At 72.9% G+C, this 56445-nt stretch carries 52 protein-coding genes (2 of these 52 cut by a window edge); 31 read left to right on the plus strand and 21 right to left on the minus strand.

The window, feature by feature from the left end; translation table 11 throughout:
- Both ACIG47_RS18455 and ACIG47_RS18460 read left to right on the plus strand, forming a co-directional pair.
- A protein-coding gene (locus ACIG47_RS18455; RefSeq protein WP_397432472.1) for a nitroreductase family protein crosses the window boundary here: on the plus strand, positions 1 to 123 show its final stretch. 909 nt of this gene lie to the left of the window's left edge; 123 of the gene's 1032 nt are visible here — the last part of the coding sequence; its start codon lies beyond the left edge, outside the window; it ends in the stop codon at positions 121 to 123.
- A gap of 76 nt (positions 124 to 199) precedes the next feature.
- Positions 200 to 1219, plus strand: a complete 1020-nt coding sequence (locus tag ACIG47_RS18460; protein WP_397432474.1) for an aldo/keto reductase — start codon at positions 200 to 202, stop codon at positions 1217 to 1219.
- 109 nt (positions 1220 to 1328) lie between these two features.
- Here ACIG47_RS18460 and ACIG47_RS18465 read toward each other — a convergent pair whose 3' ends face one another.
- From ACIG47_RS18465 to ACIG47_RS18485, 5 genes are all read right to left on the minus strand, one after another.
- A complete protein-coding gene (locus ACIG47_RS18465; protein ID WP_397432476.1) occupies positions 1329 to 1892 on the minus strand; it encodes a flavin reductase family protein in 564 nt (187 codons plus the stop codon).
- Positions 1889 to 2500, minus strand: coding sequence for an NADPH-dependent FMN reductase (locus tag ACIG47_RS18470; RefSeq protein WP_397432477.1), 612 nt, complete (start codon positions 2498 to 2500; stop codon positions 1889 to 1891). The genes ACIG47_RS18465 and ACIG47_RS18470 overlap by 4 nt, the downstream gene beginning before the upstream one ends.
- A 358-nt stretch (positions 2501 to 2858) precedes the next feature.
- On the minus strand, positions 2859 to 3866 hold the full coding sequence (locus ACIG47_RS18475) for a glycosyl hydrolase family 18 protein (protein ID WP_397432479.1): 1008 nt from the start codon (positions 3864 to 3866) through the stop codon (positions 2859 to 2861).
- A gap of 309 nt (positions 3867 to 4175) precedes the next feature.
- A complete protein-coding gene (locus tag ACIG47_RS18480) occupies positions 4176 to 5624 on the minus strand; it encodes a catalase (RefSeq protein WP_397432480.1) in 1449 nt (482 codons plus the stop codon).
- A gap of 62 nt (positions 5625 to 5686) precedes the next feature.
- Positions 5687 to 6115 (minus strand): Fur family transcriptional regulator, encoded by a 429-nt coding sequence (locus tag ACIG47_RS18485; protein WP_397432481.1) that lies wholly within the window; start codon positions 6113 to 6115, stop codon positions 5687 to 5689.
- Between the two features lie 326 nt (positions 6116 to 6441).
- On the opposite strand from ACIG47_RS18485, the gene infC reads away from it, so the two are divergent.
- The 6 genes from infC to thpR all read left to right on the plus strand — a co-directional run bounded on the left by infC (position 6442) and on the right by thpR (position 10193).
- A complete protein-coding gene (gene infC / locus ACIG47_RS18490) occupies positions 6442 to 7404 on the plus strand; it encodes a translation initiation factor IF-3 (RefSeq protein ID WP_397432540.1) in 963 nt (320 codons plus the stop codon).
- A 97-nt stretch (positions 7405 to 7501) separates the two neighbouring features.
- Positions 7502 to 7696 carry a 50S ribosomal protein L35 gene (gene rpmI, locus ACIG47_RS18495; protein WP_119137562.1) on the plus strand — a complete coding sequence of 65 codons (195 nt, stop codon included), beginning with the start codon at positions 7502 to 7504 and terminating at the stop codon, positions 7694 to 7696.
- A gap of 65 nt (positions 7697 to 7761) precedes the next feature.
- Positions 7762 to 8145: a 50S ribosomal protein L20 gene (gene rplT, locus ACIG47_RS18500; protein WP_108490904.1), complete on the plus strand. Its 384-nt coding sequence runs from the start codon at positions 7762 to 7764 to the stop codon at positions 8143 to 8145.
- A 35-nt stretch (positions 8146 to 8180) separates the two neighbouring features.
- The gene (locus tag ACIG47_RS18505) at positions 8181 to 9026 is read left to right on the plus strand and encodes a TrmH family RNA methyltransferase (RefSeq protein WP_397432483.1); all 846 of its coding nucleotides are present in this window, start codon (positions 8181 to 8183) and stop codon (positions 9024 to 9026) included.
- Positions 9027 to 9102: 76 nt separating this feature from the next.
- Complete coding sequence (locus ACIG47_RS18510) at positions 9103 to 9543, plus strand: spore germination protein GerW family protein (RefSeq protein ID WP_397432484.1); 441 nt, start codon at positions 9103 to 9105, stop codon at positions 9541 to 9543.
- A 53-nt stretch (positions 9544 to 9596) separates the two neighbouring features.
- Positions 9597 to 10193 (plus strand): RNA 2',3'-cyclic phosphodiesterase, encoded by a 597-nt coding sequence (gene thpR / locus ACIG47_RS18515; RefSeq protein ID WP_397432485.1) that lies wholly within the window; start codon positions 9597 to 9599, stop codon positions 10191 to 10193.
- 36 nt (positions 10194 to 10229) lie between these two features.
- Here thpR and ACIG47_RS18520 read toward each other — a convergent pair whose 3' ends face one another.
- On the minus strand, positions 10230 to 11204 hold the full coding sequence (locus ACIG47_RS18520) for an NADP-dependent oxidoreductase (protein WP_397432486.1): 975 nt from the start codon (positions 11202 to 11204) through the stop codon (positions 10230 to 10232).
- A 156-nt stretch (positions 11205 to 11360) separates the two neighbouring features.
- On the opposite strand from ACIG47_RS18520, the gene ACIG47_RS18525 reads away from it, so the two are divergent.
- From ACIG47_RS18525 to ACIG47_RS18540, 4 genes are all read left to right on the plus strand, one after another.
- Positions 11361 to 11996, plus strand: coding sequence for a TetR/AcrR family transcriptional regulator (locus tag ACIG47_RS18525; protein WP_397432487.1), 636 nt, complete (start codon positions 11361 to 11363; stop codon positions 11994 to 11996).
- A gap of 351 nt (positions 11997 to 12347) precedes the next feature.
- Positions 12348 to 13415, plus strand: coding sequence for a phenylalanine--tRNA ligase subunit alpha (gene pheS, locus ACIG47_RS18530; protein WP_397432489.1), 1068 nt, complete (start codon positions 12348 to 12350; stop codon positions 13413 to 13415).
- A gap of 1 nt (position 13416) precedes the next feature.
- Positions 13417 to 15975: a phenylalanine--tRNA ligase subunit beta gene (gene pheT, locus ACIG47_RS18535; protein ID WP_397432490.1), complete on the plus strand. Its 2559-nt coding sequence runs from the start codon at positions 13417 to 13419 to the stop codon at positions 15973 to 15975.
- A complete protein-coding gene (locus ACIG47_RS18540; RefSeq protein ID WP_397432491.1) occupies positions 15968 to 16837 on the plus strand; it encodes an SDR family NAD(P)-dependent oxidoreductase in 870 nt (289 codons plus the stop codon). The genes pheT and ACIG47_RS18540 overlap by 8 nt, the downstream gene beginning before the upstream one ends.
- A 100-nt stretch (positions 16838 to 16937) precedes the next feature.
- On the opposite strand, the gene ACIG47_RS18545 is transcribed toward ACIG47_RS18540, so the two are convergent.
- Positions 16938 to 18179: a GDSL-type esterase/lipase family protein gene (locus ACIG47_RS18545; RefSeq protein ID WP_397432493.1), complete on the minus strand. Its 1242-nt coding sequence runs from the start codon at positions 18177 to 18179 to the stop codon at positions 16938 to 16940.
- A gap of 233 nt (positions 18180 to 18412) precedes the next feature.
- Here ACIG47_RS18545 and ACIG47_RS18550 point away from each other — a divergent pair, with 233 nt between their 5' ends.
- Complete coding sequence (locus ACIG47_RS18550; protein WP_397432494.1) at positions 18413 to 19693, plus strand: hypothetical protein; 1281 nt, start codon at positions 18413 to 18415, stop codon at positions 19691 to 19693.
- A 58-nt stretch (positions 19694 to 19751) separates the two neighbouring features.
- A complete protein-coding gene (locus tag ACIG47_RS18555) occupies positions 19752 to 21662 on the plus strand; it encodes a glycoside hydrolase family 15 protein (RefSeq protein WP_397432496.1) in 1911 nt (636 codons plus the stop codon).
- Here ACIG47_RS18555 and ACIG47_RS18560 read toward each other — a convergent pair.
- From ACIG47_RS18560 to ACIG47_RS18570, 3 genes are all read right to left on the minus strand, one after another.
- Entirely contained in the window at positions 21608 to 22366 is a 759-nt protein-coding gene (locus ACIG47_RS18560; RefSeq protein WP_397432497.1) for a methyltransferase domain-containing protein, read from the minus strand. The genes ACIG47_RS18555 and ACIG47_RS18560 overlap by 55 nt on opposite strands.
- Positions 22367 to 22482: 116 nt before the next feature.
- Positions 22483 to 23946 carry a family 43 glycosylhydrolase gene (locus ACIG47_RS18565; protein ID WP_397432499.1) on the minus strand — a complete coding sequence of 488 codons (1464 nt, stop codon included), beginning with the start codon at positions 23944 to 23946 and terminating at the stop codon, positions 22483 to 22485.
- 686 nt (positions 23947 to 24632) lie between these two features.
- Positions 24633 to 25616 carry a quinone oxidoreductase family protein gene (locus ACIG47_RS18570; RefSeq protein ID WP_397432501.1) on the minus strand — a complete coding sequence of 328 codons (984 nt, stop codon included), beginning with the start codon at positions 25614 to 25616 and terminating at the stop codon, positions 24633 to 24635.
- Between the two features lie 45 nt (positions 25617 to 25661).
- On the opposite strand from ACIG47_RS18570, the gene ACIG47_RS18575 reads away from it, so the two are divergent.
- The 13 genes from ACIG47_RS18575 (at position 25662) to ACIG47_RS18635 (ending at position 38175) form a co-directional block, all read left to right on the plus strand.
- The gene (locus ACIG47_RS18575; protein ID WP_397432502.1) at positions 25662 to 26162 is read left to right on the plus strand and encodes a GNAT family N-acetyltransferase; all 501 of its coding nucleotides are present in this window, start codon (positions 25662 to 25664) and stop codon (positions 26160 to 26162) included.
- Between the two features lie 53 nt (positions 26163 to 26215).
- The gene (argC, locus tag ACIG47_RS18580; protein ID WP_397432504.1) at positions 26216 to 27298 is read left to right on the plus strand and encodes an N-acetyl-gamma-glutamyl-phosphate reductase; all 1083 of its coding nucleotides are present in this window, start codon (positions 26216 to 26218) and stop codon (positions 27296 to 27298) included.
- A complete protein-coding gene (gene argJ / locus ACIG47_RS18585) occupies positions 27295 to 28515 on the plus strand; it encodes a bifunctional glutamate N-acetyltransferase/amino-acid acetyltransferase ArgJ (protein ID WP_397432506.1) in 1221 nt (406 codons plus the stop codon). Before argC ends, argJ begins: the two co-directional genes overlap by 4 nt.
- Positions 28512 to 29435 (plus strand): acetylglutamate kinase, encoded by a 924-nt coding sequence (gene argB, locus ACIG47_RS18590; protein WP_397418590.1) that lies wholly within the window; start codon positions 28512 to 28514, stop codon positions 29433 to 29435. Before argJ ends, argB begins: the two co-directional genes overlap by 4 nt.
- Positions 29432 to 30724, plus strand: coding sequence for an acetylornithine transaminase (locus ACIG47_RS18595; protein WP_397418592.1), 1293 nt, complete (start codon positions 29432 to 29434; stop codon positions 30722 to 30724). Before argB ends, ACIG47_RS18595 begins: the two co-directional genes overlap by 4 nt.
- Positions 30721 to 31650, plus strand: a complete 930-nt coding sequence (argF, locus tag ACIG47_RS18600; protein ID WP_397432507.1) for an ornithine carbamoyltransferase — start codon at positions 30721 to 30723, stop codon at positions 31648 to 31650. The genes ACIG47_RS18595 and argF overlap by 4 nt, the downstream gene beginning before the upstream one ends.
- Complete coding sequence (locus tag ACIG47_RS18605) at positions 31650 to 32159, plus strand: arginine repressor (RefSeq protein ID WP_397418596.1); 510 nt, start codon at positions 31650 to 31652, stop codon at positions 32157 to 32159. Before argF ends, ACIG47_RS18605 begins: the two co-directional genes overlap by 1 nt.
- 52 nt (positions 32160 to 32211) lie before the next feature.
- Positions 32212 to 33459, plus strand: coding sequence for an argininosuccinate synthase (locus ACIG47_RS18610; protein ID WP_397418598.1), 1248 nt, complete (start codon positions 32212 to 32214; stop codon positions 33457 to 33459).
- A 41-nt stretch (positions 33460 to 33500) separates the two neighbouring features.
- Positions 33501 to 34928 (plus strand): argininosuccinate lyase, encoded by a 1428-nt coding sequence (gene argH / locus ACIG47_RS18615; RefSeq protein ID WP_397432541.1) that lies wholly within the window; start codon positions 33501 to 33503, stop codon positions 34926 to 34928.
- 50 nt (positions 34929 to 34978) lie between these two features.
- Positions 34979 to 35530: a uridine kinase gene (locus ACIG47_RS18620; RefSeq protein ID WP_397418600.1), complete on the plus strand. Its 552-nt coding sequence runs from the start codon at positions 34979 to 34981 to the stop codon at positions 35528 to 35530.
- A 141-nt stretch (positions 35531 to 35671) separates the two neighbouring features.
- Positions 35672 to 36352 (plus strand): DNA-3-methyladenine glycosylase, encoded by a 681-nt coding sequence (locus ACIG47_RS18625; RefSeq protein ID WP_397432509.1) that lies wholly within the window; start codon positions 35672 to 35674, stop codon positions 36350 to 36352.
- Positions 36353 to 36421: 69 nt separating this feature from the next.
- Entirely contained in the window at positions 36422 to 36784 is a 363-nt protein-coding gene (locus ACIG47_RS18630) for a PadR family transcriptional regulator (protein WP_397418604.1), read from the plus strand.
- Positions 36784 to 38175 carry a permease prefix domain 1-containing protein gene (locus ACIG47_RS18635; protein WP_397432510.1) on the plus strand — a complete coding sequence of 464 codons (1392 nt, stop codon included), beginning with the start codon at positions 36784 to 36786 and terminating at the stop codon, positions 38173 to 38175. Before ACIG47_RS18630 ends, ACIG47_RS18635 begins: the two co-directional genes overlap by 1 nt.
- Positions 38176 to 38300: 125 nt before the next feature.
- Here ACIG47_RS18635 and ACIG47_RS18640 read toward each other — a convergent pair whose 3' ends face one another.
- The 3 genes from ACIG47_RS18640 to ACIG47_RS18650 form a co-directional block, all read right to left on the minus strand.
- A complete protein-coding gene (locus ACIG47_RS18640) occupies positions 38301 to 39278 on the minus strand; it encodes a RimK family alpha-L-glutamate ligase (protein ID WP_397432512.1) in 978 nt (325 codons plus the stop codon).
- A 57-nt stretch (positions 39279 to 39335) separates the two neighbouring features.
- Positions 39336 to 40637 carry an MFS transporter gene (locus ACIG47_RS18645; protein ID WP_397432513.1) on the minus strand — a complete coding sequence of 434 codons (1302 nt, stop codon included), beginning with the start codon at positions 40635 to 40637 and terminating at the stop codon, positions 39336 to 39338.
- Positions 40638 to 40743: 106 nt separating this feature from the next.
- Positions 40744 to 42048 carry an alpha-L-fucosidase gene (locus ACIG47_RS18650; RefSeq protein ID WP_397432514.1) on the minus strand — a complete coding sequence of 435 codons (1305 nt, stop codon included), beginning with the start codon at positions 42046 to 42048 and terminating at the stop codon, positions 40744 to 40746.
- Positions 42049 to 42187: 139 nt separating this feature from the next.
- Here ACIG47_RS18650 and ACIG47_RS18655 point away from each other — a divergent pair, with 139 nt between their 5' ends.
- Positions 42188 to 42994, plus strand: a complete 807-nt coding sequence (locus tag ACIG47_RS18655; RefSeq protein WP_397432516.1) for an SDR family NAD(P)-dependent oxidoreductase — start codon at positions 42188 to 42190, stop codon at positions 42992 to 42994.
- 36 nt (positions 42995 to 43030) lie between these two features.
- Positions 43031 to 43876: a fumarylacetoacetate hydrolase family protein gene (locus tag ACIG47_RS18660; RefSeq protein WP_397432517.1), complete on the plus strand. Its 846-nt coding sequence runs from the start codon at positions 43031 to 43033 to the stop codon at positions 43874 to 43876.
- A gap of 63 nt (positions 43877 to 43939) precedes the next feature.
- Here ACIG47_RS18660 and ACIG47_RS18665 read toward each other — a convergent pair whose 3' ends face one another.
- Positions 43940 to 47866 (minus strand): Ig-like domain-containing protein, encoded by a 3927-nt coding sequence (locus ACIG47_RS18665; RefSeq protein ID WP_397432518.1) that lies wholly within the window; start codon positions 47864 to 47866, stop codon positions 43940 to 43942.
- A 165-nt stretch (positions 47867 to 48031) separates the two neighbouring features.
- Here ACIG47_RS18665 and ACIG47_RS18670 point away from each other — a divergent pair, with 165 nt between their 5' ends.
- Positions 48032 to 48682: an SGNH/GDSL hydrolase family protein gene (locus ACIG47_RS18670; protein ID WP_397432519.1), complete on the plus strand. Its 651-nt coding sequence runs from the start codon at positions 48032 to 48034 to the stop codon at positions 48680 to 48682.
- Entirely contained in the window at positions 48679 to 49344 is a 666-nt protein-coding gene (locus ACIG47_RS18675; RefSeq protein ID WP_397432520.1) for a GntR family transcriptional regulator, read from the plus strand. Before ACIG47_RS18670 ends, ACIG47_RS18675 begins: the two co-directional genes overlap by 4 nt.
- Before the next feature lie 22 nt (positions 49345 to 49366).
- Here the strand turns inward: ACIG47_RS18675 and ACIG47_RS18680 are convergent, their stop codons facing one another.
- The 7 genes in view from ACIG47_RS18680 to ACIG47_RS18710 are tightly spaced (at most 54 nt apart) and all read right to left on the minus strand, a layout consistent with a single transcriptional unit that may run on beyond the window.
- Positions 49367 to 50314, minus strand: coding sequence for an amidohydrolase family protein (locus ACIG47_RS18680; RefSeq protein WP_397432521.1), 948 nt, complete (start codon positions 50312 to 50314; stop codon positions 49367 to 49369).
- On the minus strand, positions 50307 to 51311 hold the full coding sequence (locus ACIG47_RS18685) for an aldo/keto reductase (RefSeq protein ID WP_397432522.1): 1005 nt from the start codon (positions 51309 to 51311) through the stop codon (positions 50307 to 50309). The genes ACIG47_RS18680 and ACIG47_RS18685 overlap by 8 nt, the downstream gene beginning before the upstream one ends.
- A complete protein-coding gene (locus ACIG47_RS18690) occupies positions 51281 to 52114 on the minus strand; it encodes a ribonuclease activity regulator RraA (protein ID WP_397432523.1) in 834 nt (277 codons plus the stop codon). The genes ACIG47_RS18685 and ACIG47_RS18690 overlap by 31 nt, the downstream gene beginning before the upstream one ends.
- A gap of 54 nt (positions 52115 to 52168) precedes the next feature.
- A complete protein-coding gene (locus ACIG47_RS18695) occupies positions 52169 to 54109 on the minus strand; it encodes a hypothetical protein (protein WP_397432524.1) in 1941 nt (646 codons plus the stop codon).
- A gap of 4 nt (positions 54110 to 54113) precedes the next feature.
- Positions 54114 to 54983 (minus strand): carbohydrate ABC transporter permease, encoded by an 870-nt coding sequence (locus tag ACIG47_RS18700; protein WP_397432526.1) that lies wholly within the window; start codon positions 54981 to 54983, stop codon positions 54114 to 54116.
- Complete coding sequence (locus ACIG47_RS18705; protein ID WP_397432528.1) at positions 54983 to 55909, minus strand: carbohydrate ABC transporter permease; 927 nt, start codon at positions 55907 to 55909, stop codon at positions 54983 to 54985. Before ACIG47_RS18705 ends, ACIG47_RS18700 begins: the two co-directional genes overlap by 1 nt.
- Before the next feature lie 26 nt (positions 55910 to 55935).
- Positions 55936 to 56445: the 3' portion of an ABC transporter substrate-binding protein gene (locus ACIG47_RS18710; RefSeq protein WP_397432530.1), read on the minus strand. The gene runs 753 nt beyond the window's last position; only the last 510 of its 1263 coding nucleotides appear in the window; the start codon falls outside the window, past its right edge; its stop codon occupies positions 55936 to 55938.

Consider the following 56445-nt stretch of genomic DNA (forward strand, 5'->3'; position numbering starts at 1 on the left):
GCCCAAGGGCTCGACGGCGGGTGGGCCGGCCGCGTGCTGTCCCGGCTGCGCGGGCACGGTTCGCTGCGGGGGCGGGAGCGGCTGCGCTCGGCCCTGGCGGCGCTGGGGCTGCCGTCCTGGTGACCTTCCCGCCGTCTCGCCATCCGAGAGCCTGACGCCGCACCTTGCCGACGGCGGGCGCCGGTGGTGCGCTGCGGGCATGACCACAGCCAGCAGCCCCATCGCGCCCGTCCCCGCCCGCACCCTGGGTTCCGGCCCGCACGCCCTGACCGTCTCCGCGGTCGGGTTCGGCGGCATGTCCGTCGCCGACTCCTACGGCCCCGCCGACGCCGCCGAGGCCGAGGCGGTGCTGCTGCGCGCCCTCGACCTGGGCGTGACCCTGATCGACACCGCCGACGTCTACGGTCACGGCCGCAACGAGGAGCTGATCGGCCGGGTGCTCGGCCCGCAGCGCGACCGGATCGTGCTGGCAAGCAAGCTCGGACTGCCGCCCGCGGGCGGCCACCCGGACGGGCGTCCCGTCGACGGCCGCCCGGAGTACGTGCGCCGCGCCGTCGACCGGTCGCTCGGCCGCCTGGGCACCGACCACCTGGACCTCTACTACCTGCACCGGGTGGACCCGCAGGTGCCGGTCGAGGAGACGGTCGGCGCCCTGGGTGAGCTGGTCGCGGCGGGCAAGGTGCGTGCGATCGGGCTGTCCGAGGCGGGCGCCGAGACCGTGCGGCGCGCGCACGCCGTGCACCCGGTCACCGCGGTGCAGAGCGAGTACTCGCTGTGGACCCGGGACCCGGAGGACGCCGTGCTGCCCGCGCTGCGCGAGCTCGGCATCGGGTTCGTGCCGTTCTCCCCGCTGGGCCGCGGCATCCTCACCGGCACCGTGGACTCGACCGACTCCCTCGCGGCCGACGACGTGCGCCGCAGCCACGCCCGGTACGCCGGCGAGGCGTTCGAGCACAACCGGGCGCTGGTGCGCGCCCTCGAGACCCTGGCGGCCGACCGCGGCGTGACCACCGCGCAGCTCGCGCTCGCGTGGCTGCTGGCGCAGGGCGACGACGTGGTGCCCATCCCGGGGACCAAGCGGCTGCGCTACCTGGAGCAGAACGTCGCGGCGGCGTCGCTGGTGCTGACGGCCGAGGAGGTGGCGGTGATCGGCGCCGTCATCCCGCGCGACGCCGTCCAGGGGGTGCGGCACCCGCGCCCGGACCTGCTGGAGGCGTGAGCGCACCCGGTCCGAGACCGGCGTCGGGGCCTACCCGGTGACCGGGCCCGGAACCAGCCGGTTCCGGGCCCGATCACCGGGCGCGCGACGGGTCCGGACGCGCGATCCCTCAGATCGCGGTGTCGTCGCCGATGCGGTGGTAGGCGCGGTTCTTGTAGACCAGCGGTGAGGCGTCGGGCTCGCTGCCACCGTTGGTCAGGCTCGACGCGAGGGCGCGCAGCGAGACCAGGTAGCTGTCGCCGATCGGGGTGCGCTGCACCACGCGCGCGCGGAACCAGGACACGGCACCGTCGATCACGGGCTCGCCCGTGGGCAGGGGGGTCCAGCCGCCGTCCGCGAAGCGGTCGATGCCGCTGGTGGCGAAGCGGGCCGAGACGTCGTCCTGATGGTCGGCGAGGAAGCTGACCGCAAGGGTGCTCGCCTCGGAGATCGCGGGCCAGGACGAGGAGGTGGAGGCGAGGGAGAAGGCGAGCAGCGGGGGAGCGGCCGACACCGAGATCACCGACGTGGCGGTGAAGCCGACGGGCCGGCCCTCGTGCAGCAGCGCCACGACGGCGACGCCCGCGGGGTGGTTGCGGAAGACGGTCTTGAACTCCTCGGGGCTGAGCTGGGGCTCGTCCTGCTGGGCCAAGAGCTCCTCCAGGGCGGACAGGTCGATGTTCTCGGCGGTCATCGCACGACCTCCCGCGTGCTGCCCACTCCTGCGCCCACCCGGACGGGCGCACCGTCCGGGGCGACGGCTAACCCGGCCGCCCGGCGCAGCGGCTCGCCCGCGCCCGCCAGCCACGCGCCGACGACGCCGTCCAGGTCGGCGAGCTGCGCCTCGGTGACGGTCAGTGAGCGGGTCGGTACCACGGCGCCCAGCTCGACGAGCACGGGCCGCAGGTGCACCTCGCCGGCCAGCGCGTGTGCGGGGCTGCCAGAGACCACGAGCGGCACGGCCACCACGCCGGCCAGGCCGTCGTTGCCGTACAGGTCGAGGAAAGCCTTGAGCAGGCCGGTGTACGCCGCCTTGTAGACGGGGGTGGCGATCACGGCGACGGTGGCGTCCGCGAGGCGCTCCTTGGCCGCGTCGGCGGTCGGGTGCTCGGGGGCCAGGATCTCGGTGGCGAACGTGGCCAGGTCGATCGTGGTGACGTCGTCGATACCGAGGTGGGTGGCGATGCCGTGGGCCGCCACCTCGGCGGCGTGCAGCGTGCGCGACCCGGGACGGGGGTTCCCGGAGAGGACCACGACCGTGGCTGCGGGCGGGGCGGAGATCGGAGAGGTCGGTGAGGTCATGCGTGGGCTCCTCGCAACGTGTTGAGCTCGGTGGTCGCGCGGTGGGCGGTTGGTCGTGGCGAGGTATAGGCGGCAGATCCGGAGTTGACCAGGAGGAGGCCCGGACTTCTCACCATGCGGACCGGGACGTGCCAGCGGACGGCGCGCAGCGGCCGAGTACCCTCCCCGGAGAACCCGCGCTGCCGCCCGCCGATTCCCGAAGGCGCCTCCCCCCGGGGGGCGCCGTCCCGAGCCGCCGTCCCGAGGCGCCGTCCCGGGGCGCCGCCGCCCGCGGCACCCTCGTGCAGGTCGGCAAAAGGTCAGGTGGTCGGCAGCCCGGGCTGCCGACCACCTGACCTCTTGCCGACCAGCTGACGTCCTACCGACCAGCCACCACGTCCGCGGCGTGCGAGAACCAGGTCTCCCGGGCGCCGCCGTCGTACCCGACGGAGTTGAAGTACTCCCAGCCGAAGACGCCGCCGAAGTCCGCGTGCTGCGCCACGAGCGAGCCGACCGTCGCGTCGAAGGTGGGCCAGTCCACGTACCCGCTGCAGTTGCCCGGGTTGGTGACGGTGCCGGCGACCACGCGGTCCGGCGTGAAGCCGTTGGCGAGGATCTGGTCGTAGACCGTCGTGGTGCGCAGGTCGCCCCAGCCGCAGTAGAACTGCGTGTTGTACCAGTCGATCCGGTCGCCCGCCTGGCGCTCCAGCTCGGCGTAGGAGAAGCCACCGGAGAAGCTCGTCCGTCCGGCCATGTCGGTCGCCACGGGCGTCAGGGTCACGATGAAGTCCGGGCCGAAGTCGGCGCGCAGCGCGTCGATCAGGTGCACCGTGTCCGCCAGGGGGAACGTCTCCTCGATGTCGAGGTCGACGCCGTCCAGGCCGTACGTGCGCAGGAAGTCGCGCAGCACGGGGTAGAACCGGTCGAAGTCCTCGCGCAGGTAACGGTAGGTGCCCGGCGCGGCCCCGCCGAGGAACGCGCTGACCGTGACGCCCTGGTCCTGCATCGTGGCCAGGTCGTCCCACATGACATCGAGCTCGTCGTGGTCGGCGGGGATGTCGTTGACCGTGAGCGACGCGTCGGAGTTGAGGTGGATCGCGCCGACGTTCACGTCGGTGACCGAGCCGAGCAGCGGCGTGGGGTCGACGTACCGGCGCACGCCGTCCGACCCGGTCTCGTAGATCGTCTGGTAGAACGCCAGCACCCGGTGGGAGGCGGCGGCCGGGGCCTGCTCCAGCTCCTCGGCGGGTGTCGGTGCGGGGCCGGGCGCCGGAGCGGAGGCGGCGGGGCCGGGCGCCGGTGCGGAGGCGGCGGGGCCGGCCGCGGTGGTCAGGGCCAGCAGGCCGGCCGCGAGGGCGGCGCCGATTCGGGCGAGCGAGCGGTGCATCGTGGGCTCCCTTGATCTGCGTGCGGTGGGCATCTCGGACGGCGGCGAAGCGCTGTGGAGCACCCCGGGACGCTATCCGGGGTCGGACTCCCCGGACAAGCACCGGCCGTCACCCCGGTGGAAATCCCTCATACCGCGAGCTGAGCCGCATTCAGCAGGCCGCAGACGGCCGCGACGTGCCATGTTCCGGTCGCGTCCGGCCTGCTACGCCGCTCAATGCCGCTCAATGCCGCTGCTGCCGGAGAACGGCCGAGGCCGGGCCTCCCCTCGCGGGGAGCCCGGCCTCGGTGTCGTGCAACCGCGACTGCGTCAGGCGGCGACGGCGGCGCGCAGCTTGGCGCCCAGCTCGGCGTCGACGTTCGTCCAGTACTGGAAGAAGCGCTCGCGGATCTCGTCGACCGTGATCGACTGGCCCTGGCCGGTCAGGGTCTCCAGCAGACGGGCCTTGGCGCCGTCGTCGTAGACCTCGCGGTAGAGCATGCCCGGCTGGACGAAGTCGCCGTCCTCGCTGTGCAGCGTGGCGGCGGTGCGGACCAGCTCGCCGTCCGACTCCCAGGCGCCGTCGTGCCCGCGGGCCGGGTCGGCGACGGGGCCGCCGAACGAGTTCGGCGCGTAGTTGGGCGTGCCCACCTCGTTGAAGTGGTGGCGCTGCGAGCCGTCCTGCGAGTAGTTGTACACGGGGGCGGCGTGCGGCTGGTTCACCGGCACCGACTGGTAGTTGGTGCCCACGCGGTAGCGCTGCGCGTCCGGGTAGGAGAACACGCGGGCCATCAGCATCTTGTCGGGCGAGATGTCCGTGCCCGGGACCTGGTTGGCCGGCGACAGGGCGATCTGCTCGATCTCCGCGAAGTGGTTCTTCGGGTTCCGGTTCAGCGTGAAGTGGCCGAAGTGGATCAGCGGGTAGTCGGCGTGCGGCCAGACCTTGGTCAGGTCGAACGGGTTGAACCGGTACGTCTTCGCGTCCTCGTACGGCATGACCTGGACCTTGATGTCCCAGACCGGGTTGTCGCCGCGCTCGATGGCCTCGTACAGGTCGCGGCGGTAGTAGTCCGCGTCCGCGCCGGCGATCTTCTCCGCCTCCTCGTTGCTGAGGAACTTCACGCCCTGACGGGAGATGAAGTGGTACTTGACCCAGAACTTCTCGCCGGCGGCGTTGGTCCACAGGTAGGTGTGCGAGCCGTAGCCGTTCAGCTCGCGCCACGAGGCCGGCAGGCCACGGTCGCCCATGAGGTAGGTGACCTGGTGCGCCGACTCCGGCGACAGGGTCCAGAAGTCCCACTGCATGTCGGCGTCGCGCAGACCCGACCACGGCAGGCGCTTCTGCGAGTGGATGAAGTCCGGGAACTTGATCGCGTCGCGGATGAAGAACACCGGCGTGTTGTTGCCGACGATGTCGAGGTTGCCCTCGGTCGTGTAGAAGCGCAGGGCGAAACCGCGCACGTCGCGCCAGGTGTCGGGGGAGCCCATCTCGCCGGCCACGGACGAGAAGCGCAGCGCCACCTCGCCCTTTGCGCCGGGCTGGAAGGCGGCGGCGCGCGTGTACTGCGACACGTCACCCGTGATCTCCCACTCACCGAAGGCGCCGCCGCCCTTGGCGTGCACGATGCGCTCCGGGATGCGCTCGCGGTTGAACTGGGCGAGCTTCTCGACCAGGTAGCGGTCGTGCAGGACCGTGGCGCCGTCGGCGCCGACCGTCAGCGAGTGCGCGTCGCTGGCGACCGGGGTGCCGGTCTGCGTGGTGGTGTAGGGAGTAGTCATTCAGACGTGCCTTCCTGTGCTGCTTGCGGGGGTTCTTGCGGGGTCCGGCGGGTCATGACGTCTCAGCGGCAGTCGGGGCACAGGCCCCAGTAGGTGACCTCGGCGGTCTCGACCACGAACCCGTGGTCGTTGCTCGGGGCCAGGCACGGGGCGTGGCCGACCGAGCAGTCCACGTCGCCGATGGCGCCGCACGAGCGGCACACGACGTGGTGGTGGTTGTCCCCGGTGCGACGCTCGTAGCGCGCCGGGTGCCCGGCAGGCTCGATCCGGCGCAGGAGACCGGCGTCGGTCAGTGCGTGCAGCACGTCGTAGACCGCCTGGACGGACACGGTGCCGATCTCGGAGCGGACGGAGCCGAGGACGTCGTCGGCCGTGGCGTGCTGCCGGTCGCCCACCGCGTGCAGCGCCGCCACGCGGGCAGCGGTGACGCGCAGGCCGGCACCGCGGAGGAGGTCCTCGGGCGTCGCTGCGGCGGGGGTGGTCGACGTCATGACCACGACCCTAGACCCTAAACTGGAATGATTCCAGTTGAGCGGTGGCACCGGTTTCGCCCGGTGAAAACCGGAGCGGCCGACCTCACACCGGTCCGTCTGGCGATCGGTCTCGTGCTGCTGGTACCGTGTACCCACGACCGACCCGGTGCGAGCCGGGTGCGCAAAGTGGATCCCATCCCACCCGAGTCACGACAGAGCGCCGCAAGGTGCCGACAGAGGCCGGGTCCTTGGTCGGGTGTCGAGGCTTGGACGACAAGCCGACGCATCCTTTCCTCGTGATGGCCTCCACCTGTGTTCAGGGCGGGGGCCATTTCCCGTCCCTGGTGGTCAATCAACGACTTCTGAGGAGCATCACCATCACCGAGCCTCGCATCAACGACCGGATCCGTGTCCCCGAGGTCCGTCTCATCGGCCCTGGCGGGGAGCAGGTCGGCGTGGTTGCCACGGCGGTCGCCCTGAAGCTCGCCCAGGACGCTGACCTCGACCTCGTCGAGGTCGCGCCGGACGCCCGCCCGCCCGTCGCCAAGCTCATGGACTTCGGTAAGTTCAAGTACGAGTCCGACATGAAGGCGCGAGAGGCGCGGCGCAACCAGGCGAACACGGTTCTCAAGGAGATCCGGTTCCGCCTCAAGATCGACCCGCACGACTACGGCACCAAGAAGGGCCACGTCGAGCGCTTCCTCTCGGCCGGGGACAAGGTCAAGGTCATGATCATGTTCCGTGGTCGTGAGCAGTCACGCCCGGAGATGGGCCGTCGTCTGCTCGAGCGCCTCGCGGAGGACGTGTCGGAGCTCGGCTTCGTCGAGTCGATGCCGAAGCAGGACGGCCGCAACATGACCATGGTCCTCGGGCCGGTCAAGAAGAAGGCGGACGCCAAGGTCGAGCAGCGCAAGCGCGCTACGGAGATCAACGCGGGCCGCATGACCAAGTCCGAGGCCAAGGCCCAGGCCCGTGCCGCGGAGTCGCCCGAGGCCGAGGAGCTCGCCGAGGACCAGGTCACCGAGACGGTCGAGGCCCCCGTCGAGGAGCCGGTCGCGGTCGCCGCACCGGAGCCTGTCGAGGAGCCCGCTGCGCCCGTCGCACCGGAGCCCGTCGAGGAGCCGGCCGCGGACGAGGCGCCCGTCGCCGAGGAGGCCGCTCCGGTGGCACCGAAGCCGGCCGCCAAGGCAGCGCCCAAGCCGGCCGCGAAGCCTGCGGCCAAGGCGGCGCCCAAGCCTGCTCCGACCCCCAAGCCGGTGCCGAAGCCCGCGGCCCCCAAGCCGCGCGCCCCGCGCAAGGCCGGCTGAGGTCGCCCAGACCACAACGACACCGGGCCGGCTTACCGGCCTCGGTACACGTCGCCGCTCCAGCAGCGGTCGACCGACATGAGGAGAGACGGCAGTCATGCCGAAGAACAAGACGCACTCCGGCTCCAAGAAGCGGTTCCGGGTCACGGGTAGCGGCAAGGTCATGCGCGAGCAGACCAACGCCCGCCACTACCTCGAGCACAAGTCCAGCCGTCGTACGCGTCGTCTGGCCATGGACCAGGTCGTCGCCCCGGCCGACGTCAAGAAGATCAAGAAGCTGCTCGGTAAGTGACCTCGGCGTGCGCCTGACCGGCGCCGCCCGGAACCCTTCCAGCCCCGAAGTACAAGGAGTCTCACGTGGCACGCGTGAAGCGGGCAGTCAATGCCCAGAAGAAGCGCCGTACAACCCTTGAGCGCGCCGCCGGTTACCGCGGCCAGCGTTCGCGCCTCTACCGGAAGGCGAAGGAGCAGGTCACCCACTCGCTCGTCTACGCCTACCGGGACCGGAAGGCGCGCAAGGGCGACTTCCGCAAGCTGTGGATCCAGCGCATCAACGCTGCGTCCCGCGCGCAGGGTCTGACCTACAACCGCCTCATCCAGGGCCTCAAGGCCGCTGGTGTCGAGGTCGACCGTCGCATGCTCGCCGAGCTCGCGGTCAACGACGTGGCGGCGTTCAACGCCCTCGTCCAGGTCGCCAAGGACGCGCTGCCGGCGGATGTCAACGCGCCGGCCGCTGCCTGAGGTTGAGCAACATCCCGGACGCCCGGACGGTGCCGGTGCCTGACGTGACGCTCGCGAACCCGCGAGCAGACCGGGTCAGGCAGGTGCGAGCACTGTCCGGGCGTTCGGCGCGCTCCCGGCACGGGCAGTTCCTCGTCGAGGGCCCCCAGGGGGTTCGCGAGGCGGTGCGTCACGTGCCCGGCTCGGTCCGTGACGTGTACCTGACGCCGGCGGCCGCGTCGCGGTACGCCGAGATCGTGGCCGACGTGCGCGCGGCAGGCCTGTTCCTGCACATCGGCACAGCCGAGGTGCTGGACGCGATGAGCCCCGACGCCCAGGGCGTCCTCGCCGTCGTGCGGCCGGCCGGCCTGACCGTGGACGAGGCGCTGGCCGCGCGGGATCCCGCGCGCGCCGGACGGCCGCTGCTCGTGGCCGTCCTGGCCGCGGTCCGTGACCCGGGGAACGCGGGCACGGTGATCCGCGCCGCCGACGCCGCGGGTGCGGACCTCGTGGTCCTCGCCGGCGAGAGCGTCGACGTGCACAACCCCAAGGTGGTCCGGTCCACGGCCGGGTCACTGTTCCACCTCCCCGTCGTCACCGGCGTCACGCTGGAGGACGCGCTCGCTGCGCTGCGCGCCGCGGGGTGCCACGTCCTGGCCGCGGACGGCGTCGGGCCGCTCGACCTCGACGAGCTGCTCGACGACGCCGGGAGCGGCGCCGCGCCGGACCTTGCCGGGCCCACCGCCTGGGTGTTCGGCAACGAGGCCTGGGGCCTGCCCGAGGCGGACCGGGCGCTGGCGGACGCCGTCGTCCGGGTGCCCATCCGGGGCCGGGCCGAGTCGCTCAACCTGGCGACCGCCGCGACGGTCTGCCTGTACGCGAGCAGCCGCGCCCAGCGCTGACGCCCGGACGCCCACGCACCGGGTGAGGTTTGCGCGGCCCGTGTCGCGCCGGGCGGCCCTCGCCTACCGTGGTCGGATGAGGTACATCCCTGATCTGAGCCGCATCAGCGAGGCCGTGGCCGAGTCGTTCGGCGTACGCCAGGTGTACGGCGAGCCGGTCGAGCGGGACGGCGTGCTCGTCGTCCCGGCCGCTCGGGTGTCCTCCGGCGGTGGCGCCGGAGGAGGCGGCGGGAGCGAGCCCGGGGGCGACCCGGAGCGCCGCGACGAGGGGGCCGAGGATCGAGCCGAGACCGAGGCCGGTGCGACCGGGGACAGCGTCGTCGCGGCCGAGGGCGGCGGTGGCGGCCTCGGCTTCGGCCGGCACGCCGAGCCCGCGGGCGCCTTCGTCGTCGACGACCAGGGGGTGCGCTGGGTTCCGGCTGTGGACGTGAACCGGATCGTGCTCGGGGGTCAGGTGGCCCTCGTTCTCGTGGCCGCCGCGGTCGCCTGGGCGGTGTCCCGCCGCCGGAGGAGGTAGGCCCGCGCGATATCCGCTACCGGGGGATCAGGACGGGCGCCTAGGATCGTCGTGTGCGGTTGTTCACGGCGGTGGTCCCGCCCCAGAGCGTCCTTGACCACCTCGGGCTCGCGCTCGACGGCGTGCCGGCCTCCCCGCGCTGGGTGCCCCGCGAGAACCTGCACATCACGCTCGCGTTCTACGCGGACCTGCCCGAGGGGACGGTGCCCGAGCTGCGCGAGGACCTGGCCGTCGTGGCCCGCAAGCACGCACCCATCGACCTCCGGCTCCGCGGCGCCGGCTCCTTCGGGGCACGGGTCCTGTGGATCGGCGTCGACGGCGCGACGGACGTGCTGAAGGAGCTGGCCACCGACTGCCTGGCCGCCTCACCCCGCGAGGTGCCCGACGACGTCAAGCCGCACCGCGCGCACGTCACGGTTGCGCGGGCGCGTGCCGGTCAGGTCAGGCCGCCGCGAGGCCGGGACCGCTGGGGCAAGCGGGCCGGCGGCGAGCCGCGGTCGGTGCTGGAGCCCGCCGCCCAGGCCCTGTCGGTCTACGCGGGACCGGGGTGGACGGCGGACTCCTTCGCGCTCGTCGAGTCGCACCCGGGAGAAGGCCCCCAGGGCGGTCCGCGCTACGACGTCGTGGAGACCTGGCCGCTCGAGGGCTGAGCGCCGGTCCTCGGCCGGCGCCGGGTCACCGGCCGGTCACTGGTCGTCGGTCGCCCCCGTGACCAGCACGATCTTTCCCTTGACGCCGCCGCGTTCGAGTCGCGACTGGGCGGCTGCCGCCTGCTCGAGAGGGAACGTCTCGTCGACGTACGGCCGGACGGCGCCCGACTCGGTGTACCGGGTCAGCTCCTCGATCTGTGCCCGGGTCGGGTCGTTGCTGAACGCCAGGACGTGGCCCGGGCTCCGCTCCTGTGCGGCCAGCACCGCGGCGGCCGAGGCCGCGGGATCGGTGCGCCCGAGCGCGAGGGGCAGGAACCGGCCACCGGGGCCGACCAGCGCGCCGTAGGTCTCGAGGTCCGTGCCCACCAGGTCCAGCACGACGTCGAACCGGCCCAGGTCGGCGGGGCGCGTGGTGCGGTAGTCGTGGGTCGCGTCGGCGCCCAGCCCGCCGACCCAGGCGAGGCTGGACGCCCCGGCGAGCGCGGTGACGTGTGCGCCGAGCGCTGCACCCAGCTGCACCGCCACGCTCCCTGCCCCGCCGCTGGCGCCCCGGACGAGCAGTCGCTCGCCGGGCCGCAGCGCGGCCTGGTCGACCAGCGCGGTGAGCACCGTGGTGCCGGACGACGGGAGCGCGGCCGCCTCGATCAGGCTCGTCCCGGCGGGCGCCGGCGCGAGCCGGTCCTCGGGGACGGCCACGTAGTCGGCGGCGCTGCCGAACGTGAAGTGCGGCATCACGCCCCATACCGCCTGCCCCACCTGCGTCCGGGACACATCGGTGCCGACGGCGGCCACCCGACCCGTGAACTCGCCGCCGATACCCTGCGGGAGGGTGGTCGGGAGCAGGTCACCCATCGTGCCGGCCCGGATGGGCAGCTCCCCGCCGCCGAGGCCGGCCGCGTGGACGCGGACGAGCACCTCGCCGGCGCCGGGGACGGGCACGGGCACCCGGTCGAGCCGGAGCACGTCGGGGGAGCCGTACTCGTGGAACCGGACGGCGCGCATCGAAGTCATCTGTCTCTTCCTCCTGTCGGTCGTGACGCCGCCGGGATGGGATCGAGCACCGTCGGGGTTGGTCCGGTCAGGTGGCTCGGGGCGGCGTCAGCTCCCGCGGCAACGTCGGGTCCAGGGACGCGAGTCCGTGGCGGAGCGGAAACGAGAGGCATTGACATGAGCTCCTATCGGATCGGCCCTGCGCCAGGCGTGGCGCCGGCGGCCGGAGCGGTCGGCGGTCCGGTCGGCGGACCGGCCGGTGGGCGCGGCGGCCGGCCGCGGCGCGACGCCGAGCGCAACCGCCGTCGCATCGTCGACGTGGCGCACTCGTCGTTCCGGGCAAGCGGGCTCGACGTGCCGATGGCTGTCGTCGCGCGCCGGTCGGGCGTGGGTACGGCCACGCTCTACCGGCACTTCCCGACCAAGCACGACCTGATCAAGGCGCTCACGTCCGAGACGGCCGCCGAGTACGAGCGGGTTCTGGACGCGGCGCTCGGCGATCCGGACCCGTGGCACGGTCTGTCCGGCGGGCTGCGGCGGCTGGCCGCGCTCCGGGTGGCGAGCCGGAGCTGCGCCGCCCCCTTCGCGGAGGCGTACCCGGACGAGGTGGCGCGGCACGTCGCGACCACCGAGGCGCGGCTCGGCGAGCTGCTGGACCGTGCGCGGAGCGGCCCGCTCAGGGACGACGTGGGCATCGACGACGTGCGGATCCTGCTGGACGCGGTGGACGGCGTGGCGGCCACCCGGACGGACCCGTGGGTTCCCGCTCAGCGTGTGGTGGGACATTTTCTCCGCTCCTTCGCACGGGGGTAGCTCGGCGTGCCGTCGCCACGACCGGGACCAGGGCCGCCCCGGCCGTGGCGACATCGCAGACGCTACGCCGAGCCGCTGACACTCGAAAAAGTGTGCCAAGCGCTGCGCGACCGCACCACGGGAACCACGTTGCCGGCCGCCGAGGGGGCATGGAATGATGACGGCATGCAGCCGTTGACCCGCCGATTTACGCAGCCCGCCACGGGCTGCGCGGCCATCGCTGCGCGCGGGCACTGAGCTGCCCTGTGGACAACGCGTCCTGAGCCCTGGCGGGCACCTAGACTTCAGATGCCGGTACGGGTCCCCGGGCAGGGGGCGGCGCCGGCTCCCGAATCCGCCAGGAAGGCAAGCATGTCCACGCCCGAAGAGAAGGCACCCATCGATCCGCTGGACGAGGCGGCGCTCGACGCCGCGGTCAAGGCGGCCCTCGACGACATCGCCCAGGCGGGCGACCTCGACGCCCTGAAGTCCGTCCGCACCCAGCACACCGGGGACCGCAGCGCCCTGGCCCTCGCCAACCGGGGCATCGGCGCGCTGCCCGGCCCTGACAAGGCGAAGGCCGGCAAGCTGGTCGGCCCGCGGCGCGGCAGGATCAACCAGGCGATCGCGTCGCGGCAGGCGGAGCTCGAGGCCGAGCGTGACGCCCGCGTGCTCGTGGAGGAGACGGTCGACGTCACCCTCCCGGTCCGGCGTACGACGGCGGGTGCGCGGCACCCGATCGAGCTGGTCCAGGAGCGCATCGCGGACTTCTTCGTGGGCCTCGGCTGGGAGATCGCCGACGGGCCCGAGGTCGAGGCCGAGTGGTTCAACTTCGACGCGCTGAACTTCGGACCCGACCACCCGGCACGGCAGATGCAGGACACGTTCTACGTCGCCGGCCAGGACGGCGCCGAGTCGAACCTCGTGCTGCGCACCCACACGTCCCCCGTCCAGGCGCGTTCGCTCCTGGAGCGTGGTGTGCCCCTGTACGTCGCCTGTCCCGGGCGGACGTTCCGCACGGACGCGCTGGACCAGACCCACACCCCGGTGTTCCACCAGGTCGAGGGCCTCGCGGTGGACAAGGGGCTGACCATGGCGAACCTCGTGGGCACCCTGGACGCGTTCGCGCGGGCGATGTTCGGCCCGGAGGCCAGGACGCGCCTGCGTCCGGCGTTCTTCCCGTTCACCGAGCCGTCCGCCGAGATGGACCTGTGGTTCCCCCAGAAGAAGGGTGGCGCCGGCTGGATCGAGTGGGGTGGCTGCGGCATGGTCAACCCGAACGTGCTGCGAGCCGCGGGCGTGGACCCGGAGGAGTACACGGGGTTCGCGTTCGGCATGGGCATCGAGCGCACGCTCATGCTGCGCCACTCGATCGCGGACATGCACGACATCGTGGAGGGCGACGTGCGCTTCTCCACCCAGTTCGGGACGGAGATCTGAAGTGCCCCTCATCGTGAAGGACTGGCTCGCGGACCACGTCGAGCTGCCCGCTGACCTGACCGCCGAGCAGCTCGCCGCGGACCTCGTGAAGGTGGGTCTGGAGGAGGAGGCGATCCACGGGGCGGCCGTGACCGGCCCCCTCGTGGTGGGCCGCGTGCTCGAGATGACCCCCGAGCCGCAGAAGAACGGCAAGACGATCAACTGGTGCCGGGTCGACGTCGGGCCGGAGCACAACGACGAGCAGGGTGCGCGGGGCATCGTCTGCGGCGCGCACAACTTCGCCGTGGGCGACCACGTCGTGGTCGCGCTGCCCGGGACGGTGCTGCCCGGCCCGTTCCCGATCGCCGCGCGCAAGACGTACGGGCACGTGTCCGACGGCATGATCTGCTCGGTGCGCGAGCTCGGCATCGGGGAGGACCACGACGGCATCCTCGTCCTGACCCGCAACGGCTTCGACGCCGCGGACCTCACCCCGGGGCAGGACGCGATCGCGCTCCTCGGTCTCGGCGACGAGGTCCTGGAGATCAACGTGACCCCCGACCGCGGCTACGCGTTCAGCTACCGCGGCGTGGCACGCGAGTACGCCCACTCCACGGGTGCGAAGTTCACCGACCGCGGCCTGCCCACGGGCACCGAGCCCGCCGCGACCCCGGACGGGTTCGAGGTGCGGGTGCAGGACGACGCGCCGATCAACGGCGTCGTGGGCTGCGACCGGTTCGTGACGCGCATCGTGCGCGGCATCGACCCCGCCGCGCCCACGCCCGCGTGGATGAAGCACCGCCTCGAGGGCTCCGGCATGCGCTCCATCTCGCTGGCGGTCGACGTCACGAACTACGTGATGCTCGACCTCGGGCAGCCGCTGCACGCCTACGACCTGGCCAAGGTCGCGGCACCGATCCTGGTCCGCCGGGCCGCGCCGGGCGAGCGCCTCACCACGCTGGACGACGTCGACCGCGCCCTGGACGCCGAGGACCTGCTGATCACCGACTCGCCCGACGGTGCGGGCAGCCGGGTGCTGGGCCTCGCCGGCGTGATGGGCGGGGCCTCCTCGGAGGTCAGCGACACCACGACGGACGTGCTCGTCGAGGCGGCCCACTTCGACCAGATCACGGTCGCCCGCACCTCGCGCCGGCACAAGCTGTCCAGCGAGGCGGCCAAGCGGTTCGAGCGCGGCGTCGACCCGCTCCTGCCACCGGTCGCGGCACAGCGCGTGGTCGACCTCCTGGTCGAGCTGGGCGGCGGAACCGCCGACCCGGCCGTGAGCGACCTCGACGAGACCGCAGCGTCCCGGCCGCAGCCCATCGAGCTCAAGGTCTCCGAGCCCACGCGGCTCTCGGGCGTGTCGTACACGCCCGAGCAGGTACGCAGCACGCTCGAGGAGATCGGCGCGACGGTCGAGCCCGCCGGCGAGAGCGTGCTCACGGTCACCCCGCCCACGTGGCGGCCCGACCTGGCCGGCCCGGCCGACCTGGTCGAGGAGGTCGTGCGCATCCAGGGCTACGACCAGGTGCCGTCGGTGCTCCCGTCCGCCCCGGGCGGCCGCGGGCTCACCGCCGAGCAGCGCATCCGCCGCTCGGTCGCCCGCTCGCTCGCCGAGGCGGGCTTCGTCGAGACGCTCAGCTACCCGTTCGTCGGCACGCCCGAGTACGACGCCCTGGGGCTCGCGGCCGACGACGAGCGGCGCGCCTCGCTCCGGCTCGCCAACCCGATGGCCGACGACAAGCCGCTCATGCGGACGAACCTGCTGGTCACCCTGCTCGACACGGTGCGCCGCAACGTGTCGCGCGGTCTGACCGACCTCGCCGTGTACGAGATCGGCCTGGTCACGCGTCCGACGCCCGGCGCCCCCGCGGCGCCGGCGCTGCCCGGGGGCGTCCGGCCCACCGACGAGCAGCTCGCGGCCCTCGCGGCCGCAGTCCCGGACCAGCCGCGGCAGGTCGCGGGCGTCCTGACCGGCCGGCGCGAGCTCGCCGGCTGGTGGGGCGCGGGTCGCGCCGCGGGCTGGGAGGACGCCCTCGCGGCCGCTCGCCTGGTGGCCGAGCGGGCCGGGGCCGAGGTCGTCGTGGTCCCGGACACGGACCGGATGCCGTGGCACCCGGGACGCTGCGCGCGGCTGGAGCTGACGGACGGCACGGTGGTCGGTCACGCCGGTGAGCTGCACCCCAAGGTCGTCGAGGCGCTCGGGCTGCCGGCCCGCGCGGCGGCGTTCGAGGTGGACCTGACCGTCCTGGTCGGCGCGGCGTCGGGGGAGCCCGTCGCGGCGACACCCGTCTCGGCGTTCCCGGCCGCCAAGGAGGACTTCGCGTTCGTGGTCGACGGTGCCGTCCCGGCCGAGGCCGTGCGGGCGGCCATCGTGGCCGGCGCCGGCGACCTGCTGGAAGAGGTGGCGTTGTTCGACGTCTTCACGGGCGAGCAGGTGGGCGCGGGGCAGAAGTCCCTCGCCTACTCGCTCCGGCTGCGGGCCGCGGACCGGACCCTGTCCGCCCAGGAGGTCCGCGCGGTGCGCGACGCCGTCGTGGCGTCGGCCGCGGAGCGGGTCGGAGCGGTGCTGCGTGGCTGAGCCGGACCGCACTGCCGACACCCCGGTGCCGCCGGCGCGGACAGCGCTCGTCACCGGCGCCTCGCGCGGGATCGGCCGGGAGATCGCACTGGGTCTCGCGCGGGCGGGGCTGGACGTCGCCCTGCTCGCGCGGGACGCGGACCGGCTGCGGTCCGTCGCGGCCGAGGTGCGTGCGCTCGGCGTGACGGCGGTCGAGGCGACCGCCGACGTCGCCGACGCCGCGGCGGTGCGCGCCGCGGTCGACCAGGTGGAGAGCGCGCTCGGGTCGATCGACCTGCTGGTCAACAACGCGGGCGCGCTCGAGTCCGAGCACCCGCTGTGGGAGGCGGACCCGGACGAGTGGTGGTCGGTGTTCGAGACCAACGTCCGCGGGCCGTTCCTCTTCGACCGCTGCGTGGTGCCCGGGATGATCGCCCGCGGCGGCGGGCGCGTCGTCGACCTGGCCTCGGGTGCGAGCTCCCACGAGATGCGCGGCGGTAGCTCGGCGTACAACGCGAGCAAGACGGCCCTGCTCCGCCTGGGGGCGAACCTCCACGACGACGGGTTCCGGCACGGCCTGCGGGTCTTCGAGCTCGCTCCCGGCGTGGTGCGGACCGACATGTCGACGGGCATGACCCTGCACCAGGGGCGCACCGACTGGACCCCGGTCGAGCGCGTGACGGACGTCGTGAACGCCATCGCGGCCGGTGAGCTCGACGCGTGCTCCGGGTGGTTCCTGCGGGTGTCGGACGACACCCCGGCGTCGCTCAGGGAACGGGCCGCGCAGGTGGCGGCCGAGGGGACGGCGGCGACGGCGCGACGGCTCCGGGTGCTGCCGGCGGGCAGCGACGACCCGCTGACTCAGGCCCTCACGGGACGCTGACCGGCCGCACCGGACATCGGTAGGTGAGGGGCCGGCGCCCTTCCCGGCACGAGGGGCCGTCGCCCTTCCCAGCGCGGGTAGGGCGACGGCCCCTCGGCCGTCAGCGGCCGGCGAGCACCGCGCGCCAGAGGCGACCGAGCGGCACCGACCGGGCGATCGCGGTCTGCCCGGCGATGTTCGCGTGGACCCCGTCGCCCGTGTCGTACGGCGGGTAGATGGAGTTCGGGTTCTGCGGGTCCCGCAGCACGGCGTCGAAGTCGAAGACCCCGTCGCACGTGCCCGAGCAGTTGCCGCCGGCCCGGACGAACTCGTTCACGACGGCGCGCCGCGCGTTCTGCTCGGCCGTGTAGCCGGGCCGCGGCGTGATCGGCGTGACGAACACCTTGATCCCGGCCGCGCGCAGACGGGCGAACGTGTCCCGGTAGGCCGCGAGGATCGTCTCGGCGCTGCAGTTGTTCGCGATGTCGTTGGTCCCGTAGTAGTAGATGACCGCCCGTACGTCGTGCAGCGCCAGCACGTCGCGGTCCAGGCGCGAGACACCGTCCAGCCCGCCGCTGCCGCACGCCGGGGCCGCCGTCGTCCCGGAGATGCCCTCGTTGACGACGGCCACCTGACGGTCGGGCGGGAGCTCGTCCACCACCCGCTGCGCGAGCGTGTCGGTCCAGCGCTGGAAGACGGGCGGCGGCGGGCAGCCGACGCCGCAGTTGTCCGCGCCCACGCCGTCCACCACCGAGCTGCCGTAGGCGACCACCGTGCCGGCCACGTCGGGGCCGAGCACGTCCACGGCACTGACCAGGTAGGTCCAGCCGTGCGACTCGGGAAAGGCACCGCCCGACGTGTCGGCGGTCGTGTTCCCGCCGCCCGGCGCCGAGAAGTAGTTGGTGCGCCCGGCCAGGTCATGCAGCATCATCCGGGTCGGGTTCGCCAGGTAGAAGCTCACGGCCAGGTCGTCCATGGCCGACGTCGCCAGCTGCACCGGATCGCTCCAGACCTCGCCGCCGGCCGGGATCGACACCGAGGCCGAACCGCCGAAGGTGACCGTCCGGACGCTCTCGGGGCGGACGGCGGCACCCCCGGCGCTCAGTCCTGCGGTCGTGGCGTCCACGACCAGGGGCTCGGTGCCGAACTGGTTCTGCAGCCGCACGCGCAGGGCCGGACCGCCCTGCGTCAGCCGGGTCACGACCCGGACCGAACGGTTCTGGAACGTCTCCGGGCTCAGCCCCGAGGCGCGCTGCTGCGACTGCGTCCACGCGGTCGACCACTCGTCGGCGTCGTGCGCGGACGCACCCGCCGTGACACTGCCACCGACGGCGACCCCGGTCGCCGTCAGGAGCGTGATCAAGGTTCGTGCAAGGTCTCGGAACACCATCGGTCCACCCGCTTCGCTGCTCGAGTCGTCATTGATCGAGAACACGGCGTGGTGGCTGTACGCGCCCCCCCGCCAGACGGAACCTAGGACCCGGGCAACCGACTGTCAACGCTGTCATGCCTTTCCGGGTGACTTTTTGCTGGCCTGCGAGCATGTCCGCTTCATACGGTGTGCGGGCAACCGTCCCTTCGTGCAAGGAGACCAGCATGCGCCGTCACCGTCGATCCGCACTCATCGCCGCGAGCCTCGGGCTGGCCGTCGTGCTCGCCACCGCGGGCCAGGCCACCGCACGTCAGTCCACCCCGCAGGCCGAGACCGCCGTCGAGACCGCCGTCGAGACCGCAGCCGAGACCGCCGTCGCGGCCGCCGCGACGCCGCTCACCGCGGGCAACTTCCGCTACACGCTGTCGCAGACGTCGTCGGCCCTGGTCGGCGCGCTCGACGCGGCGCTGCCCAACGTGACCATGGGTGCGGTGGCCGCCGACGCCAACCGCACGCCGAGCTGCGACAGCGCCCCGTCGGTGACGAACCGCACCGCCTACTACTGCTGGAACGCGGGCGACCAGGACACCAGCGACTGGTACCCGCAGGGCATCACCACCAGCTCCGACGCCTACGGCGAGGGCACGTACGACGGTAAGCGCCTCAACCTCGTGAGCTGGTACGACCACGCCGAGGACGGGATCGACAAGGGCGTCCGCATCAGCGTGTCGGACCTGTCGGCGAGCACGTCGGCGCCGCCCTACCGGCACGTCCTGCTGGTCGAGCCGAGCGGTACCACGAGTGCGCCGTCGTACAAGCCGGTGAACGTCCACGCGGGCGGGATCATGTGGTACGGCAACCTGCTCTACGTCGCGGACACGAGCGGTGGCTTCCGCGTGTTCGACCTCGACCACCTCTGGCAGGTCTCCACGGGGCGGTCGTCGGCGGTGGGCCGGCAGTCCGACGGCACCTACCACGCGTTCGACTACAAGTACGTGCTGCCGCAGACCGCGAAGTTCACCGACTCGACGGTGGGCGGGTACGCGCAGCTGCAGCACTCGTCCGTCTCGCTCGACCGGACCAGCTCGCCCGACTCGGTGGTCGTCAGCGAGTACCGCAGCGCGGACGACATCGCCGCGGGGGCCCAGGTGCGTACCATCCGGGTGCCGATCGACTACACGAACCGGTACCTCAAGCCCGCCTCGGACGGCATCATCAAGGCCACCGAGGCCTACCGGACGGACCTGGAGAGCGTGCAGGGCTCCACCGCGATCAACGGTGAGTTCTTCTTCTCGCAGAGCGACGGCTCGAACCACTCGGACCCGAACTCCGACGGTGACCTGCACACCTTCGTGGCGCCGTCGGGCGCGATCGTCCGGCACGGGAACGCCCTGACCGTGGGCGCCGAGGACCTGTCGTACGACCCGACGCGCGACTACCTCTGGTCGCTCGGCGAGTATCCCGGCTACCGGTGGGTGTACGCGATGGACGCCTCGTCGTTCTGACCCGCACCGGCCCGGCGTCCCGTGGTGGGGGCGCCGGGCCGAACCTAACCTGGTACCGATGACGCTCCGAATCGAAGATTACGGAATTGTCGGCGATCTCCAGACCGCGGCGCTGGTCGGCAGGGACGGGTCCATCGACTGGATGTGCCTGCCCCGGTTCGACTCGCCGGCGTGCTTCGCCGCGCTGCTCGGCGACGAGACCCACGGTTCGTGGCGGCTCGGCCCGGAGCAGGGCGGCGAGTGCACGCGCCGTGGCTACCGGGACGGCACCCTGGTGCTGGAGACCGAGTGGGACCTGCCGGAGGGCCGGGTCCGGGTGATCGACCTGATGCCGCCACGCGGCGAGCAGGCCGACCTCGTGCGCATCGTCGAGGGCGTCCACGGGACGGTCACGGTGACCACGGAGCTGCGCCTCCGGTTCGACTACGGGCACGTGGTGCCCTGGGTCACCGAGGAGGGCGCCGCGCTGCGCGCCGTGGCCGGACCGGACTCGGTCCGCCTCGACACCCCGGTCCGCATGGTGCACGACGGCGTCGCCGACGGCTCCGTCCTGCGGGCGCGGTTCACGGTGGGGCCGGGGGAGCGGGTGCCGTTCGTGCTGACCCACCACGCGTCGCACCTGCCCACCAAGGAACCGGTGGACGCCGACGAGGCGCTGACCGAGACGGAGGACTTCTGGCGGTCGTGGGTCGCCGGGTCCACGTACTCCGGACCGTGGGCCGACGCCGTGCACCGGTCGCTGATCACCCTGAAGGCGCTCACCTACGCCCCGACGGGCGCCATCACGGCCGCGGTGACGACGTCGCTGCCCGAGGACATCGGCGGCAGCCGCAACTGGGACTACCGGTACTGCTGGCTGCGTGACGCCGCGTTCACCCTGCAGGCGCTGGTCGGGACCGGGTTCCTCGACGAGGCGCGCGCGTGGCGCGCGTGGCTGCTGCGCGCGGTCGCGGGGGACCCCGCCGACCTGCAGATCATGTACGGGCTCGACGGCCGGCGGCGTCTGCCCGAGTACACGATCGGCTGGCTGCCCGGGTACGAGGGCTCGGCACCGGTCCGGATCGGCAACGACGCCGTGGGCCAGCTCCAGCTCGACGTGTGGGGCGAGACGCTGGAGGCTCTCCACCTCGCCCGCGAGGCCGGGCTGGAGACCGACCCGGAGGCCTGGCAGCTGCAGCGCGCGCTGCTCGACCACCTGGAGGAGCACTGGGGCGACCTGGACAACGGCCTCTGGGAGGTGCGCGGACCGCAGCGCGCGTTCGTGCACTCGCGGGTCCTGGCGTGGGTCGGGTTCGACCGTGCGGTACGCGCCGTCGAGGAGGGTGGTCTGACGGGCGAACCGGTCGAGCGGTGGCGGGCGGCGCGGGACCGGATCCATGCGGAGGTGTGCACCCACGGGTTCGACCCGGTGCGCAACACCTTCACGCAGTTCTACGGTTCCGACGGGCTGGACGCGGCGCTGCTGCTCATCGGGCAGGTCGGGTTCCTGCCCTGGGACGACCCGCGCGTGATCGGCACCGTCGAGGCGGTGCAGCGCGAGCTGGGTCAGGACGGGCTCCTGCGCCGGTACGACACGGACGCCGACGACCGGGTGGACGGGCTGCCGGGCGACGAGTCGACGTTTCTCGTGTGCAACTTCTGGCTGGTCGACGCGCTGCACGGGATCGGACGACGTGACGAGGCCGTGGCGCTGTTTGAGCGCCTGCTCACGCTGCGCAACGACCTGGGCCTCCTCAGCGAGGAGTACGACGTGACCGCCGGTCGTCAGCTCGGCAACGTGCCGCAGGCGTTCAGCCATCTCGGCCTGGTCAACAGCGCCCTGCGGCTCAGCCAGGGCGTGACGGTGCGGGACGAGGAGGCGGGCGTGGCCGCCGGCGCGCCGCTGACCGGCCGGGCGGTGGCGGAGGCCGCGGCTCAGCCGCGCGTCGCGACGGCGAACACCCGGCGGAACGCGAGCGGCGTGCCGTAGGGATGCTCGGGGTAGGCAGCGCGCAGCGCCGCGCCGAACTCCTCCTCGAACCGGGCGCGCAGCGCCGGGTCCGCGGCCTCCAGGGCGTGGAGGGTGGGCTGCGCGCCGGTCGCCGAGATCCAGCGGAGCACCGGGTCCGGTCCCTGCAGCACGTGCGTGTACGTGGTCTCCCACGTGTCCACGGTCCAGCCCGGCCGGGCCAGGATCTCCAGGTACCCGGCCGGGTCGGCGGTGGCCCGCCGCTCGACCGGCCCGACGACGTCGGCGTACGGCGCACGGGCGGCGACCTCCCGCAGCAGCACGTGGCTCGGCGCGTCGTGGTTGCCCGGCACCTGGAAGGCGAACGTCTGCGCGGCCCGGTCGGCGAGCGTCGGCAGCAGCTCGCGGTGGCCGGGTACCCACTGGAGCGCGGCGTTGCTGATGACGAGGTCGGCGGTGTGCGTGTCCGTGCTCAGGTCGGCGAGCACGTACTCGGTGGCCGGGTCGGCGGCGCGTGCCCGCTCGATCATGGCCGGGGAAGCGTCCACGCCCGTCACCCGGGCTTGCGGCCAGCGTGCGCGCAGGACGGCGGTGAGGTGCCCGGGACCGCAGCCCAGGTCGACGACGGTGGCGGGGGAGCCGGGCACCCGGGCGACCAGTTCCGTGAACGGCCGGGACCGCTCGTCCGTGTACTGCAGGTAGGCGCCGGGGTTCCAGTCGGGCATCACAACTCCTCGTCGTCGAGTATCTTGACATCAAGATACCTCATGCCCGGCGCGGACGGCACGGGCCCCGGGGGAGCGTCCCCGGGGCCCGTGTCACGGTGTCATGTCAGGCGGGGCTAGGCCACCTCGATGTAGTCGAGCTCCGTGAAGGCGGTGCCCTTGCCCAGGCGGATCGTGTTCCAGCCCGCCTGGAGCGTGATGTCCTTCGAGACCTGGCGCCAGGTGTCCCAGCCGGTCACCGGGTAGCTGATCGACCCGGCCGCGGCGCCGTTCACGGTGACCGTGTGCGACGCCGTCACGGCCGACCCGTTCGCGTACCCGACGTGCAGCGTGTAGCTGCCGCTGGTGGGCACGTAGATCGCGCCGACGTCGACCCAGCTGTCGGCGTGGTCGATGTACGCCACGACCTTGCCGTCCGAGGCGCCCGCCGCGTTCTCGCGCACCGAGCAGTTGTTCAGGGTGCCGCGCTCGGCCTCGTAGCGCACCCGGCTGCCCCGCACCACCGGGTACTCGCCCGCCCAGCCCAGGTCCGCGACGTACATGCCGCGTCCGCCCGCGTCCCGGTGCCCGTGGAAGATCAGCTTGTCGCCGCCGGCGTCGCGCAGCACGTCGGCCCCGCCGGGCCCGCTGACCGCGCCGTCGAGCGACTCGGTGGTCATGAGGAACCGGTACGCCTTGGTGTACGGGCCGGTGATCGAGCTCGCGACGGCGTAGTTCGTGCCGTAGCTGTTGGTCGAGTAGGGCCCGGCGGAGTAGAACAGCACGTACTTGCCGTTGACCTTCGTGATGACAGGCGCCTCGATGATGCCCGCCTCGTCGGCCCGGTCGTTGCGCAGCACCTGGGTGGCGCCGCCCTGGAAGGTGATGCCGTCCGCCGCGACACGCTGCACGTGGATCCAGGTGGTGGCGCCGATGGCGTTGCCGTCGTTCTTCCAGACCAGGTACCGGGTGCCGTCCGTGTCGGTGAAGCTGGACGCGTCGATGGCGCCGCCCGCGTCCAGCGGGCAGATCAGCGGCTCGGTGCCGACGGGCGCGAACGGTCCGCCGGGAGAGTCGGCCAGCGCGGCGCCGATGCACTGCCGGCCGGACGCCGCATGCCAGGCCGTGTAGTACAGCAGGTAGCGGCCGTCGGCGCGGCGGGAGACGTCCGGCGCCCAGGTGCGGCCCGTCTGGGCCCAGGCGCCGAGCGTCGGCAGGGCGTCCGTGGACTGGAAGGTCCACGGGCCGTCCGGGTCGGACGCCGTGGCCCAGGGCAGGTTCTTGCCCTGGTTGGTCGCGTAGGCGTAGTAGGTGTCTCCGAACTTCGACACGTCGGGGTCGGGGAAGTCCCGGTCGAGCACCAGGCTCGGGCTCACGGTCGCCTGCGCGGAGACGTCGTCGGCCGGCGACGCGCCCGCCGGCGTGCTCGCCGGTCCGGCCGCGGGTGCTGCGGCGGGTGCTGTGGTGAGTGCTGTGGGAGGTACGGCGCCAGGTGTGACGGTGGGTGCTGCGGCGGCCGAGCCGGTCGTGAGGCCGGTGAGCGCCAGCGCGGCGACGGCGGCCCCGGCGGCGAGGGCACGGGAGAAGCGGGGAAGTACCACGTTGAACCTCCGAGCTGGAACGGATGGACGGGTGAATTGTCGCCATCGCGCGGATCCCTGTAAAGCCCTGCGGGTGTGTCAGGGGTCCTGAGGTCCAACGTTGGATCGGTTCGAGGTCCTCGTGCTGCGGCAGATCGGTGCGGGTCGCTTCCCGGTGCCGTCCGGCGACTGTCCGGTGGCGGGGTGGCGACCGCCCGGCGGCGGTCCGGCGACTGGGCGGCGACCGGGCGGCGACCGGGCGGCGGCTGGGTGGGGGCTGGGTGGGGGCTGGGTGGCGTGGCGACTGGGTGGCGACCGCCCGGCGGCGGTCCGGTCGCCGGGCGGTGACCGGGTGGCGACTGGGTGGCGGCCTTGCCCCGCGGTCGGCAGTTTGCGGCGCGGAGTCGGCAGTTTGCCTCGAGGTCGGCACAGGCCTGTACCGACCTCGAGGCAAACTGCCGTCCTCGAGGCAAGCTGCCGACCTCGACCCGGCTGCCGCCCCGGCAGTGCTGCCGGGGCCGATCGCGCCGACCCAATCTGCCGACCTCGACCCGGTCTCCGCCCCGGCAGTGCCTGCGACGCCGATCGCGCCGACCCAATCTGCCGACCTCAACGCAAGCCGCCGACCCCCGCACTACTGCCGACCCCAACCCCCGCCCCGAACCGCAGCCCACATGCCCGCCCCACACGGTCCGGGCGCGCCGGGCTCAGGGCACCAGCAGCACCTTGCCCGTCGTCGCCCGCCCCTCCAGTGCCGTGTGCGCCTCGGCCGCGTCGGACAGCGCGTAGGTCGCCCCCACGCGCACGTCCAGGTCGCCCGACGCCGCCGCGCCCAGCACCTCGGACGTGCGCCACTCGAGCTCGGCGCGCGTGAGGGCGTAGTGCGCGATCGTCGGTCGCGTGAGGTACAGGGAGCCGCCCTTGTTGAGGCGCTGCGGGTCGAACGGCGGTACCTGGCCGGACGAGCCGCCGAACAGCACGAGCATCCCGCGCGGGCGCAGGGACGCCAGGGACGCCTCGAAGGTGGAGGCGCCCACGCCGTCGTACACGACGTGCACGCCCTGGCCGTCAGTGAGCTCGCGCACCACCGCGGGCAGCTCGGCGGTGATGTCGGACATCGCGGCGTAGTCGATGGTGTGCGCGGCGCCGGCGGCCGACGACAGTGACGCCTTCTCCGGGGTGGAGACCGTGGTCAGCACCCGCCCGCCGCGCGCGACGGCGAGCTGGGTGGCCAGCAGGCCCACGCCGCCCGCGCCCGCGTGCAGCAGCACGTCGTGCCCGGGCTGCACCTCGAACGTGGACCGCACCAGGTAGTGCGCCGTGATGCCCTGCAGGGGCAGCGCGGCGGCGAGGGTCAGGTCCAGGCCCTCGGGCACGTGCACCACGCCCGCGGCGTCGACGGCGACGAGCTCCGCGTACGAGCCGGGGCCTTCGTGCCAGGCCACGCGGTCGCCGACGGCGAAGCCCGTGACGCCGTCGCCCAGCGCCTCCACGGTGCCCGCGCCCTCGGCGCCCACCACGTGGGGGTACTGCATCGGGTACACGCCGGCACGGCGGTAGGTGTCGATGAAGTTCACCCCTGCGGCGGCGACGCGGACCAGGAGCTGCCCGGGACCCGGCGTCGGGTCGGGGAGCTCGGTGTACGACAGGACCTCGGGGCCGCCCGCCTCACGGGCTACGACTGCGTGCATGCACCGAGCCTAACCAGCGCCCCGCCCGCGGGTAGGTTGTGCCGGGTGAGCCGAGACATCCGCCCCTTCATCGAGTCCGACTGGCCCGCCGTGTGGCCGATCATCGAGGCCGTGTGCCGCGCGGGCGAGACCTACACCTACCCCGTCGACATCGACGAGCAGACCGCCCGTTCCTACTGGATCGAGCCTCCGCCTGGTGCCACCGTGGTGCTCGAGGAGGACGGCGAGGTGCTCGGCACGGCCAAGATGGGCCCCAACCGGCCGGGCAACGGTGCCCACGTGGGCACGGCGTCGTTCATGGTGGCCGACGCCGCGCGCGGGCGCGGGGTGGGCCGCGCCCTGGGCGAGCACGTGATCGCCTGGCACCGGGAGCAGGGCTTCCGTGGCATCCAGTTCAACGCCGTGGTCGAGTCGAACGCGGCGGCGGTGCACCTGTGGCAGGACCTCGGGTTCGGCATCGTGGGGACGGTCCCCGGGGCGTTCCGGTCGCCCGCGCACGGGTACACGGGTCTGCACGTGATGTACCTGCCGCTCGCGGAGGCATGACCCGACCCGGAACCAGGTTTCGCCCGGCTGCATAACTATGTATAGTTCCGAATATGTCCAGCAGCCAGCTCATCCGAGTCGCCGTCGCGGGCGCATCCGGCTACGCGGGCGGGGAGACCTTGCGCCTCCTGGCGGCCCACCCTTTCGTCGAGGTCGGCACGCTCACGGCGCACGCGAGCGCCGGGTCGAGCCTCGGTGAGGTCCAGCCGCACCTGCGTGGCCTCGCGCACCGCATCCTGGAGCCCACCACGCCGGAGACGCTCGCGGGGCACGACGTGGTGGTGCTCGCGCTGCCGCACGGCGCGTCCGGCCAGGTGGCGGCGCAGCTCCCGGACGACGTCCTGGTCATCGACCTGGGCGCCGACCACCGGCTGGAGTCCGCGAGCGAGTGGGAGCAGTTCTACGGCTCCACGCACGCGGGGACCTGGCCGTACGGCATGCCGGAGCTGATCCGTGCCGAGGCCCCCGGTGCCGACCTGGCCACCGTGGCGCGGCAGCGGGACAAGCTGGCCGGTGCGCGCCGGATCGCCGTGCCGGGCTGCAACGTCACCGCGGTGACCCTGGGCCTGCAGCCGGGCGTCGCGGCGGGCGTGGCCGAGCCCACCGACATCGTCGCGGTGCTGGCCAACGGCTACTCGGGTGCGGGCAAGGCGCTCAAGCCGCACCTCCTGGCGAGCGAGGCGCTCGGCTCCGCGCAGCCGTACGCCGTGGGCGGCACGCACCGGCACATCCCGGAGATCCGGCAGAACCTGCTGGCCGCCGGCGCCCCCGAGGTGAGCATCAGCTTCACGCCCACCCTCGTGCCGATGTCGCGCGGCATCCTCGCCACCACCACCGCGCCGCTGGCGAAGGGCGCCGACCCGGAGCAGGTCCGGGCCGTGTGGGAGGCCGCGTACGCCGACGAGCCGTTCGTGCACCTGCTGCCCGAGGGCCAGTGGCCGTCCACCGCGATGACGCTCGGCGCCAACACCGCCCTGGTGCAGGTCGCCGTCGACGCGGCCGCCCGCCGGGTGGTCACCGTCACGGCGATCGACAACCTGGTCAAGGGGACCGCGGGCGCCGCCGTCCAGTCCATGAACCTCGCCCTCGGCCTGCGGGAGACCGCCGGCCTCATCACCGAAGGAGTCGCGCCGTGACCGATGGAGCCGTGACCGATGAAGCGACCCCGGCCGGGGGAGTCACCGCGGCGCGCGGCTTCCGTGCCGCCGGCGTCACGGCGGGTCTCAAGGAGTCCGGCAACCCGGACCTTGCCCTCGTGGTCAACGACGGCCCCGAGTTCACGGCGGCCGCGGTGTTCACGAGCAACCGCGTGGTCGGCGCGCCGGTCATGTGGTCGCGTCAGGCGGTGAAGGACGGCGTCGCCCGCGCCGTCGTGCTCAACTCGGGCGGTGCCAACGTGTGCACCGGCCCGGGCGGGTTCCAGGACGCGCACGCCACCGCGGAGAAGGTCGCGAGCGAGCTCGGCATCGGGGCCATCGACGTGCTGGTCGGCTCGACCGGCCTGATCGGCGTGCGGCTCGCCGCGGACAAGCTGCTGGCCGGCATCCCGGTCGCCGTCGGTGCCCTCACGGCCGACGCGGCAGGCGCGCAGGCCGCCGCCACCGCCATCATGACCACCGACACCGTCGCCAAGACGGCGGTGCGCACCGTCGAGACGCCGGCGGGCACCTTCACCGTGGGCGGCATGGCCAAGGGCGCCGGCATGCTGGCCCCCGCCCTGGCGACCATGCTGTGCGTGGTGACCACGGACGCCGTCGTCCCGGCCGACGAGGCGGACGCCGCCCTGCGGGCCGCCACGCGCGCCACCTTCGACCGCGTCGACTCCGACGGTGCCATGTCCACCTCCGACACCGTGGTGCTCATGGCGTCGGGCGCCTCCGGCGTCGCACCGGATCTCGACGTGCTCACCGAGGCCGTCACGGCCGTCTGCACGGACCTGGCCCGCCAGCTCGTCGCGGACGCCGAGGGTGCCTCCCACGACATCGCCATCACCGTCACGAACGCCACGACGGAGGACGCCGCGCTCGCCGTGGCCCGCGCCGTGAGCCGGTCCAACCTGGTCAAGGCCGCGATCTTCGGCAACGACCCGAACTGGGGCCGCATCCTGTCGCAGGTCGGTACCGTGCCCGAGGAGATCGCCCCCTACGACCCGGCCGAGCTCGACGTGAGCGTCAACGGCGTCATGGTCTGCAAGGCCGGCGGGGCGTACGAGCCGCGCGAGAAGGTGGACATGGCCGCCTCCCGGGACGTGACCATCACCGTGGACCTGCACGCCGGGGCCGCCGAGGTCACGCTCTGGACCAACGACCTCACGCACGACTACGTCCACGAGAACAGCGCGTACAGCTCATGAGCAGCGACGTCGTCAACGGGCTGCGGCCCGACCAGAAGGCCGAGGTGCTCATCGAGGCCCTGCCGTGGCTGCAGGAGTTCTCCGGTGCGCTCGTCGTGGTCAAGTACGGCGGCAACGCCATGGTCGACGCCGAGCTCAAGGCCGCCTTCGCGCAGGACATGGTGTTCCTGCGGCAGGTGGGCCTGCGGCCCGTCGTGGTGCACGGCGGGGGACCGCAGATCAACGCCATGCTGGACCGGCTCGGCATCGCCTCGGAGTTCAAGGGCGGCCTGCGGGTCACCACGCCGGAGGCCATGGAGGTGGTCCGCATGGTGCTGACCGGGCAGGTCAGCCGGGAGCTCGTGGGCCTGATCAACGCCCACGGCCCCGTCGCCGTCGGCCTGTCCGGGGAGGACGGCGGCCTGCTCGGGGCCGAGCGCCGGCACGCGGTCGTGCAGGGCGAGCCCGTGGACGTGGGCCTCGTGGGCGACGTCGTCCAGGTGGACCCGCGCGCCGTGGAGGACCTGCTGGAGGCCGGGCGCATCCCCGTCGTCTCCACGATCGCCCCCGACAAGGACGACCCGACCCAGGTGCTCAACGTCAACGCGGACACCGCGGCCTCGGCGCTCGCGGTGGCCCTGGGCGCCAAGAAGCTCATCGTCCTGACCGACGTCGAGGGCCTCTACACGGCGTGGCCCGACAAGGGGTCGCTGGTGCAGCGCATCGCTGCGCCCGAGCTGTCGGCCCTCCTGCCGAGCCTGGAGGCCGGCATGGTGCCCAAGATGGAGGCGTGCCTGCGGGCGGTCGAGGGCGGCGTCCCGGCCGCGACGGTCATCGACGGACGGCAGCCGCACAGCGTGCTGCTGGAGGTCTTCACCACGCGGGGCAACGGCACGATGGTCGTGCCGGCCCCGGCCGCAGAGGAAGGTGTCACGGCATGAGCACGCTCGTCCCCACCGAGGGTTCGGCACTGGCGGCAGAGGGCTCCGTCGCCGCGTGGACCGAGCGCTACACCGGCGCCGTCATGGACACGTTCGGCCCGCCGCAGCGCGTGCTCGTGCGCGGCGAGGGCGCCTACGTGTGGGACGCCGACGGCAAGCGCTACCTCGACCTGCTCGCGGGCATCGCGGTCAACGCGCTCGGCCACGCGCACCCGACGCTGACGGCGGCGATCAGCGCGCAGCTCGGCACGCTGGGCCACGTCTCCAACTTCTTCGGCACGCCCGCCCAGATCGCGCTGGCGGAGACCCTGCTGCGGATCGCCGAGGCGCCGGACGGCTCCCGCGTGTTCCTCACCAACTCCGGCACCGAGGCCGTCGAGGCGGCGTTCAAGATGACGCGGCGGGTGGCGGCGTCGTCCGGCGTGGGCACGCGCACGCGCGTGCTCGCCCTGGAGGGCGGCTTCCACGGCCGGTCCATGGGCGCCCTGGCGCTGACGGCCAAGGCCGCCTACCGCGAGCCGTTCGAGCCGCTGCCCGGCGGTGTCGAGCACCTGCCGTTCGGGGACCTGAGCGCCCTGGACGCGGCGTTCACGCCGCAGGCGATCGCCGAGCGCGGCGAGGTCGCGGCCCTGGTGGTCGAGCCCGTGCAGGGCGAGGCCGGCGTACGGCCGCTGCCGCCGGGCTACCTCGCGGCCGCACGCCGCCTGACCAGGACGCACGGCGCGCTGCTCGTGCTGGACGAGGTGCAGACCGGCGTGGGCCGGTGCGGCTCGTGGTTCGCCTACCAGCAGCCGGAGATCGGCGGCGGCATCGTGCCGGACGTCGTCACGGTCGCCAAGGGTCTGGGCGGCGGCTTCCCCGTGGGCGCCGTGATCGCCTACGGCGACGCCGCCCGCCTGCTCGGTCGCGGTCAGCACGGCAGCACCTTCGGCGGCAACCCCGTGGCCGCGGCCGCGGCGCTCGCGACGCTCGGCGTGATCGAGCGGGACGGCCTGCTGACCAACGTGCGCGAGGTCGGTGCGCTGCTGCGCCAGGAGATCGAGATGGCCGGCGGCCCGCTGGTCAAGGAGGTCCGCGGGCGTGGGCTGCTGCTCGCCGTCGTGCTCAACGAGCCGGTCGCGCCGCAGGTGGCCGCGGCCGCGCTGGAGGCCGGGCTCATCGTCAACGCGGTGGCGCCCGACGCGATCCGCCTCGCCCCGCCGCTGATCCTCACCCCGGAGCAGGCCACGGAGGCCGCGCGCTTCTTCGCCTCGCTCGCGCCCGTCACGTCCACGGAGGACCTCGCATGACCCGCCACTTCCTGCGCGACGACGACCTGACGCCCGCCGAGCAGAAGGCCGTCCTGGAGCTGGGCCTCGCCCTGCGCGCCGACCGGTACGCCCGCCGGCCGCTGGAGGGCCCGCGCGCCGTCGCGTTCATCACCGACAAGCCCACGCTGCGCACCCAGGTGTCGTTCGCGGCGGGGATCGCCGAGCTCGGCGGCTTCCCGCTGGTGGTGGACGGCAACCTCGCGCAGATCGGGGTGCGCGAGTCGGTCGCCGACACCACCCGGGTGCTGGACCGGCAGGTCTCCGCGATCGCCTGGCGCACGTTCGGTCAGGACCGCATCGAGGAGATGGCGTCCGTCTCGCGCGTGCCGGTGGTCAATGCCCTCACCGACCAGTTCCACCCGTGCCAGATCCTCGCGGACCTGCTCACGATCGCGCAGCACCGCGGGCTGGACGCCCTGCCGGGCACCACCTTCGCCTACGTGGGCGACGCCGCCAACAACATGGGCAGCTCGTACCTGCTCGGCGGCGTCACGGCGGGCCTGCACGTGCGCATCGCGGGGCCCGAGGGCTACCTGCCCGACGCCGCGGTGGTCGCCCGGGCGCACGAGATCGCCGCGACGACGGGCGGCTCGGTGACCGTGACGACGTCGGCCAAGGAGGCCGTGGCCGGGGCCGACGTCGTGGCCACCGACACCTGGGTGTCGATGGGAGACGAGGCGCAGGCCGAGGAGCGGGCCAAGCCGTTCTGGGACTACCAGGTGAACGCCGAGCTGCTCGCCCTGGCCGCCCCGGACGCGCTGGTGCTGCACTGCCTGCCGGCCTACCGCGGCAAGGAGATCACCGCCGAGGTGATCGACGGCCCGCAGTCCGTGGTCTTCGACGAGGCCGAGAACCGCCTGCACGCGCAGAAGGCGCTGCTGACCTGGCTGCTGGAGCAGGACTGATGGCCGTGCGGCAGACGGCGACGACCGCCACCACCAAGGCGGCCCGGCACGCCCGGATCAAGGAGGTGGTCAGCCGCAGCGCGATCCACTCCCAGGCCGAGCTCGCCGACGCCCTGGCGGCCGACGGCGTGAGCGTCACCCAGGGCACGCTGTCGCGCGACCTCATCGAGCTCCAGGCCGAGAAGGTGCGCGGCTCGGACGGTTCGCTCGTCTACGCCGTGCCGGGCGAGGGCGGCGACCGCAGCGCCCAGTCGGACGCGAGCGAGGAGTACCTGTCCGCCCGGCTGGCCCGGCTCGCCAAGGAGCTGCTGGTCTCGGCCGAGTCGTCGGGCAACCTCGTCGTGCTCCGCACGCCGCCGGGGGCCGCCAACCTGCTGGCCTCGGCCATCGACCACTCCGTGTTCCCCGGGATGCTCGGGACCATCGCGGGGGACGACACCATCCTCGTCATCGCGCGCGACGCCGACGGGTCCGCGCTGGCGGAGCGCTTCCTCGCGCTCAGCGCCTGACGACGCACCACAATCGCACCTGAACACCACCACCGGAAAGAGAACGTCAATCATGACTGAACGCGTCGTGCTCGCCTACTCGGGCGGCCTGGACACCTCCGTCGCCATCGGCTGGATCGCCGAGGCCACCGGGGCCGAGGTGGTCGCCGTGGCCGTCGACGTCGGCCAGGGTGGCGAGGACATGAACGTCATCCGCAAGCGTGCCCTGGACTGCGGCGCCGTCGAGGCGTACGTCGCCGACGCGCGGGACGAGTTCGCCGCCGAGTACTGCATGCCCGCGCTGCGGGCCAACGGCATGTACCTCGACCGCTACCCGCTGGTCTCGGCCATCTCGCGGCCCGTGATCGTCAAGCACCTGGTGCGCGCGGCCCGCCAGTTCGGTGCCACCACCGTGGCGCACGGCTGCACCGGCAAGGGCAACGACCAGGTGCGGTTCGAGGTGGCCACCACCTCGCTGGCCCCGGACCTCAAGTCGATCGCGCCCGTGCGCGACCTGGCCCTGACCCGCGAGAAGGCCATCGACTACGCCGAGAAGCACGACCTGCCCATCGCGACCACGAAGAAGAACCCGTTCTCGATCGACCAGAACGTGTGGGGCCGCGCCGTGGAGACAGGATTCCTCGAGGACATCTGGAACGAGCCCACCAAGGACGTCTACTCCTACACCGACGACCCGACGTTCCCGCCGGTGGCGGACGAGGTCATCATCACGTTCGAGCAGGGCGTCCCGGTGGCGATCGACGGCGTGGCCGTCACCCCGCTGCAGGCCATCCAGGAGATGAACCGCCGCGCCGGTGCGCAGGGCGTGGGCCGGATCGACATCGTCGAGGACCGCCTGGTGGGCATCAAGTCCCGCGAGATCTACGAGGCCCCCGGTGCCATCGCGCTGATCGCGGCGCACCAGGAGCTGGAGAACGTGACGATCGAGCGGGAGCAGGCCCGGTTCAAGCGCCAGGTCGAGCAGCGCTGGAGCGAGCTGGTCTACGACGGCATGTGGTTCTCGCCGCTGAAGAAGTCGCTCGACGTGTTCATCGACGACACCCAGAAGTACGTCTCGGGCGACATCCGCATGGTGCTGCACGGCGGCCGGGCGACGGTCACCGGCCGCCGGTCGGAGCAGTCGCTGTACGACTTCAACCTCGCCACCTACGACGAGGGCGACTCGTTCGACCAGTCGCAGGCCCGCGGCTTCATCGAGATCTACGGCCTGACGGCGAAGCTCGCCGCCGCGCGCGACGAGAAGTTCGGCAACGGCGTGGACCTGGGCGCCCCGGCGAACCTGAGCACGGGCGCGCTGTGAGCGACGACGGCAAGGACGTCGCCGCGCGCGGGTCCGGCACCGTGGGGGGCCGCAGCGGCGAGAAGGTGGCCCTCTGGGGCGGCCGGTTCGCCGGCGGCCCCTCGCCGGAGCTCGCGGCGCTGTCCCAGTCCACCCACTTCGACTGGCGGCTCGCGCCCTACGACATCGCCGGGTCGCGGGCGCACGCCCGAGTCCTGGCAGGCGCGGGCCTGCTCACCGAGCCGGAGCTCGCCCGGATGATCGACGCGTTGGACGTGCTGGAGCAGGACGTCGCCTCGGGCGCGTTCCTGCCAGTGCTGGACGACGAGGACGTGCACACCGCCCTGGAGCGCGGCCTGCTGGAGCGCGCCGGGGACGAGCTGGGCGGCAAGCTGCGCGCCGGACGGTCCCGCAACGACCAGATCGCCACGCTGGTGCGGCTCTACCTGCGCGACCAGGCCCGCACGATCGGGGCGCAGGTGCTCGACCTCGTGGACGAGCTCATCACGCAGGCCGTCGCCGCGGGCGACGCTCCCATGCCGGGGCGCACCCACCTGCAGCACGCCCAGCCCGTGCTGCTGGCGCACCACCTGCTGGCGCACGCCTGGCCGCTGCTGCGCGACGTCGACCGGTTCCTGGACTGGGACGTGCGTGCCTCGACGTCGCCCTACGGCTCGGGTGCGCTGGCGGGCTCGTCGCTCGGCCTGGACCCGGCGGCCGTGGCCGCCGACCTGGGCCTGGAGGGCGGACCGGTCGAGAACTCGATCGACGGCACGGCCTCGCGGGACGTGGCGGCGGAGTTCGCGTTCGTGGCGGCGATGATCGCCGTGGACCTGTCGCGCATCGCGGAGGAGATCATCCTCTGGAACACCAAGGAGTTCGGGTTCGTCCGCCTGGACGACGCCTGGTCCACGGGCTCCTCGATCATGCCGCAGAAGAAGAACCCGGACATCGCCGAGCTCGCGCGCGGCAAGGCCGGACGCGTGATCGGTGACCTCACCGGCCTGCTCACCACGCTCAAGGGCCTCCCGCTCGCGTACAACCGCGACCTGCAGGAGGACAAGGAGCCGGTGTTCGACCAGGTGGCGACGCTGACGACGGTGCTCCCGGCGTTCTCGGGGATGGTGCGCACCATGGTGTTCGACACCGACCGCATGGCCGAGCTCGCCCCGCAGGGCTTCTCGCTCGCCACCGACATCGCCGAGTGGCTCGTGCGCCAGGGTGTGCCCTTCCGCGTGGCGCACGAGGTGGCCGGGTCCTGCGTGCAGGAGTGCGAGGCGCGTGGCATCGAGCTGTGGGACCTGTCCGACGAGGACCTCGCCAAGATCTCGGAGCACCTCACCCCCGAGGTGCGCACGGTGCTCTCGGTCGAGGGCTCGCTCGCCTCGCGTGACGGCGTGGGCGGTACCGCCCCGGTGCGGGTCGCGGAGCAGATCGAGGCGGCGAAGGAACGCTCGACGGAGTTCCGCTTCTGGGCGGAGCCGAAGTAGGCCGTCCGCCGGCGGTTCGTGCCGGTGGTGCACCGATGTCAGGAGGGTGGATGACCGTATCGCCTGGTGTGCTGGGGGACCTGCTCGAGCAGGTGCGGGACGCTGACGCGCGGCTCGTCGTCGTCGACGGTCCGGCCGGGTCCGGCAAGACGACCCTGGCCGCGCAGCTCGGCGACGCGCTGGAGGCCCCGGTGATCCACATGGACGACCTCTACGAGGGCTGGGCCGCCGGCCCCGACGGCGGCGCAGCGAACCTCCGCCGCTGGGTGCTGGACCCGCTGGCCGCAGGGGAGCGGGTCCGGTACCGGCGCTACGACTGGGTGGCGGGCGCCTGGGCCGAGTGGCACGACGTGCCGCCGTCGGCCCACCTCGTGGTGGAGGGCTGTGGCGCGGGCGCGCGCCAGGTGGACGCGCTCGGCGCGTTCCGCGTCTGGGTCGAGGCGGACGACGCCGAGCGGCTGCGCCGCGGGCTGGAGCGCGACGGCGCCGCCGCGCGCGAGCACTGGCTGCGCTGGATGGCGGACGAGGCGGAGCACTACGCGCGGGAGGGCACGCGGGAGCGGGCAGACCTGCGGCTGGACGGTTTCGGCCGGCCGGTGTGAGCAGGAGGCGTCCGATCGTGCGGTGAGAGAAGGTGGCCCGCGGGGGTGGGTTGCTGACAGTAGACAATGTCTACCGCCAGCAACCCACCCCCGCGGGCCACCTTGATCCGACAGCCCAGGAGCCACCCGAGTGATCACCCCATGACCGTCCCGTCCCGCGAGTTCTTCGTCCGCCCCGTGGTCGACGTCGCCCGCGACCTGCTGGGCGCCACCCTGAGCCGGCGCACGGCCGAGGGCACGGTGACGCTGCGCATCACCGAGGTGGAGGCCTACGACGGCCCCACCGATCCCGGCTCGCACGCCTTCCGCGGCCCGACCAGGCGCAACGCCACGATGTTCGGCGAGCCCGGCCGCCTGTACGTGTACCGGCACCTGGGCCTGCACCACTGCGCCAACGTCGTCTGCGGGCCGGCGGGCACGGCGTCCGCGGTGCTGTTGCGCGCGGGGGAGGTCACGGGACCCGGGCCCGACGGCGTCGCGCTCGCCCGAGCGCGCCGGCTCGCCGGCGGCGTGGCCCGGACCGATCGCGACCTGGCCCGCGGCCCCGCACGCCTCGCGGTAGCACTGGCGCTCGACCTGGCCGACGACGGCGCCGACGTCACCGACCCGGAGGGCGCGGTCGTGCTCTCGGTACCGGTGCCGGGCACCGAGGGCTCGGGCGTGGCGCCGACCCGCACGGTGCTGTCCGGGCCCCGGGTGGGGGTGAGCGGCGACGGCGGCCGTGCGGACCTGTACCCGTGGCGCTACTGGCTCGACGACGAGCCGACGGTGTCGCCCTACCGGGCCGCGGCGCCACGGCGCCGGGCGGCACCCCGGAGATAGGGCCTAGGACTCCTATGCCTAGTGCTGCTAGGGTAAGCATCCCTAGCAGCACTAGGCATAGGAGTGCAGGTGCACATCGACAAGGACCTGGTCGCGGCGTCGGCCACGCCGCTCGTCCTCGGCATCCTGGCCGACGGCGAGTCGTACGGCTACGCGATCCTCAAACGCGTCAACGAGCTCTCCGGCGGCCGCATGGAGTGGACCGACGGCATGCTCTACCCCCTGCTCCACCGGCTCGAGCGCCTGGAGTACGTCAGGGCGACGTGGGGCACCTCCGACGTCGGGCGGCGGCGCAAGCACTACGCGATCACCCCGTCCGGGCGCGAGGCGCTCGCGGAGCGGCGGCAGCAGTGGGCCGTCGTCTCCGACGCGCTCAAGCAGGTCTGGCAGGACGCCCAGCCCGGTCCCGCCGTCGCGGAGGGATGGGCCTGATGAGCGAGCAGAACCCGGCCGCCCCCGAACGCGCGGGACACGCCGCCCTGGAGGACCAGATCGACCAGTGGCGCGGCTACGTCCGGCGACGGCGCGCCATCTCGGCGGCCGACGTCGACGAGATGGAGGACCACCTGCGCGGCCAGGTCGCCGACCTCACCGCCGGCGGGCTCGACGACGACGAGGCGTTCCTCGTCGCGGTCAAGCGCATGGGCAACCTCGACGACGTGTCGCGGGAGTTCGCCCGCGAGCACTCCGACCGGCTCTGGAAGCAGCTCGTCCTGGTCCCCGAGGAGCCCGGCGACACGAGCCGCTGGCGTGAGCTCGGCGTGGTCCTGGCGCTCGCGGTCGCCTCGGGCATCTGGGTCAAGATCCTGCTCGACGCCGCCGCGGGCGACGACCTCGTGCTGGTCCGCAACGCCGTCTTCGCCGTCCTGCCGTTCCTCGCGGGCTACTTCGTGTGGAAGCGGCGCGTGCCGTGGCGCGTGAGCGCCACCCTGCTCGCCGCGACCGCCGCGCTCGCCCTGGTGGTCAACCTCTACCCGTTCGAGCCGGGCCCTCACGACGAGCCGGGCATGACGCTCTTCCTCGCGATCAGCCACACCCCCGTGGTGCTCTGGCTGCTCATGGGCGCGCTGTACGCCGGCGGTGCCTGGCGCTCGGGCGCCCGGCGCATGGACTACGTGCGGTTCACGGGCGAGCTGATCATCTACCTCGCGCTCATCCAGCTCGGTGGGGGCCTGCTCATCGGGCTCACGTTCGGCACCCTGAGCCTGGTCGGCGTGGACTTCGAACCGTTCCTCGCCGACTGGCTCCTGCCGTTCGCCGTACCGGGCGCCCTGCTGGTGGGGGCGTGGCTCGTCGAGGCCAAGAAGAACGTCGTCGAGAACATCGCGCCGGTGCTCACCCGGGTCTTCACGCCGCTGACGATCGTCATGCTGGTCGCACTGTTCGTCGCGCTGCTCGTCAACGGACCGCTCACGGCGGTGGACCGCGAGCTGCTCATCCTGATGGACGCGATCCTCGTGCTGGTCCTGTTCCTGCTGCTGTACTCGATCTCGGCGCGCGACCCGCTGGCGCCGCCCGGGATCTTCGACTGGCTGCAGCTCGTGCTGGTCGGCGCGGCGCTCGCGGTGGACGCCGTGGCGCTGACCGCCATGCTCACCCGCATCGCCGAGTTCGGGTTCACCGCCAACAAGGTCGCGGCGCTGGGGCTCAACCTCGTGCTGCTGGTGCACCTGGGCTGGGCGGCCTGGCTCGCCCTCGGGTTCGTGCGCGGCCACCGCACGTTCGGCGCGATCGAGCGCTGGCAGACGGGATACCTCCCGGTCTACGGGATCTGGGCGGCGATCGTGGTGGTCACCTTCGGCCCGCTCTTCGCCTTCGCCTGACCCCGGCGGCGCCCGTCCTGCCGCTCCGCCGAAGTGCGCTTCTACCCAGTCATTGCGCCCGAGAACACGCTGCTTTCGGGGCGCAATGACTGGGTGGAAGCGCACCGTCGGTCGCGCCCGCGCCGTCAGGCCGGGTACGTCTCCTTGAGCACCCGGGCCAGGTGGCGGACGATCTCGCGCGGGCCCGACTTCGCCGTGCCCCGCTCGACGTCGCTGTTGTAGTTCGTGTTGGTGTTCACGTCGTACGTCAGCACCCGGCCGTCGGCCGTGCGGATGTTCTCGATGCCGGCCACCTCGATGCCGTGCCGCTCCATGAAGGCGAGGTACCGCTCCACGACCGGGTCGTCGTAGCCCTCGCGCTCGGAGAACAGGCCCCACTCGTCGTCGGGCGCCATCGAGACGGTGGCGCCGACCGGCGGGATGGGCCGGCCCGTGACCGGGTCGACGGCGCACGCGTCGGCCGGGCAGAGCTGGAACCCGCCGCGCTCGGTGTCGCCGCGGACGGCGTAGACCAGCTCACCGCCGACGAGCTCCACCCGGGTGATGCCGCCGTCCGCCGCCACCACGTACTCCTGGATCAGCGTGATGCCGTCCACGGGCTCCTCGTAGTCGTCGGACGCGAGGTGCTCAGCGAGGTCCTCGAACGAGTCGAACTTGCGCACGCCCAGGCCCTTGCCGCCCTGGTTGTGCTTGGTGACGAACGGCGTGGGGAAGCCCTGTGCGGCCTTGAGCACCTGGTCCCGCCCGACGGCGGCCACCGTGCGCGGCGTGTCGATCCCCGCGGCCCGCAGCGCCGTGAGCTGGTCCACCTTGCTCATCTCGAGCTCCAGCACCCGGCGGCCGTTGACCGTGCGGCGGCCGTACGCCTCCAGCCAGGACAGCACGGCACGCGAGTAGTCCTTGGTCAGGCCGTGATCGCGCGTGTGGCTGCTGGCGGAGATGCGCGACCAGAAGACGCCCTCCGGCGGCGCCTCGTCCAGGTCCAGGACACCGTCGGTCAGCACCCACTCCTCGTACTCGACGCCCTCGGCCGCGAAGGCCTCGGCGAACGGCGGGAACCACTCGGGGTTCTCGTGCAGGGCATAGATCTTCGGAGCGCTCACAGGAACCTTCCGCACGGTCGGGTGACGGTCAGAGGACCCGTCCATCCTGTCACGGCATCAGTGCAGGTCCGCTGTGTCCTGGGGCACAGCGGCCGCTGCCCGGCCCTCGTCCCCGGCGGGCTCGGGCGCCCGGTCGATCTCGGCGAGCGACCGGCGCGCCGCCGGCACCGCGAGGATCGCGCCCAGCACCACGACCAGCAGCACGCCGGCCAGGACGAGCAGCGACTCCACGGAGAACTGGTCGGCCAGCGGACCGAACACGACCATCGAGAGCGGCATGGCGACCGTGATCACGATCCCCACGAAGCCGAACACCCGCCCCTGCATCTCCGGCTCCACGCGCTCCTGGATGATCGTGAACGCCGGTGTGTTCAGCGCGGCGAACATGATGCCGATCAGCAGGCCGAGCGCGAAGAACACCCACATGTTGGTGGACAGGCCCAGGCCGGCGACCAGCACGCCCGTGAGGATCACCGAGCCGACCATCAGCCGCACCCGGCGGGTGATCCGGGGTCCGACGGTCGCCATGATGATGCCGCCCAGCAGCATGCCTCCGCCCCAGAACAGCTCGTTGGCGGTCAGCTTCCACACCTCGTCGCCGAACGTGCGGGTGACCATCAGCGGCGTGAGGTAGCTCGGCGCACCGACCAGGAACATGACCAGCGCGAACAGCGCGACCAGCCACTTCACGGGGGCGTTCGCGCCGATGTAGCGGACGCCGGCCGCGAGGTCGCCGAAGTAGCTGACCGGTCCGTCCGCGCCGTCGGCCCGGACCAGGCGCGGCACGGTGACCAGGGCGAGCAGCCCGACGCCGATGAGCGCGGTGGCCGCGTCCACGAAGAACACCGCGACGATGTCGAAGGACGCGTAGATCGCGGCGGCCAGGGCCGGGGCGAGCAGCATCATGCCCGACTGGATCGACTGGAACATCCCGTTGACCCGCATGAGCTGGTCGGCCGGCACGATCTGGGGGATCATCGCGCTCACCGCGGGCGTCTGGATGCCCGCGAACACCGAGCGCACGGCCAGCGCCACGTAGATGACCCACAGGTCGTTCACGCCGCTGAGCATGAGCAGGGCCAGGCCCAGCGTGACCACGGCGATGGTGGTGTCCGCGCCGATGATCAGGAGCTTGCGGGAGTGCCGGTCGGCCCAGACGCCGCCGAAGATCGACATGAACGCCTGCGGCAGCATGCCGAACACGATGCTCAGCATGAGCACCGAACCCGACCGGGTCTCGATGGTCAGGTGCCACATGACGGCGAACTGGACCAGCATCGAACCGAGCAACGAGATGGTCTGACCGGTGAGGAACAGCCCGACGTTCCGCTTCCAGTGGGGCATGTCCGTGGCGCTCATGCTCCGATCCTCCCTGACGGTCCGGCGGGGCGCAGGGCTTTTTTCGTGTCCATGCCCGTTCGACGACGGCGCCGGCCGGAACTCATCGGACCGGCCGGCGACCGGCTCAGAGGAACAGCTCGACCACCGGTACGGCGACGTCGGGCCGCGCCGTCGGCAGGTGCAGCGTCAGGGTGCCCGGCGGCTGCCCGCCGGGCGTCGTGTTCCACGCCTTCTGGCCGGGGTCGGTGCGGGTGGCCCGCAGCTCCGAACCGTCGTGCAGGAGCTGCGCGTACCGCACCCGGTCGGCGAGCCCGCGCAGGTGCACGTGCGCGAACGGCCACGCGAACAGATGCAGGTACAGCCGGTCGGCGCGCTGCGTGAGCACCACGCCGGGCGGCAGGCCCGGCGCCAGTGCCTCGACCAGGGCGGGGTCGGCGGGCCCCGCCCCGTGCACCGCCCGCCCGTGCAGCCGGGTCCACGCGCCGAGCGCCGCGAGCGTGGTGGTGTCGCGCGCCGGGATGGCCCCGCGCCCGTCCGGGCCGATGTTCAGCAGCAGGTTGCCGCCCTTGGCCACGGTGTCCACCAGCATGCGCACCAGCAGGTCCGGGTCCTTGAACCGGGTGTTGTCCCGGTCGTAGCCCCAGCTGCCGTTCAGCGTCTGGCACGCCTCCCACGTCAGCAGCGCGCCGTCGTCGTCCCGCATGGGCCCGTCCGGCTGGTACTGCTCCGGGGTGACCAGGTCGCCCGGGATGCCGAGGCGGTCGTTGACCACGGCCTGCGGCTGCAGCTCGCGGACCAGGGCGAGCAGCCCCTCCGCGTCCCAGTCCTCGGGGTGCTTGCCGCGCCAGCCGTCCCGGTCGTGCGCGTAGGTGTAGTCGAAGAACACGTAGTCGACGGCGCCGTACCCGCTGAGCAGCTCGCGCACCTGGGCGTGCAGGTAGGTGCGGTAGCGCGCCATGTCGCGCCCCGCGTTGAGGGAGTGGGCGTCCGGGTCGTCCCGGCGCGGGTGCAGGTAGTCGACCGTGAAGTCCGGGTGGTGCCAGTCGATGAGCGAGTGGTACAGGCCCAGGCGCAGCCCCTCGGCCCGGACCGCCTCGGCCAGCTCCGCGACCAGGTCGCGCCCGCGCGTGCGCGCGACGGAGTAGTCGCTGACGGCGGAGTCCCACAGGGCGAAGCCGTCGTGGTGCTTGGTGGTCAGCACCACGTACCGCATGCCGGCGTCCTTGGCGGCCCGCGCGATCGCGCGGGCGTCGAACAGGTCGGGGTCGAACACCTCCGCGTACCGCTCGTACTCCTCGGTGGTCCGGCGTTCGTTGCTCATCACCCATTCGTGCCGGGCGGCGGTGGAGTAGAGCCCGAAGTGCACGAACAGGCCGAACCTGGCCTCCGTGAACCAGGTCCGGTCCGGGTGGGGCAGCGGCTGGGACATGTGCGGATCACTCCTCGTCGAGCGTGTGTCCCGGAGCCAGGGGCAGAGGTATGACGTATCGCTCCGGGTGGGTCGAGCCTATCGGGTCCAGAAGGTGATCGAACCCTACGATCCGACCCGGATCGGTGCTATAGATTGGATGAATCGTCAACGTAGCCGTTTTCCAGAAGGAGTTCCCGTGACCACACCCCTTGAGTTCGACGGCGTCCGCGCCATCGTCACGGGAGGGGCGTCCGGCATCGGCGCCTCCGTCGTGACCGCTCTGCTGGCACGCGGCGCCCAGGTCGTCGCGATCGACCGCTCGTCCGACGGCGTGCCCGCGGGCGCGTCCGGCGAGATCGCCGACGTGACCGACGACGCCGCCGTCCGCCGCGCGGTCGAGGCCGCTGCCCAGCGTCTGGGCGGCATCGACGTCGTCGTCAACAACGCCGGCATCGGCGCCCAGGGCACCGTCGCCGACAACGACGACGCCGAGTGGCTGCGCGTACTCGACGTTAACGTGCTCGGCATCGTGCGCGTCACCCGCGCCGCCCTGCCGTACCTGCGCGAGTCCGCGCACGCCGCGGTGGTCAACACGGCGTCGATCGCCTCGTGGACGGGCCTGCCGCAGCGCGCCCTCTACTCCGCCAGCAAGGGCGCCGTCCAGGCGCTCACGCTCGCGATGGCCGCCGACCACGTGCGCGAGGGCATCCGCGTGACCTGCGTCAACCCCGGTACCGTCGACACGCCCTGGGTGGGCCGGCTGCTCGACGCCGCCGCCGACCCGGCCGCCGAGCGCGCCGCCCTGGAGGCCCGCCAGCCCACGGGCCGGCTGGTCAGCCCCGAGGCCGTCGCGCACGCCGTCTGCTACCTCGCCAGCCCGCTCGCCACCGCCACCACGGGCACGGCGCTCGCGGTCGACGGCGGCATGCACGAGCTGCGCGTGCGCCCGCCCGAGCAGTCCTGACCCCACCTGCCCACCCGTACCGAGAACGAGGACACGATGCACCTGCTCCGCCTGGGCCCCCTCGGCCAGGAGATCCCCGCCGTCACCTCCGACGGCGCCACCTACGACCTGCGCCCCCTGACCGCCGACGTCGACGGCGCGTTCCTCGCCGCCGACGGCGTGGCCCGCACCCGGGCCGCCCTGGCGGCGGGGGAGCTGCCCGTGCTCGACGGCGCGGACGCGCTGCGCCGCGGGGCGCCGATCGCGCGCCCGGCCGCCGTCGTCTGCATCGGGCAGAACTATGCGGCGCACGCACGCGAGTCCGGTGCCGAGCCGCCGCGCCTGCCGATCATCTTCTTCAAGCACCCCAACACGGTGGCCGGACCGGACGACGCCGTGCCGCTGCCACCCGGGGCCGAGAAGGTGGACTGGGAGGTCGAGCTGGCGGTCGTGATCGGCCGGCGCGCGAGCTACCTGGCGTCGCCCGAGGCGGCGCTCGAGCACATCGCCGGGTACACCGTGGTGGACGACGTCAGCGAGCGCGCGTGGCAGCTCGACGACTCGCTCGGCCAGTGGTCCAAGGGCAAGTGCGGGCCCGGCTTCCTGCCGACGGGCCCGGCGCTGGTGCCCGCCGACGAGGTGGACCCGGGCGGCCTGCGCCTGCGCTCCTTCGTCAACGGGGAGCCGCGGCAGGACTCGTCGACGGCGGACATGATCTTCGACGTCGCCGCGATCGTGCACCACCTGTCGCAGTACATGGCCCTGGAGCCGGGCGACCTGATCTGCACGGGCACGCCCGAGGGCGTGGCCCTGTCGGGCCGCTTCCCGTACCTCGCCGACGGCGACGAGGTCACCCTGGAGATCGAGAACCTGGGCCGGCAGACCCACACCTTCACCTCCTAGGACGACGACGTGTCAGACGCTCAGGTCACTCCGGTGACCTGAGCGTCTGACACGTGCGGGGGATCAGCTCGCCGGGGAGATGCTCATCTCGCCCGCCGGGCCCTGGCGGTAGACCGTGAAGTAGCCCGGCGCCGCCAGCGGGTTGTCCGGGGTGTCGTCGAGGTAGCTCCACACCGGCTCGCCGTCCACCCGCAGCACCACGCGGGTGCCGCCCTCGACGGCCACGGTGCCGAACGTGATCTCGTGCGTCGAGTTCGGCTCGATCACCGTGTTGGGGAACACGTCGATCATGAAGACGTCGGGCTTCCAGCGCTGCATCTCGATGACGTCCTCCTTGATGACCACGAGGTAGCCCGAGTTGCTGTTGGTCCACACCGGGAGGCCCGCGGCCTTCGAGCGGACCGAGAACCCGAACCAGCCGCCGTTGAAGTCGCCGAACGACGAGTCGAAGCGAAGCAGCTCGTCGCCGAACGTCGTCGGGGCGAACCCGGAGGCGCTGCGGGGTGCCAGGTGCGCCGCGCCGTCCGCGACGGTCACCCCGCCGGACGGCGCCCACGCCGCCGCGTCGAGGATCTCGGCCCCCAGGTCGGTCACCGGGTGGTCGGCCGCCTGCACCGTCACCGTGGACGACGCCGACAGCCCGGGCACCGCCGTCGAGGTGGCCGTGATGGTGGCGGTTCCGGCCGCGACGCCGCGGACGGTCCCGCCGGCGTCGACGGTGGCGACCGCGGTGTCGCTGGAGGCCCACTCCAGGCCGGTGCGGGTCGCGTCCGCCGGGGTGAACGTGACGCCCGGCTCCCACGTCTCGCCCGGCTCGATCGTGGCGGCCGACGGCGCGAGCGTCACGCTCGTGGGATCCACCCCCACCAGCGAGAACGTGACGTCGTCGAAGTCCAGCGCCGTGAAGCCCTGGACGTAGAAGCCCACCTTGCCGGCCGCGGACGGCGCCGGGTTGGCCCCCGACACGACCTCCTCGCCGTCGAGCAGCACCCGGACGCCGTCCGCCGTGACGACCACGCGCACGTCGTACTGGGTGCCCGGCGCCAGCCCCTCGCCCGCGGGCAGGGTCACCTGCTTGACCGTGCCCCACGCCGCGTCGAAGATCGTCCACGTGGACCCGGCCGCCGCGTGCCGGTACCGGACGTACCCGCCCGGCGTCGCACCGGTGCGGTCGTAGACGAGCATCTGCCCGCCCTCGGGCACCTCGGCCGGCGTCGTGACGGTGAAGTCCAGCGCGTACTGCGAGAACTGCCGGTCGAGCTGGGTGTTGGCGCCGTTCTTGATGCGCAGGACGTGGTCGCCCGTGCCGTCGTCGACGATCGCGCGGTTGGCGTCGGTGGGCCAGCCGTTCGCGCCCGACTCGAAGTCGGTCGAGTGCAGCACGCCGTCGCCGGCCGCCACGGTGACCGTCATCTCGTCGCGGATGCCCGGGTCGGCCGTCGACTCGACGGTCACGACCAGCTCGCCCGGCCCGATCGCGGTGAGCACGCCGGACGCGCTCACCGTCGCGACCTCCGGGTCGCTGGAGGTGTAGGTGACGGCCTGGTTGGTCGCGTTCCACGGCACGGCCTGCGCCGCCACCGAGAGCTCGTCGCCCAGGGTGACCGTGAGCTGATCGGCGGGCAGTGCCAGCGACTCCAGCGCCACCTCGTCCGGCGTCTGGGAGTGGCCCACGTGCCCGTCGGTGCCGATCTCGTCGAACGGGATGGCCTCGAAGCCGGGGATCTGGTCGAACACGGCGGCGTCGGGCCGGAAGGAGTAGTCACCGCCCGCCGCGTCCACGAACCCGGGGTCGGTGTCGGTCACCCAGTTGTCGCCGTAGTTGAGCAGGTTGTTGGTGTCGAGCGCGCCCTCGGCGTTGACGTCGGGGTTGCGCGTGCGGTTCGGGTTCCAGATCACGTTCCGGCCGAACGAGCTCTTGTTCGGGTAGTAGTGGTTGTCCTCGAAGAAGTGCCCCAGCTCGGGGTACCTGGTCAGGTACGGCGTGCCGACGAAGTCGTTGTTGTCGGCGAACACCTTCTCCCACTTGGGCATGTACACGCGGTCGACGGTGTTGCCCTCGCCGTCGCCCATCCACTGCGTGTAGTTGTCGTACGGCACGGTGGTGTCCACGAACACGTTGTTCACGGCGTCGATGTAGTCGGCCGAGCCGGACTTGATCGCGTCGTTGCCCATGTTCACGAACACGTTCTGCTCGATGTTCAGGTCCCACGTGAAGTTGTCCGCGTAGATCCCCTCCACGCCGTGCTTCGTGAGGCCCACGTCGTGGAAGTAGTTCTGCCGGAACACGTGGCCGCGCTGCTGCGGCGTCTCGCCCGAGTTCATGTAGATCGCGCCGAGGTCCTGGAACGTCTTGCAGACGTCGTAGACCTCGTTCTGCTCGAACAGGTGGTCGTTGCCGTGCACGATGATGCCCGGGTGCGGGGCGTCGTTGATCTCGTTCCCGCGCGCCACGTTGCCCACGCCGTCGAACATGACGCCCGGGTTGTAGGCCTTGTGGTAGTAGGCGAAGTCGTGGATGTGGGAGTCCTCGACCCGGTTGTTGCCGGGCGCCAGGGTGGTCTTGTTCCCGCCCTGCAGCACCACGCCGACGCCGCCCACGTGGCGGATGTCGCTGGACACCACCGCGTGGTCGGTGCCGCCCCGGTTCACGGGGATGCCGTCGTAGGTGTACCGGCCGGGGGAGTTGAACAGCACACCGCCGTCGGTGAAGTTCTGGATGTCGCTGTTCGAGATCGTCACGTGGCTGCCGCCGAGGATGACGGCTGCGTTGGCCCGCCCGTAGTCGAGCACCAGGTCGTCGAACGTGACGTACGAGGTGCCGTCCGTGCGGATCATCGGCTCGTCGAGCGTGGTGACCACGGGCGCGCCCCGCTCCGCCAGGAACGACGCGTTGGGCACCAGGTACAGCACGCCCGTGGCCCGGTCGATGAAGTACTCGCCGGGGGCGTCGAGCTCCTCCAGCAGGTTCTGCGCGAAGTGGAAGTCGGGGTACCAGGTCTTCATCAGGCCCGACATCTCGCCGTAGCGCAGCGTGATGGTGCGCGCGTCGGTGTCGATCGACTCGATCTTGTTGTACGACCACTCCCAGCTCTGGCCGAAGATGCCGTCCAGCCAGATGTCGTCGGCCTGGCCCCAGTGCTGCGGCCGGTCGTAGGAGTAGCTGAACGTGCCGCCGCGGTCCTGCAGGTCGGCGTCGTCCTTGGTGGGGCCCGGGTCGATGATCTTGTTCATCTGCACGGTGTCCTGCACCGCGCCGGCGTTGGGCCAGCGGGCGAGCGTCATGTCCTCGCCGTCCACGTACAGCTCCATGGGCGGGGTGGTGCTGACGTCGTTGGCCTTCCAGTACCCGTGCCGGCTGAGCTGGCCGTAGTCGTCGATCCCGAGCTCGCCCAGGTCGATCTGGAGGATGTCGTCGCGCGCCGACGTCTCGATGACCCGGTCCAGCACGGCCTGGTCGGTGACGGGGGAGAAGCCGTCGTACGGGAGCTCCGTGCCGCCGGAGATCGTGGCGGTCTCGCCCGGGTAGGAGCGGTAGGTGATCGGTGCGTCGGCGGTTCCCGAGTCCTCGGCGCCGAGCGTGAACGACGCCGACCGCTCGTACGTGCCCTCCCGGAGGTAGACGGTCACGCCGTCGTCCGGGAGGTTGCCGGCCGTGCGGAGCGCCCTGATGGCGTCGCGGGCGGCCTCCAGCGTGGCGAGCGGGGCGGCCTCGGTCCCGGCGGCGGCGTCGTCGCCGTCCGGGGCGAGGTAGATCGTGCCCTGCGCGCCAGGGGCGTGCGGGCCCTTGCCGGGCTTGCCCGGCTTCCCGGGCCGGTTGGCCGGCCCGGCGTCGAGGGTGGCGCCCGCGGCGCTCGCCGCGGGCGTGGTGACGGACGTGTGCTGTGCCCCGGTCCGCGGGGCCGCCGTGGCGGCCGCGCTGGTGGCCGTCGCGCCGACGACGCACGTGGCGACGGCGGCGGCGAGCAGGGCTGACAGATGTCGCTTCATTGCGAGTGCTCCGACCTCTTCGGTGATGGTCATGACTGCGGGTCGGCATCGACCCACGACTGGCAGCGGGAGCGATGCTACATTAATCGATAATCGCTGACAATGGTGCGGAGTTGGCGTGCACCGCTACCGTCGGACCCGTCCGACACCTCGAAGGAGAGCCATATGACCAGCACCGACAGCGCCGAACGCCTCGTCTTCGTCGGGGACTCGATCACCGACGCCGGCCGCGACCGGGGCGACGACACGTCGCTCGGCGACGGCTACGTCAGCCTCGTCGCCCGTGACCTGCCCGCGGCCCAGGTGATCAACCGCGGCATCGGCGGCGACCGTGCCGTGGACCTGGAGGCCCGGTGGGAGCGGGACGTCGCACCGACCGCCCCCGACGTGCTCACCCTGTACGTCGGGGTCAACGACATGTGGCGCCGCTTCGACAGTGCCGACCCCACGAGCGCGGAGGCCTTCGAGACCACCTATCGCCGGCTCCTGGACCGGGTGCCCGGCAGCCCGCGCCTCGTGCTCGTGGAACCGTTCCTGCTGCCTGTCCGCGAGGAGCAGCACGGCTGGCTCGACGACCTCGCCGGCAAGCGTGCGGTCGTCACCCGCCTCGCGGCCGAGCGGGGTGCCGCGCTCGTCCCGCTGCACGGCCTGCTCACGGCTGCTGCTGCGACGCACGCCGGGGGAGCGGCCGCCCTCGCGCCCGACGGCGTGCACCCGGCGCCCGAGGCCTCGCGCGCGATCGCGGACGCCTGGCTCGCGGCCTACCGGTCCGGTGCACAAACGATTGTCGATAATGGGGCTAGGCTGCGAGGATGACTGATGCGCTGAGCGGTATCCCGGGTCTCGAACGCGGGCTGCTGTCCGACCAGATCTACGACCTCGTCAAGTCGATGATCAAGTCGTCGCAGCTCGCCCCGGGCGAGCAGCTCGTCGAGTCCCAGCTCGCCCGCCGGCTGCGGGTGAGCCAGGCCCCGGTACGGGACGCGCTCAAGCGGCTCGCCCACGAAGGCCTGGTCACGCACGTGCGCCACCAGGGCAACTTCGTGACCAAGCACTCCGACGAGGAGGCGCAGCAGGCCAAGGAGGCCCGCGTGGCGCTGGAGGCGCTCGCGGGCCGGCTCGCCTGCGGGCGCCTCACGCCGGAGACCCGGTCGAGCCTGGAGCAGGTCATTGCCGCCATGCACGACACGGTCGACGCCCAGGACCTGCCCGCGTTCCGCGAGCTCGACTTCGGGTTCCACCGCGCGGTCATCGAGGCGAGCGGCAACACCTACCTGCCGCGCATGTGGGACATCATCGAGCCGAGCCTGCGTTCCATGCACCTGCTCGGTGACCCCGAGTTCACCGGCGACTGGCACGAGGTGGCCGACTGGCACCGCAGCCTGCTGGACGTGCTCGACGGCAGCGACGCCGATGCCGCCTCGGCGCTCTTCGAGGCCCACGCGGCAGGCACGCTGCTGGACGACGAGCAGGCCTGAGCGGCGCCGCGCCGGACACGGTTCAGCCCACCTGGCACCTGCTCGCCGCGGGTTCGTCGATGCGGTAGAGACGAGCCGCGGTGCCCGACCACAGGGCCGCCGCGGCGGCGTCGTCGAGCCGGGGCAGCGCCCGGGCGGTGCGCTCCAGCACCTCGGCGTAGGGCGCCACCCGCGCGGACATGGGCCAGTCGCTGCCGAACATCAGGCGCTCGGCGCCCAGCAGGTCCACGGCGGCGCGGCCGATCGCCGCGACCCGGCCGGCGTCGTCCGGTCCCCTCGTGTGGAGGCCGGAGACCTTGCCGTGCACGCGCGGGCGTGCGGCGAGCGCCGCGAGCGCCTCGTGCCACGCGCGGTCCGGGGCGGCCGCCCCGAGGCCGAGGTGGCAGACGACGACGTCGAGCGCCGGGTGGCGGCCGGCCAGCGCAGCGACGGCGGGCAGCTGTGCGGGGCGTACGAGCGTCTCCAGGACGCGGCCCGTCGCGGCCAGCCCCGCGCACAGGGCATCGAGGCCGGCGACGTCGGACAGGTCCGTGGCGCCGCCGGGGACGGCGAGGCGGATGCCCGCGACGGGCACGCCCTCGTCGAGCAGCGGCTGTGCCATGCCGGCCCAGGCGGACCGGTCGCCGGGCCGGGCGTCGTACTGCAGCACGACCGGACCGGGCAGCGGTCCGTGCGCCGCCGCCTGGGCGGTGAGCCAGCGGGCCTCGCGCGCGGTGTCCGCGGCCTGGACGGCGACGGCGGCCCGCACGGGCCGGGGAGCCGCCGCGACGGCGGAGGCCAGGTCGTCCGGGGCGACCCGGTGCGGCAGCCCCAGGTCCTGGGCGAACCAGGAGATCCGCATCGCGCTCGTGTCCCAGAGGTGCACGTGCGCGTCCACGATCCCGCCCCCGGCCGCCGCACCGGTCGCACGGTCCGCCCCTCCCGCGCCGTCCGTCCCGTCCGCGCGGCCCGGCCCGACGACCTCAGTCATGCGGCCCCGGTGCGATCCCCGCGGCCGCCGACGCCCTCGCGACGTGGTCGAGCGCGGCCCAGAGACTCTCGGGGATCTCCGCGTCGGCGGCGTCGGCGAAGGCGTCGACCTCGGCCGGCGTCCGCGCCCCCACCACCACGGCCTCCACGCCCGCGACGCGCAGCGGGTACCGCACGGCGGCGGTCGGCAGCGCGACGCCCGCGGCGGCGCAGGCCGCCGCCATGCGCAGAGCACGGTCCACCTGGTCAGGGGTCGCGGGGCGGTAGTCGAAGTACGGGGCACCCACCGGGTCGGCGAGCACCCCGGAGTTGTACACGCCCGCCCCGATCACGCCCACGCCCCGGGCGCGCGCGGCGGGGAGCAGGTCGTCCTCGGCGGTGCGGTCCAGCAGGGTGAGCCGGCCCGCGGGCATGACCACGTCGAGGGCGGCCCCGGCCTCCCGCACCAGGCGGGCGACCGGCACGGTGCGCCCCATGCCGACGCCCACGGCCCGTACCACGCCCTGGTCGCGCAGCTCCAGGAGCGCGGGCAGGGCGCCCCGCAGCGCGGCGTCGACGTCGGCGGGGTCGTGCAGGTAGAGCAGGTCCACGCGGTCGGTGCGCAGGCGGGCGAGGCTGCCCTCCAGCGACCGCAGCACGCCGTCGCGGCTGAGGTCGCCGACGGTGCTCGTGCCGGTGGCGCCCACCGGGACGGGGTCGCCCGCGGCGTCCACGATCGTGCGCCCCACCTTGGTGGCGATCACCACGGTGTCGCGGTCGACGCCCGCCAGGGCGGCGCCGAGCCGCTGCTCGCTGATGCCCTCGCCGTAGTGGGGTGCGGTGTCGAAGAACCGCACCCCACGCTCCAGGGCACGGCCGACGGTCGCCTCGGCGGCGGTCGCCGCCACGGGCGTGAACAGGTTGCCGATGGGCGCGCAGCCCAGCCCGTACGCGGTCGCGACGTCGGGTCGCGCCGCCGGGGCGGGGCTCAGCGGCCGGAGCTCTGCGCGGAACGCCATGCCTCGAACTCCCCTCGGGTGTCGGGGGTCAGGGGGTAGTAGTCGCTCAGCCGGGCACCCTCGTCGAGCCGCTGCCGGCTGAACACCTCCCACTCCTCGTGGTCCCGGGCGGACTCGATCACCTGGTCGGCCATCGCGCGCGGCACGATGACGGGGCCGTCGTCGTCGGCGACCACGAGGTCGCCGGGCATGCACAGCACGCCGCCCACGGCGACGGGCACGTCGAAGGCCCAGGGGAAGAGCTCCGACTGGGAGGCGTAGTGCGGCGTGACGCCCGTGGACCACACCGGCAGCCCGAGGTCGCGGATCTTGCCCGAGTCACGGATGCGGCCGTCGACGACCATGCCCGCGCCGCCCTTGCGCTGGAAGTAGCGGGCCAGGATGTCGCCCACGCAGCCGGAGAACCGGCTGCCGAACGCCTGGACCACGAGCACGTCGCCGGGCCGCACCGTCTCCAGGACGTGCCACAGGGCGGTGTGCCGCTCGACGTACTCCTGCTCGTCGCCCGCGGCCAGGTCCTCGCGCTGCGGCATGAACTGCAGAGTGAGGGCTGAGCCGACCACCCGGTACCCGGGCGAGAGGGGGCGCGGGCCCTCGACGAACGACCGGCGGATGCCCAGCCCGTGCAGCTTGGCGCAGGCGGTGGCGGCGGAGACGTCGCCGAGCCGGGCGACGGTGCCGGCGTCGGCCCGCTCGAACGCGCCGCCCCGCACGGGCAGCGTGACGTCCGGGCGGACGAGTCCGGCGGCGGGATCGTCCGCCGGCAGGCCGGCCGCGCCGGGACGCGTGAGGGCTTCGGTCATGGTGAGGCTCCTTCTCGGAACGGGTGGGGTGCTGGGGTGGGTGTGAACGGCGGCTCAGGACCGGGGGCTGCCCGCCACGGCATGGTGCGGCGGGGTCAGGGCGGGCCCGGTGAGCAGCACGAGGTCCGCGCGGTGCGACGGCGGCAGCTCGACCAGCAGGTCGGCGGCATCCAGCGGGACGGTCACCGACGTGGGGCTGCCGGGCCGCCCGGCGGACGCCGTCGACGGCCCCGGGTAGACGCCGCCCGCCTCGCCCCGGGTCACGACGCCGGTCAGGCGCTGCTCCCCGAACCGGCCGGGCCGCACGCGCACCCGCCGCGTGCGGGTCGCCGACAGGTTGACGAGGGACAGCTCGACGCGCCCCTCCTGCGGGTCGCCGTCCAGCCGTGTGACCAGGGCGGCGACGTCGGGCGGCAGACCGGGGCGGCCCCGGTCGGCGTCGGTGTAGGCGACCGCCGCGAACGGCAGGCCACCGTTGTAGAGCGTCTGCGGCGTGCCCGTGACGAGCTGCCCGAGCACCTCGGTGACCACGGGGTTGACCCGCTGCCAGAAGTGCAGGTGCACCGTCGCGGGGTCCACGGGCTCGGCCTCCATCACCGCGACCCGGCGGGCGAGCTGCCCCAGCGCCATCGACAGCGCCCGCTCCGGGTACTCCGGGAACGTGCCGTCGAGGAACGTGAGCCACGGGCCCTCGTGCCCCGCCTCGACCTTGTCGCGGAACGGCCGCACCTCGCGCGATCCCGGGGTGCCGTCCAGCACGCGGTCCAGGCGCTCGCGGTCGGCGGGGTCGCGGGTCCACCACCACAGCCAGGCGGGCAGGTCGGCCTGCAGCGGCCCGAAGTCGAACCAGCCCTCGGCGCCGTACCGGTAGGGCACCAGGAGGGCTGGCTCGGCGGCGTGCGGGCCGAGCCGTTCGAGCCAGCTCCCGCGCAGGCTGAAGGGCGTCTGCGTGACGGGCGCGGTGACCGCCCGGTCCAGCACCGTGTCGAGCATCGTGCGCACCAGGTCGAGGGGTCCGTCGTCGCGCGGCCCGGCGCCGCCCGTGAGGAACGACGCGTTGAGCGCGCCGATCAGCGTGCTCATGCCCACCGAGTGCAGGCCGTGGGGCCAGGTCCAGCCGTAGTGGCCGCCGTACCAGGCGCCGTCGTGCAACCCGCCGACGGCGCCGTCGGGCGCCACGTTGTCCGGCATGAGACCACCGGCGGCCTCGGCTCGTGACCGCCAGCCGTCGACGTACCGGGCCACCCACGCGGCCGAGGCGGCGTCGCCGTCGTACAGCCAGCGGTTGGTCACCAGGGACGTGGCCGCCAGGTTGACCGCGGTGTCGCCGGCGGCGCGGCGCTGCATCTCGTCGCCCATGAGCTGGGCCTTGGCGGGGTCCTCCAGGTCGGACCAGCGCGTGATGCCCGGCAAGCCGTGCAGCGGGAGGCCGTAGGCCGCCATGTAGTCGAGCGAGGCCGGGTAGGTGAGCCACTCGGGGCCCAGCCCGGGCAGCGGGCCGCGGGCCCCGTTGTGCGGCGCCGTGATGATGTTGCGTGCCGGGTCGTAGTTGCCGTGCGCCGGGTCGGTGTAGAGCTCGGCGAAGCGCCGGGCGCGCTCGGCGAACCGCTCGTCGCCCGGGTCGGCGGCGCACAGGCCGTAGAAGAACAGCAGCGACTCGCCCTGGTGGAACCAGTCGTACCCGTTCTCGTACTCGCCGCTCAGCATGCCGGCCTCGGTGAGCTGCGCCGTCACGCCCTCGAAGTGGTGCTTGGCGGCGTCCAGCACGGCGTCGCTGCCGCCCAGGGCGTAGAAGGCGGGCCAGTTGAAGAACGGCTCGTAGAGGTCGTCCACGCCGTCGCGGTGCTCGAACCCGCCCGCGTGCAGGATGCGGCCGTCGGGCCCGCAGTACCGCTCGGCGAACAGCCGCCAGGCCTCCTCGGTCGCGTCGAACAGGCGGCGTTCGAGCACGGCCCAGGCGGGGACCTCGTGCAGGGGGGTGGTAGGGATCCGCATCGCCTCAGCCCTTCGTCGCCCCGGCGACCAGGCCGCCGATGATGTGCCGCTGCATGACGACGAAGAACACGATCGCGGGCGTCACCGCGAGCAGCAGCGTGGGGAAGACGGTCGTGTAGTCCGTCGAGAACTCGCCGACGGCCGCGTACACGCCCGTGGTCACGGTGTAGATGCCGGAGCTGGGGCCGAGGATGATCTGCGGGCTGACGAAGTCGTTCCAGACGCTGATCGAGTTCAGCACCACGATGGTGGCCACCACGGGCCGCATGATCGGGAAGATGCAGGCCCAGAACGCCCGGATCTTGCCCGCGCCGTCCAGCGCGGCGGCCTCGTCGATGTCCCGCGGCACGGTGCGCAGGTACGCGGCGAACAGGAAGATCGTGACCGGCAGCGTGGCCGCCGTCTCGAAGAGGACGAAGCCGGGGATCGTGTTGATCAGCCCCAGCACCCGCAGCACGAACACGACGGGGATGAGCGTCACCTGGCCCGGGATGAACAGCCCGGACACGAACAGGAGCAGCAGCCCCAGGTGCCACTTCGAGCGACCACGTGCGATCACGTACGCCACGGGCGCGGCCAGCGCGATGCCGAACACGTTGACCAGCGCCACGAACAGCAGCGTGACGCCGTAGGCGCGCACCACGTTGAACTTCTCGCTGGTCAGCGCCGCCTGCAGGTACTCCAGGCTGAACGTGTCCGGGCCGATCGCCAGCGGGGAGGCGATGATCGCCTCCTGCGGCTTGAAGGCGTTGATCACCATGATGTACAGCGGCACCAGCATGACCAGGGCGCCGGCGCCGAGCAGCGCCCACTTGAGCACGGTGCCCACGCCGGGTGCACGCAGCGTCCGTCGGGGGGTCGGGTACCTGCTCATCAGTCCGTCACCTTCTTCTCCGCGCCGCGCCGGGCGAACGTCACACCGAGACCGAGCACGGCCGTGGCGAGCAGCAGGATCACCGACTGTGCGGCGCCGAACCCGAGCTCGGACTGCGCGAACGAGTCCCGCAGCACCTGGTAGACGATCGTCTGGGTGGAGCCCGCGGGACCGCCGTCGGTCAGCGCCAGGACGATGTCGTAGACCTTGAGCAGCCCCACGAGGGTGAGCACCAGGTTCACGGTGAACACGGGGGCGATCAGCGGCAGCGTCACGTTGCGGAACTGCTGCCACCTCGAGGCGCCGTCCACGGTGGCGGCCTCGTAGTACTCGGGTGGCACCGACTTGATGCCGGCCAGGAACAGGATCATGTTGAAGCCGAAGTGCGACCACACGATCGTCAGGATCACGCTCGCCTTGGCGAACCCCACTTCCGTGAGGAACGGGACGAGCGGCACACCGAGGTGCCCGAGCAGGCCGTTGACGGCGCCCTCCGGCGCCAGCATGGCCGACCACAGGAACCCGATGATCAGCGCGCTGATGATGTACGGGTAGAAGAAGATCGTGCGCATCAGCGTGTTCGCTCGGCCCGAGCCGGAGATGAGGGCCGCGATCGCGAGCCCGACGCCGTTGCACAGCACCGTGCCGAAGAACGCCACGACCGCGGTGAAGATCGCGGCGTCGACCGTGCGGGGGTTGCGGAACGCCTCGGCGTAGTTGTCGAGCCCGATGAACGTGAAGTTCAGGCTGTAGCCGTTCCAGTCGGTCAGGCTCAGCACGAACGCGAGGATCATCGGGACGATGAACATCGCCAGGAACACCAGGACGGCGGGGCCGCCCATGACGATCCCGGGGAGGCGGTCGCGCCACACCCGCGCCGCCGGGCGGCGGCGCGGGCGGGGCACGACGGTGAGCGTGTCTGCCATGTCGGTCACCTGTCTGCTGGCGGGGTTCAGCCGATGGTCGAGGCGAACCAGTCGTCCATGGCCGCCTCGACGTCGGCGGCGGGGGTGCCGCCGATCAGGGCCTGGGTCTGGGCGTTGATCTCGTCGGAGTAGCCCACGGGCAGGGTGCGCTCGCCGTAGCCCTGGCCGGTCGGGGTGTAGGCCTCGGCGGGCGTGTCGGCCACGATCTGCTGCAGCTCCTGGCCCAGCTCGTCCATGTCGTACTCGTAGCCGTCGCGGAAGTTGCCGTCCACCTCGAGCTGGTCGGCCACGGCCGTCTGGTCGGTCACCAGGAACTCGACGAGCTCGGCGGCCGCGTCCTGGTCCTCGCTGGTCTTGAGGATGGAGTAGGGGCTGGCGATGTTGGCGCCCATCGCCGGCGTGCCGACGCCCTGTGCGGCGGGGGCCGCGAAGACGCCGATCTCGGCCTTCTCCTCGGCCTTGGCCTCGGTGCCGGCGAACCAGCTGCCCATCGGGTAGATCGCGCTCTTGCCCGACAGGAACGCCTGCTCGGCGTC

The organism is Promicromonospora sp. NPDC052451 (assembly GCF_044547525.1).
Taxonomy (GTDB): domain Bacteria; phylum Actinomycetota; class Actinomycetes; order Actinomycetales; family Cellulomonadaceae; genus Promicromonospora.

What these genes read in the sequence shown, in the direction of transcription:
- ACIG47_RS18460 (WP_397432474.1), top strand. Translation starts at nt 200, where the DNA reads ATGACCACAGCCAGCAGCCCCATCGCGCCCGTCCCCGCCCGCACCCTG.
- ACIG47_RS18465 (WP_397432476.1), bottom strand. Translation starts at nt 1,892, where the DNA reads ATGACCGCCGAGAACATCGACCTGTCCGCCCTGGAGGAGCTCTTGGCC.
- ACIG47_RS18470 (WP_397432477.1), bottom strand. Translation starts at nt 2,500, where the DNA reads ATGACCTCACCGACCTCTCCGATCTCCGCCCCGCCCGCAGCCACGGTC.
- ACIG47_RS18475 (WP_397432479.1), bottom strand. Translation starts at nt 3,866, where the DNA reads ATGCACCGCTCGCTCGCCCGAATCGGCGCCGCCCTCGCGGCCGGCCTG.
- ACIG47_RS18480 (WP_397432480.1), bottom strand. Translation starts at nt 5,624, where the DNA reads ATGACTACTCCCTACACCACCACGCAGACCGGCACCCCGGTCGCCAGC.
- ACIG47_RS18485 (WP_397432481.1), bottom strand. Translation starts at nt 6,115, where the DNA reads ATGACGTCGACCACCCCCGCCGCAGCGACGCCCGAGGACCTCCTCCGC.
- rpmI (WP_119137562.1), top strand. Translation starts at nt 7,502, where the DNA reads ATGCCGAAGAACAAGACGCACTCCGGCTCCAAGAAGCGGTTCCGGGTC.
- ACIG47_RS18510 (WP_397432484.1), top strand. Translation starts at nt 9,103, where the DNA reads ATGAGGTACATCCCTGATCTGAGCCGCATCAGCGAGGCCGTGGCCGAG.
- ACIG47_RS18520 (WP_397432486.1), bottom strand. Translation starts at nt 11,204, where the DNA reads ATGACTTCGATGCGCGCCGTCCGGTTCCACGAGTACGGCTCCCCCGAC.
- ACIG47_RS18525 (WP_397432487.1), top strand. Translation starts at nt 11,361, where the DNA reads ATGAGCTCCTATCGGATCGGCCCTGCGCCAGGCGTGGCGCCGGCGGCC.
- pheS (WP_397432489.1), top strand. Translation starts at nt 12,348, where the DNA reads ATGTCCACGCCCGAAGAGAAGGCACCCATCGATCCGCTGGACGAGGCG.
- ACIG47_RS18550 (WP_397432494.1), top strand. Translation starts at nt 18,413, where the DNA reads ATGCGCCGTCACCGTCGATCCGCACTCATCGCCGCGAGCCTCGGGCTG.
- ACIG47_RS18555 (WP_397432496.1), top strand. Translation starts at nt 19,752, where the DNA reads ATGACGCTCCGAATCGAAGATTACGGAATTGTCGGCGATCTCCAGACC.
- ACIG47_RS18560 (WP_397432497.1), bottom strand. Translation starts at nt 22,366, where the DNA reads ATGCCCGACTGGAACCCCGGCGCCTACCTGCAGTACACGGACGAGCGG.
- ACIG47_RS18570 (WP_397432501.1), bottom strand. Translation starts at nt 25,616, where the DNA reads ATGCACGCAGTCGTAGCCCGTGAGGCGGGCGGCCCCGAGGTCCTGTCG.
- argC (WP_397432504.1), top strand. Translation starts at nt 26,216, where the DNA reads ATGTCCAGCAGCCAGCTCATCCGAGTCGCCGTCGCGGGCGCATCCGGC.
- argB (WP_397418590.1), top strand. Translation starts at nt 28,512, where the DNA reads ATGAGCAGCGACGTCGTCAACGGGCTGCGGCCCGACCAGAAGGCCGAG.
- ACIG47_RS18595 (WP_397418592.1), top strand. Translation starts at nt 29,432, where the DNA reads ATGAGCACGCTCGTCCCCACCGAGGGTTCGGCACTGGCGGCAGAGGGC.
- argF (WP_397432507.1), top strand. Translation starts at nt 30,721, where the DNA reads ATGACCCGCCACTTCCTGCGCGACGACGACCTGACGCCCGCCGAGCAG.
- ACIG47_RS18605 (WP_397418596.1), top strand. Translation starts at nt 31,650, where the DNA reads ATGGCCGTGCGGCAGACGGCGACGACCGCCACCACCAAGGCGGCCCGG.
- ACIG47_RS18610 (WP_397418598.1), top strand. Translation starts at nt 32,212, where the DNA reads ATGACTGAACGCGTCGTGCTCGCCTACTCGGGCGGCCTGGACACCTCC.
- ACIG47_RS18620 (WP_397418600.1), top strand. Translation starts at nt 34,979, where the DNA reads ATGACCGTATCGCCTGGTGTGCTGGGGGACCTGCTCGAGCAGGTGCGG.
- ACIG47_RS18625 (WP_397432509.1), top strand. Translation starts at nt 35,672, where the DNA reads ATGACCGTCCCGTCCCGCGAGTTCTTCGTCCGCCCCGTGGTCGACGTC.
- ACIG47_RS18635 (WP_397432510.1), top strand. Translation starts at nt 36,784, where the DNA reads ATGAGCGAGCAGAACCCGGCCGCCCCCGAACGCGCGGGACACGCCGCC.
- ACIG47_RS18645 (WP_397432513.1), bottom strand. Translation starts at nt 40,637, where the DNA reads ATGAGCGCCACGGACATGCCCCACTGGAAGCGGAACGTCGGGCTGTTC.
- ACIG47_RS18650 (WP_397432514.1), bottom strand. Translation starts at nt 42,048, where the DNA reads ATGTCCCAGCCGCTGCCCCACCCGGACCGGACCTGGTTCACGGAGGCC.
- ACIG47_RS18655 (WP_397432516.1), top strand. Translation starts at nt 42,188, where the DNA reads ATGAATCGTCAACGTAGCCGTTTTCCAGAAGGAGTTCCCGTGACCACA.
- ACIG47_RS18660 (WP_397432517.1), top strand. Translation starts at nt 43,031, where the DNA reads ATGCACCTGCTCCGCCTGGGCCCCCTCGGCCAGGAGATCCCCGCCGTC.
- ACIG47_RS18665 (WP_397432518.1), bottom strand. Translation starts at nt 47,866, where the DNA reads ATGAAGCGACATCTGTCAGCCCTGCTCGCCGCCGCCGTCGCCACGTGC.
- ACIG47_RS18670 (WP_397432519.1), top strand. Translation starts at nt 48,032, where the DNA reads ATGACCAGCACCGACAGCGCCGAACGCCTCGTCTTCGTCGGGGACTCG.
- ACIG47_RS18675 (WP_397432520.1), top strand. Translation starts at nt 48,679, where the DNA reads ATGACTGATGCGCTGAGCGGTATCCCGGGTCTCGAACGCGGGCTGCTG.
- ACIG47_RS18680 (WP_397432521.1), bottom strand. Translation starts at nt 50,314, where the DNA reads ATGACTGAGGTCGTCGGGCCGGGCCGCGCGGACGGGACGGACGGCGCG.
- ACIG47_RS18685 (WP_397432522.1), bottom strand. Translation starts at nt 51,311, where the DNA reads ATGGCGTTCCGCGCAGAGCTCCGGCCGCTGAGCCCCGCCCCGGCGGCG.
- ACIG47_RS18690 (WP_397432523.1), bottom strand. Translation starts at nt 52,114, where the DNA reads ATGACCGAAGCCCTCACGCGTCCCGGCGCGGCCGGCCTGCCGGCGGAC.
- ACIG47_RS18695 (WP_397432524.1), bottom strand. Translation starts at nt 54,109, where the DNA reads ATGCGGATCCCTACCACCCCCCTGCACGAGGTCCCCGCCTGGGCCGTG.
- ACIG47_RS18700 (WP_397432526.1), bottom strand. Translation starts at nt 54,983, where the DNA reads ATGAGCAGGTACCCGACCCCCCGACGGACGCTGCGTGCACCCGGCGTG.
- ACIG47_RS18705 (WP_397432528.1), bottom strand. Translation starts at nt 55,909, where the DNA reads ATGGCAGACACGCTCACCGTCGTGCCCCGCCCGCGCCGCCGCCCGGCG.